At 35.3% G+C, this 57,671-nt stretch carries 49 protein-coding genes (2 of these 49 cut by a window edge); 36 read left to right on the top strand and 13 right to left on the bottom strand.

The features are described 5' to 3' along the window. The 7 genes from GQR60_RS09855 to GQR60_RS09825 all read right to left on the bottom strand — a co-directional run. On the bottom strand, positions 1-164 hold the start of the coding sequence (locus tag GQR60_RS09855; protein ID WP_124992758.1) for a superoxide dismutase [Ni]. Its footprint begins 325 nt before the window's first position; only the first 164 of its 489 coding nucleotides appear in the window; it begins with the start codon at positions 162-164; its stop codon lies off the left edge, out of view. Between the two features lie 227 nt (positions 165-391). Continuing rightward, complete coding sequence (locus GQR60_RS09850; protein ID WP_101307942.1) at positions 392-1,168, bottom strand: LytR/AlgR family response regulator transcription factor; 777 nt, start codon at positions 1,166-1,168, stop codon at positions 392-394. Between the two features lie 31 nt (positions 1,169-1,199). After that, complete coding sequence (locus tag GQR60_RS09845) at positions 1,200-2,240, bottom strand: histidine kinase (protein WP_124992757.1); 1,041 nt, start codon at positions 2,238-2,240, stop codon at positions 1,200-1,202. 34 nt (positions 2,241-2,274) lie between these two features. Then, positions 2,275-3,312 carry a sensor histidine kinase gene (locus GQR60_RS09840; RefSeq protein ID WP_124992756.1) on the bottom strand — a complete coding sequence of 346 codons (1,038 nt, stop codon included), beginning with the start codon at positions 3,310-3,312 and terminating at the stop codon, positions 2,275-2,277. Positions 3,313-3,642: 330 nt separating this feature from the next. After that, entirely contained in the window at positions 3,643-5,082 is a 1,440-nt protein-coding gene (locus tag GQR60_RS09835; protein ID WP_124992755.1) for a hypothetical protein, read from the bottom strand. A gap of 996 nt (positions 5,083-6,078) precedes the next feature. After that, positions 6,079-6,825: a 3-oxoacyl-[acyl-carrier-protein] reductase gene (gene fabG / locus GQR60_RS09830; protein ID WP_101307946.1), complete on the bottom strand. Its 747-nt coding sequence runs from the start codon at positions 6,823-6,825 to the stop codon at positions 6,079-6,081. 366 nt (positions 6,826-7,191) lie between these two features. Beyond that, complete coding sequence (locus GQR60_RS09825; RefSeq protein ID WP_124992754.1) at positions 7,192-7,944, bottom strand: SIR2 family NAD-dependent protein deacylase; 753 nt, start codon at positions 7,942-7,944, stop codon at positions 7,192-7,194. A gap of 322 nt (positions 7,945-8,266) precedes the next feature. Here GQR60_RS09825 and pstS point away from each other — a divergent pair, with 322 nt between their 5' ends. The 12 genes from pstS (at position 8,267) to GQR60_RS09765 (ending at position 22,458) form a co-directional block, all read left to right on the top strand. After that, on the top strand, positions 8,267-9,337 hold the full coding sequence (gene pstS / locus GQR60_RS09820; RefSeq protein WP_124992753.1) for a phosphate ABC transporter substrate-binding protein PstS: 1,071 nt from the start codon (positions 8,267-8,269) through the stop codon (positions 9,335-9,337). Positions 9,338-9,490: 153 nt separating this feature from the next. Continuing rightward, positions 9,491-10,345, top strand: a complete 855-nt coding sequence (gene pstC / locus GQR60_RS09815) for a phosphate ABC transporter permease subunit PstC (RefSeq protein WP_124992752.1) — start codon at positions 9,491-9,493, stop codon at positions 10,343-10,345. Between the two features lie 19 nt (positions 10,346-10,364). Further along, positions 10,365-11,258, top strand: coding sequence for a phosphate ABC transporter permease PstA (gene pstA / locus GQR60_RS09810; RefSeq protein WP_124992751.1), 894 nt, complete (start codon positions 10,365-10,367; stop codon positions 11,256-11,258). After that, the gene (gene pstB / locus GQR60_RS09805) at positions 11,240-12,097 is read left to right on the top strand and encodes a phosphate ABC transporter ATP-binding protein PstB (protein ID WP_225441383.1); all 858 of its coding nucleotides are present in this window, start codon (positions 11,240-11,242) and stop codon (positions 12,095-12,097) included. The genes pstA and pstB overlap by 19 nt, the downstream gene beginning before the upstream one ends. A 49-nt stretch (positions 12,098-12,146) precedes the next feature. Continuing rightward, complete coding sequence (gene phoU, locus GQR60_RS09800) at positions 12,147-12,845, top strand: phosphate signaling complex protein PhoU (protein WP_124992750.1); 699 nt, start codon at positions 12,147-12,149, stop codon at positions 12,843-12,845. Positions 12,846-12,902: 57 nt separating this feature from the next. Continuing rightward, positions 12,903-13,592: a response regulator transcription factor gene (locus tag GQR60_RS09795; protein WP_124992749.1), complete on the top strand. Its 690-nt coding sequence runs from the start codon at positions 12,903-12,905 to the stop codon at positions 13,590-13,592. 20 nt (positions 13,593-13,612) lie between these two features. Continuing rightward, positions 13,613-15,406, top strand: coding sequence for a sensor histidine kinase (locus tag GQR60_RS09790; protein WP_160463452.1), 1,794 nt, complete (start codon positions 13,613-13,615; stop codon positions 15,404-15,406). 152 nt (positions 15,407-15,558) lie between these two features. Then, on the top strand, positions 15,559-16,545 hold the full coding sequence (gene mgrA / locus GQR60_RS09785; RefSeq protein WP_124992748.1) for an L-glyceraldehyde 3-phosphate reductase: 987 nt from the start codon (positions 15,559-15,561) through the stop codon (positions 16,543-16,545). 174 nt (positions 16,546-16,719) lie between these two features. After that, complete coding sequence (locus GQR60_RS09780; protein WP_124992747.1) at positions 16,720-17,076, top strand: hypothetical protein; 357 nt, start codon at positions 16,720-16,722, stop codon at positions 17,074-17,076. Between the two features lie 113 nt (positions 17,077-17,189). Then, positions 17,190-19,265, top strand: a complete 2,076-nt coding sequence (locus tag GQR60_RS09775) for a tetratricopeptide repeat-containing sensor histidine kinase (protein WP_124992746.1) — start codon at positions 17,190-17,192, stop codon at positions 19,263-19,265. Positions 19,266-19,391: 126 nt separating this feature from the next. Continuing rightward, positions 19,392-21,005: an ABC-F family ATP-binding cassette domain-containing protein gene (locus GQR60_RS09770; protein WP_124992745.1), complete on the top strand. Its 1,614-nt coding sequence runs from the start codon at positions 19,392-19,394 to the stop codon at positions 21,003-21,005. Between the two features lie 271 nt (positions 21,006-21,276). Continuing rightward, positions 21,277-22,458, top strand: coding sequence for a phosphopentomutase (locus GQR60_RS09765; protein WP_124992744.1), 1,182 nt, complete (start codon positions 21,277-21,279; stop codon positions 22,456-22,458). 103 nt (positions 22,459-22,561) lie between these two features. Here GQR60_RS09765 and GQR60_RS09760 read toward each other — a convergent pair whose 3' ends face one another. From GQR60_RS09760 to GQR60_RS09750, 3 genes are read right to left on the bottom strand one after another with little or no spacing between them, the layout of a single operon-like run. Beyond that, a complete protein-coding gene (locus tag GQR60_RS09760; RefSeq protein ID WP_124992743.1) occupies positions 22,562-25,195 on the bottom strand; it encodes a transglutaminase domain-containing protein in 2,634 nt (877 codons plus the stop codon). Positions 25,196-25,210: 15 nt separating this feature from the next. Further along, entirely contained in the window at positions 25,211-25,966 is a 756-nt protein-coding gene (locus GQR60_RS09755; protein WP_124992742.1) for a copper homeostasis protein CutC, read from the bottom strand. Positions 25,967-26,014: 48 nt separating this feature from the next. After that, entirely contained in the window at positions 26,015-26,797 is a 783-nt protein-coding gene (locus GQR60_RS09750; protein ID WP_124992741.1) for a hypothetical protein, read from the bottom strand. 199 nt (positions 26,798-26,996) lie between these two features. Between GQR60_RS09750 and GQR60_RS09745 the strand changes: the two genes are divergently transcribed. After that, on the top strand, positions 26,997-30,368 hold the full coding sequence (locus tag GQR60_RS09745) for a sensor histidine kinase (RefSeq protein WP_124992740.1): 3,372 nt from the start codon (positions 26,997-26,999) through the stop codon (positions 30,366-30,368). A gap of 103 nt (positions 30,369-30,471) precedes the next feature. Then, entirely contained in the window at positions 30,472-31,398 is a 927-nt protein-coding gene (nadA, locus tag GQR60_RS09740) for a quinolinate synthase NadA (protein ID WP_124992739.1), read from the top strand. Positions 31,399-31,468: 70 nt separating this feature from the next. On the opposite strand, the gene GQR60_RS09735 is transcribed toward nadA, so the two are convergent. After that, complete coding sequence (locus GQR60_RS09735; RefSeq protein WP_124992738.1) at positions 31,469-32,188, bottom strand: hypothetical protein; 720 nt, start codon at positions 32,186-32,188, stop codon at positions 31,469-31,471. A 257-nt stretch (positions 32,189-32,445) separates the two neighbouring features. On the opposite strand from GQR60_RS09735, the gene GQR60_RS09730 reads away from it, so the two are divergent. The 16 genes from GQR60_RS09730 (at position 32,446) to GQR60_RS09655 (ending at position 50,302) form a co-directional block, all read left to right on the top strand. After that, complete coding sequence (locus tag GQR60_RS09730) at positions 32,446-33,747, top strand: carboxypeptidase-like regulatory domain-containing protein (protein ID WP_124992737.1); 1,302 nt, start codon at positions 32,446-32,448, stop codon at positions 33,745-33,747. Between the two features lie 226 nt (positions 33,748-33,973). After that, a complete protein-coding gene (locus GQR60_RS09725; protein WP_124992736.1) occupies positions 33,974-34,528 on the top strand; it encodes an RNA polymerase sigma-70 factor in 555 nt (184 codons plus the stop codon). A gap of 5 nt (positions 34,529-34,533) precedes the next feature. Beyond that, on the top strand, positions 34,534-35,556 hold the full coding sequence (locus GQR60_RS09720; RefSeq protein ID WP_124992735.1) for a FecR family protein: 1,023 nt from the start codon (positions 34,534-34,536) through the stop codon (positions 35,554-35,556). 12 nt (positions 35,557-35,568) lie between these two features. After that, positions 35,569-37,152: a carboxypeptidase-like regulatory domain-containing protein gene (locus tag GQR60_RS09715; RefSeq protein ID WP_124992734.1), complete on the top strand. Its 1,584-nt coding sequence runs from the start codon at positions 35,569-35,571 to the stop codon at positions 37,150-37,152. A 14-nt stretch (positions 37,153-37,166) separates the two neighbouring features. Beyond that, positions 37,167-37,577, top strand: coding sequence for a DUF5655 domain-containing protein (locus GQR60_RS09710; protein WP_225441382.1), 411 nt, complete (start codon positions 37,167-37,169; stop codon positions 37,575-37,577). Positions 37,578-37,679: 102 nt separating this feature from the next. Continuing rightward, a complete protein-coding gene (locus GQR60_RS09705) occupies positions 37,680-38,684 on the top strand; it encodes a lysylphosphatidylglycerol synthase transmembrane domain-containing protein (protein WP_124992732.1) in 1,005 nt (334 codons plus the stop codon). Between the two features lie 94 nt (positions 38,685-38,778). After that, entirely contained in the window at positions 38,779-40,059 is a 1,281-nt protein-coding gene (locus GQR60_RS09700; RefSeq protein WP_124992731.1) for a DEAD/DEAH box helicase, read from the top strand. A 156-nt stretch (positions 40,060-40,215) separates the two neighbouring features. Then, entirely contained in the window at positions 40,216-41,385 is a 1,170-nt protein-coding gene (locus tag GQR60_RS09695) for a DUF819 family protein (RefSeq protein ID WP_124992730.1), read from the top strand. Between the two features lie 697 nt (positions 41,386-42,082). Continuing rightward, positions 42,083-42,658 carry an RNA polymerase sigma-70 factor gene (locus GQR60_RS09690; protein WP_124992729.1) on the top strand — a complete coding sequence of 192 codons (576 nt, stop codon included), beginning with the start codon at positions 42,083-42,085 and terminating at the stop codon, positions 42,656-42,658. 73 nt (positions 42,659-42,731) lie between these two features. Further along, on the top strand, positions 42,732-43,709 hold the full coding sequence (locus GQR60_RS09685; protein ID WP_124992728.1) for a FecR family protein: 978 nt from the start codon (positions 42,732-42,734) through the stop codon (positions 43,707-43,709). 17 nt (positions 43,710-43,726) lie between these two features. Then, on the top strand, positions 43,727-44,260 hold the full coding sequence (locus GQR60_RS09680; protein ID WP_124992727.1) for a DUF3575 domain-containing protein: 534 nt from the start codon (positions 43,727-43,729) through the stop codon (positions 44,258-44,260). 17 nt (positions 44,261-44,277) lie between these two features. Continuing rightward, positions 44,278-44,970 carry a hypothetical protein gene (locus GQR60_RS09675; protein ID WP_124992726.1) on the top strand — a complete coding sequence of 231 codons (693 nt, stop codon included), beginning with the start codon at positions 44,278-44,280 and terminating at the stop codon, positions 44,968-44,970. Between the two features lie 49 nt (positions 44,971-45,019). Further along, positions 45,020-45,475: a hypothetical protein gene (locus GQR60_RS09670; protein ID WP_124992725.1), complete on the top strand. Its 456-nt coding sequence runs from the start codon at positions 45,020-45,022 to the stop codon at positions 45,473-45,475. Positions 45,476-45,612: 137 nt separating this feature from the next. Continuing rightward, a complete protein-coding gene (locus GQR60_RS09665; RefSeq protein WP_124992724.1) occupies positions 45,613-48,204 on the top strand; it encodes a TonB-dependent receptor in 2,592 nt (863 codons plus the stop codon). A gap of 131 nt (positions 48,205-48,335) precedes the next feature. Further along, positions 48,336-49,211, top strand: a complete 876-nt coding sequence (locus GQR60_RS09660; RefSeq protein ID WP_124992723.1) for a DUF4249 domain-containing protein — start codon at positions 48,336-48,338, stop codon at positions 49,209-49,211. Positions 49,212-49,315: 104 nt separating this feature from the next. Then, positions 49,316-50,302: an N-acetylmuramoyl-L-alanine amidase family protein gene (locus GQR60_RS09655; RefSeq protein WP_124992722.1), complete on the top strand. Its 987-nt coding sequence runs from the start codon at positions 49,316-49,318 to the stop codon at positions 50,300-50,302. A gap of 139 nt (positions 50,303-50,441) precedes the next feature. Here GQR60_RS09655 and GQR60_RS09650 read toward each other — a convergent pair whose 3' ends face one another. Then, a complete protein-coding gene (locus GQR60_RS09650) occupies positions 50,442-50,915 on the bottom strand; it encodes an aminoacyl-tRNA deacylase (protein ID WP_124992721.1) in 474 nt (157 codons plus the stop codon). 331 nt (positions 50,916-51,246) lie between these two features. Here GQR60_RS09650 and GQR60_RS09645 point away from each other — a divergent pair, with 331 nt between their 5' ends. The 5 genes from GQR60_RS09645 to GQR60_RS09625 all read left to right on the top strand — a co-directional run bounded on the left by GQR60_RS09645 (position 51,247) and on the right by GQR60_RS09625 (position 56,289). Further along, entirely contained in the window at positions 51,247-51,645 is a 399-nt protein-coding gene (locus tag GQR60_RS09645) for a BlaI/MecI/CopY family transcriptional regulator (protein ID WP_124992720.1), read from the top strand. Continuing rightward, positions 51,629-54,586 carry a M56 family metallopeptidase gene (locus GQR60_RS09640; protein ID WP_124992719.1) on the top strand — a complete coding sequence of 986 codons (2,958 nt, stop codon included), beginning with the start codon at positions 51,629-51,631 and terminating at the stop codon, positions 54,584-54,586. Before GQR60_RS09645 ends, GQR60_RS09640 begins: the two co-directional genes overlap by 17 nt. 230 nt (positions 54,587-54,816) lie before the next feature. Next, entirely contained in the window at positions 54,817-55,239 is a 423-nt protein-coding gene (locus GQR60_RS09635; protein WP_124992718.1) for a hypothetical protein, read from the top strand. A 100-nt stretch (positions 55,240-55,339) separates the two neighbouring features. Then, on the top strand, positions 55,340-55,732 hold the full coding sequence (locus GQR60_RS09630; RefSeq protein WP_124992717.1) for a DUF302 domain-containing protein: 393 nt from the start codon (positions 55,340-55,342) through the stop codon (positions 55,730-55,732). 53 nt (positions 55,733-55,785) lie between these two features. Further along, on the top strand, positions 55,786-56,289 hold the full coding sequence (locus GQR60_RS09625) for a hypothetical protein (protein WP_124992716.1): 504 nt from the start codon (positions 55,786-55,788) through the stop codon (positions 56,287-56,289). Between the two features lie 2 nt (positions 56,290-56,291). On the opposite strand, the gene GQR60_RS09620 is transcribed toward GQR60_RS09625, so the two are convergent. Then, the gene (locus GQR60_RS09620) at positions 56,292-56,933 is read right to left on the bottom strand and encodes a protein-L-isoaspartate(D-aspartate) O-methyltransferase (protein WP_225441381.1); all 642 of its coding nucleotides are present in this window, start codon (positions 56,931-56,933) and stop codon (positions 56,292-56,294) included. Positions 56,934-57,174: 241 nt separating this feature from the next. Here GQR60_RS09620 and GQR60_RS09615 point away from each other — a divergent pair, with 241 nt between their 5' ends. Continuing rightward, positions 57,175-57,671, top strand: the start of a protein-coding gene (locus tag GQR60_RS09615) for a M28 family metallopeptidase (RefSeq protein WP_124992714.1). It continues 1,024 nt past the right edge of the window; only the first 497 of its 1,521 coding nucleotides appear in the window; it begins with the start codon at positions 57,175-57,177; the stop codon falls past the right edge of the window.

Below are 57,671 nucleotides of genomic sequence, written 5' to 3'. Positions count from 1 at the left end.
TTCTCAATGGTTTCAATGTCTTCCGACAACATGATGATCCGAAGAGAATCAGCATAAATTCCGCAGGGAATCTCGCAATGAGCATACGTTTTTGATGAAGCCCCAAGCAAGAGCATAAACAAGATTAGAAGGCCTGCTCCAATTTTTGATTGTAAAGTTTTCATGGAAATCATTATTTTTTAGTGAATATTCAAACTTCTTATTTAAAATTAGTCTAAACATTCATAATACAAAAATTTCCGGCTTTTAATTTCCAAACAAAAAACTAATTCGTGTTCACTGTCCTGTAATTTTACGATCCATCGTACAGAATATCGATGTCAGCATTTTAGTTTTGCTGTTCATTTAAAACAGAAGGCTATATCGAGCTTTGTGTCAAATCAGAAGCCAACTATCCGGCACCGTTAAACCAATCTTTAAAGCTGCCAACCTTTTCTCTGCTTACAATCAATTCCCTGTCAAATTCCTGCGATAAATCTACTTTCAGTCGTGAATTGGAGTGAACCGAAACACCGTTTATTGAATTGATGTTAACGATAAAGGAGCGGCTGATCCGGTAAAACTGCTCCGGATTCAACAAATCCTGAAGCTCTTCCATTTTGTAATCGATAATGTAGCGGTTGCCTTCTTTCAACAGAATAAACACGTCTCTGCCATCGGCATAAAAAACAGAAATATCCTCTGCCTTAAAGGATCTTAGTTTTTCGCCGATTTTCACCATGAAACGTGTTTTGTAATTTTTTTGAATAGTAGCCAGAGCATTGCTTAACTCCTCAAAATTCCTCATATTCCCGGCTCCTGTCAATGATTCCTTAAGGTGCTCTAATTTTTTCAAACTGGTATACAGATTATCAAACGTAACCGGTTTTAACAGATAATCGATGCTGTTTAATTTAAATGCATTCAAAGCATATTCGTTGTATGCAGTAGTAAAAATAATAGGTGTTTGCACCTGTACTCTATTAAATATTTCGAAGCTCAATCCATCAACCAAATGGATATCCAAAAAAATCAAATCAGCTTTGTTCGATGGGTTTCCCAACCAGATGGAGGAATCAGTAACTGAATCGAACCGATCAATCACCTTAATTTTGGGATCGTATTTGTGCAGCAAACGTTCCAACTTATCGGCGGCCAATACTTCATCTTCTATAATAACTACATTCATGGTTAACAGGGATATGTGGTTTAGTAATTTGCTAATCTTCTAAATTAATTTTCGGAATGTAAATTTGGGTGAATTCACTCTTTTTATCCCAAACAAGCTCCTTATTTGAATAAAACCCAATGGCTTTTTTTAGAGTCTTCATCTGCATATTCAATTTGGGAACCGGAGTTAACCGCTCCGAAGACAAAAAATAAAATACAATATAATCATCATTTTCGCTCACATCAACAACCAATTTGGTATTTAAATCAACCATTTGGTAATATTCTATCATTTGCAATACCTGCAAAACAGTATTGGGAACAATATGAATATCTTTTAGAGATGATTCAATCTTCCAATTGACAATAAAGTTGTTGTTGTATTTGTTATTTCTGATGAGTATGTACTGATCAACCTTTTGAATTTCCTCTTCAAGCGAGATAATTTCAGAGTATCTGTTCCCTAATATCCGCCGGTAAAATAAAGCCAGATGATCGATGAATTTTTCTGCCTGATCAACTTCTTTTTTCCGAATCAGACTAATTACACTTTCAAGTGACTGATATAAGAAATCGGGATTAATCTTATTTTTAAACACCTGCAGTTCAAATTCAATATTTTTCCGATTCATTTCCTCTTTCTCCAGCAGAAGCACCTTTTGCTGATCTAAAAACCGGATACTCAGATAAAAAAGATGATACAAAATACCAACTAAAGTAAATACAATAAGGAAAGAGGTCAATTCGGCCCTAAACTCACTTAATCCCAGAAAATAAATGAAGTAGAGAGAAAAGAAAGCGAAAATAAGAATGATTGTGATGATAAAACTTCCCATAAACAGGAAAAAGGATTTCAGCAAAACCCGTTCTTTTAAATAGCCGATTTTCTCTGTTTGATGAATCCAAAAACGATATACTTCGAATAAGGCAAAAGTCACAATTCCCAAAAAGAGGACTTCTTCCGGACTAAAATTGTTTCCAATTTCAGAGAGCCGGTCGAATATTAGTAATATCAGCAGGTAAACGAATACAGCAACCAAGGGTGGTGCAAATATCCTGTAAAGCAGATGGTTTAAATAATTAGTCTTCATAGTTAACAGCTGTTCTTTTGGTTTTGCATCTCAATTATTTCAATTGAGAAATCAGTGGTAAACTGACTTTAAAATGTTCATTTTTATCCAGAAGAATCGTTTCATCGGTAAAATAAGAGTATCTCTTTCGAATATTTTCGATGCCAATTTGAAATGATTCCGGTTGCTCCCGCAACGGATTGATATTGTTTCGAACGCACAAATAATTCTTCTCCGAATCAATTTCCACGGCCAGAGGTGTTGTTTGCGATATCAGATTGTGTTTAATTGCATTCTCAACCAGCATCTGCACGCTTAAAGGGGGAACATAGCTTTTTAAAACAGCATCAGGTAAGTTGATCTTTAATTCGTATGCTTCCTGAAACCGGACCTCCAGCAAATAATTGTAGGCCTGCACAAAATCCAACTCCTTTTGCAAAGGAATTAATGCCTGATCGTTCTGCTTAAATATAAAGCGATAGCTTTCGGCAAACATACGGATAAAGCGTTCCGCCTTTTCGGTATTCTTATAAAGCAGCGAAGAAATTGTATTCAGGGAATTGAACAAAAAGTGAGGATCCAATTGAGATTTTAGCGCTTCAAACTGCAGATTAAGCTGATTGTTGATCATCTCTGCCGAGCGAATCTCCTCTTCCTTCATCTGATTGTAAGAATACACCACAAAATCCAAAAGGGAATAAACAAATACGAGAATAAAAAGAATGATGACCGATTTAAAGAATTCATCTTTATACATCAACCAAAACTGGGTATAAGTTAGTTCGGTCCGCAGCGATATTAAAAACATTTCGGAATAAATTGCCACCAGTACCAAACCTACCACATACAGCAAAACACATTGAATTAAAAAACGAAGCGCATGTTTTTGACGCCAGTTAAAGTTCCTGTTTAAATACTGCCCGATTCCCAATGCCGAAAAGCCGGCCCACAAACCAAATATGGCGCTGGGCACATAGCCGTTGAATTTAAATTCGGCACCAGGCAATTCGCCTGCATGACCATAAAAAGCCAGCATATAGCACAAAATTCCAAGAACAGGACTGATGATAAAAAAACGTAAGTATTTATTCATTGGTACGTATGGGATTTTAATTCTATTTAGTTTACTACCAAATTAACATCAAAACATGCCTTATAAAATGTTTCTTTTCAGCTATATCTTCGTTAAAAAAGATGCATCGCAACATGGCTGTGCTTTACTTTTATGCCTCGATACAGCTAAAAATTAATTCATTTTAATTAAAGTCTGTTTTGAAATTAAATTGGTATAAATACCTGCTAAAGGTAAGGCAAGCAGTCAGAAATCAAACTTTTACAACCTCAATTTCGTTCTAATTGTGTAATTGCATGCCAAAAACAATTCATAAACTGTTGATCATCCTATTAAGCTACAACAACCGGCTTATCTGTCTTTCCGATGAGAATAAATCGCTTTCATAACTTTTCCATATTCATATTCAGAACTAATTTCCTGAGTCGCATTAATAAGAGCATCATAAACTTTCTCATTGCTTAAATCCATTTTTTGACTTGCTCTGGTCAGGAATTGAGCCAATTCGTAATTGGAAGAAATATTCTCAGATTTTGAAATAAGTTCCAACTGCTGTTCTACTGACAATTCCTCCTGATTTAACAACGAATTGTAAAACTTACTTAGTTCATACGAAGAAGAAATATTATCGGATGCTTTTATCAAGTAGTTAAAACGCTCGGTGCCTAAGGCCTCATAACCAATCAACTCATTTAATATTTGCGTATAGGAATATTCTGATGATATCTCTTCAATCAATTCATTAAATTCATCCAGATTAGACGTATTCAGCAAACCTCTCTTGATCATTGTACCAATAATTTGTGTCCTTTCGTAATCGGAAGATAAGCTGTGAGTTAGTTCAATTATTTCATTCAGATTCTTTGTTGAGAGTCCGTCTGCGTTCAGCAACGACTTAATAATCTGGGATTTTTCGTAGTCCGATGAAAGGTCTTCCGCTTCCTTTAGCAAAACAGTTAATTGTTCATTGGTCAGCCTGTCATCATGCAAGGCCAGTTTCATTAAATTGGATTTTTCGTAATCCGATGAAATGTCATCAAAAGCACCGATAAAAAAGGTGAAATTTTCGTTGGTTAAATCATTCAGTTTGTAAACAGATGACAACACCTGAGATAATTCGTAGTTTGAGGATAATTCTGCCAGGCTTTGAAAAAATTCAGCCGAGACTTCTGCGTCTTGCAAAAATACAGGATTGTACTTTTTAAAAATCTGAGACAACTCGTAATCAGAATCAATCCGGTAAGGAAACTCCCTCAGCAAATTTTGCAGTTCCGACTTGTTCAATTTATTATTCTTCAAAAGATATTCAACCATTCTTGAACTAAAATAGTCACTGTCGGTTTTCTCAAGTTCCGATAAAAAGCCGGTGATGCCTTTCTTCTGATAAATCTTATTAACACGGTTCTCCAAATCCAATCCCGAATTACGAATTACATCAGGCAATACCTTTTTCATCCATTCCCGGCCTTTGGGTTCAAAATTCACCTCCTTATTTCCTTCAAAGTATCGGTAAGCAACACGTCCGTTGTCCGAACTTACGTATAGCTTTCGTTTCATTCCGAAACTCACCATACTGATTTTCAGATATCCGCCATCCGATATCGAAATAATATCTGTATAAGAATCATTAAATTCGATATCTCCGTTGCTTGAAATCTTGAGATTTTCACGATTCCAGTTCGAATTCCAGCTAATCGTTATTTCTTTATCGGGCTTAACCGCCAAACCATTGTAAGCCGGAAGCAGTATTATGGCTGCCATTACCAGTAAAAACTGAATGTACTTTCTCATATCGTAAGTATTAGTTGTTGTTTGTATGTCTTTTGTAATTTTTCTACGATACAATATTCCGAAATAGTTATTGGAATGAAAAATAAAATGAACTCAACTGTAAAATGAATGTAGTGAATTGTATTTACTACCAAATTAACATCAAAACACACCTTATAAAATGTTTTCTTTTCAGCTATATCTTCGTTAAAAAAGATGCATCGCAACATGGCTGTGCTTTATTTTTTTGCCTCGGTACAGCTAAAAATTAATTCATTTTAGAAGCTGTTTAAATTTATTTTTAGAAATTTTTATCGAAGAAAAAAGACTCAGAATAAGGCAAATTTGATGCGAATAGTGGTTCTATTTAAAGATAATTTAACGCAATTATGAGGTTTTTGGCTTATAAAAAAGCTAAAGGATAAATTTTTAAACAGTTTCTTAATTAAAGTCCATTTTGAAATTAAATTGGTATAATCCTCTTCCTTTTCGCGATGCGCTAAGCAAAAACATTTCCATTCCGCAATCAAAAAATAGTTTGGAGTGTATCCGGCGCAAGCCAGACCATCGAAAAACAGTTTGGTGAACATCCGGCGCAAGCCAAACAATCAAAAAACAGTTTGGTGAGCATCCGGCACAAGCCAGACTATCAAAAAAAAATTTGGTGAGCATCCGGCACAAGCCAGACAATCAAAAAACAGTTTGGTGAGCATCCGGCGCAAGCCAGACCATCAAAAAACAGTTTGGTGAGCATCCGGCGCAAGCCAGACCATCAAAAAACAGTTTGGTGAGCATCCGGCGCAAGCCAGACCATCAAAAAATAGTTTGGTGAGCACCTGGCACAAGCCAGACCATCGAAAAACAGTTTGGTGAGCATCCGGCGCAAGCCAGACTATCAAAAAATAGTTTGGTGAGCACCTGGCACAAGCCAGATTTTACTTTTGTCCCTCCTTTACAGGGATTGAAAACAAAAAAGCCACCCCGAAGGATGGCTTTGAAATATGATTTTGTAATTTCTTACATGTTCATACCACCACAAACGTGAATGGTTTGTCCGGTTACGTATGAAGAAAGATCGGAACCTAAATAAACACATGTTTTTGCAATTTCTTCAGGAGTACCGCCTCTTTTCAAAGGAATTTTACCAGCCCATTCTTTCACAACATCTTCAGGAAGTTTTCCTGTCATTTCTGTGATAATAAAACCCGGAGCAATTGCATTGGAACGAATTCCACGGGAACCCAATTCTTTAGCTACTGATTTTGTAAAGCCAATAATTCCTGCTTTAGAAGCTGAATAGTTTGCCTGACCGGCATTTCCGCTAACACCTACAACAGAACTCATGTTGATGATAGACCCGCTGCGTTGCTTCAACATTGTTTTTTGAGCTGCTTTGGTAAAGTTGAATACAGATTTCAAGTTCACGTTGATTACCATATCCCACTGCTCTTCGGTCATACGCATTAACAAAGTATCTTTAGTGATACCAGCGTTGTTAACCAAGATATCAATTGCACCAAATTCTGCTACAATTTCATTAACTACTCTGTCAGTATCAGCAAAATTACTTGCATCCGATGCATATCCTTTGGCTTTTACGCCGTAAGAAGCAATTTCTTTTTCAGTTTCGATTGCCTGCTCATTGTAGAACAAATCAGTAAAAGCAACATTAGCACCTTGCTTTGCAAATTCGATTGCAACTGCTTTACCAATACCACGGGATGCACCGGTAATAATAGCTGTTTTTCCTTCTAATAACTTCATGAAATTCTATTTTGATTTTTTACTTTCAATACAACACCCGGGTTATCCGGTTTTTAAAACTAAGATTTCCAACAACTTAAACTGTGATTAATCACACTTGTATTCGAAAATCGAAAACAAATATAAAATATTTTCCTCTATTTTACTTTATGAATTGGGATTTTGAAACGCCCTTTCGGGATTTACTGTAGATTTTACAATTTAATTTTCCGATAACAAAACCCAACTAATCAAAGCGGTAACTTATCTATTCTGCTGAATCAAGTCTTCTAATTCCAGCTTTATCTCACTGGCTATTCTTAGCAGAAATATTTCCTTATTCCTTATCACAAGTTCCCAATTCTATTTTTTTGTGCGATTCTTCCGCTAAATCAACCCCTCCAATTCCAGCAACACTTCACTCGCTTTCCCTTTTAAAAAGATATCCGTAATCTGATTGGTATAATTGGATGCTTCGGTATTGATTTCGATAATTACTGCACCAGCCTGCTTTGCCTCGGCAGGAATCATAGCAGCAGGCATCACCTCTCCCGTGGTTCCTATAATTAATACCACATCGGCGTTTTGTGCTGCCAAAAGTGATCTGCGGTAAGCTGCTTCGGGAATGCCTTCACCAAAAAACACAAAATCGGGCTTCAATATTTGCTTGTCTGCCACGCATCTGGGTGGCAAAACATTCAAGTCAACTTCTTCGGGCAAATAGATTTTCCTGCAATGCGGACAAATCAATTTCTGAGAGTTCCCATGAAATTCCAAAACATTTTTAGATCCTGCCATCTGATGCAAATTATCGATATTCTGCGTTACAAGTGCCTTTAGCAGTCCTTTTGCCTCAAAATCGGCCAACACCCGATGAGCCTCGTTAAATTTTGCCTTTCCAAAAAAATCATAAAATATCGATTTAATGGCTGTCCATGATTCCTTGGGGTGAGAATGAAAGAAATCCAAATCCAGACATTGCGGATCGTATCGGCTCCATAGGCCTTCCGGGCCCCGAAAAGGAGGAATTCCACTCTCTACAGAAACACCGGCTCCGGTAAATGCAATCATCGATCCCGAATTCCGGATCAATTCTGCAGCCAACTGCACATCAACTTTTACATTTAATTTATTTTTCATTTAAAATGTGAATTAATAGTTCAATATATTGAGTTTTAAAGTTGATGCTACAAATTATTCAATCTCCATACGGGATAAAATCACTCCTGAAAATGATACATTTTTAATTTATTCTCGAAAAAACAAGAGATTATGCCCTCTTATTCAGAAACTTAAAAGATGTAACGTTTATTTAACATTCCTGTAACATTCCTGTAATGTTAGCTTCATAACATTGTAGTACCAAAAGATGAGGAGTTTGCTTCTCTTCTGTTGTTAAGAGTGAAATATAAATAATTTAATAAATACAAGAACAATAGTTCTAAACTAAAATCTTAAAAAGATGAAAAAATTTCAACTGCTTCTAACCGCTGTTATTGCTGTTGCCCTTATGGCTGGTTGTGGAGGCTCAGGAAAAGAAAAAGCAAAAACTGCTGAGAAAGCGGAAACTATTACCGGTGCCGGTGCAACTTTCCCACAACCATTTTACAACAAAATTTTCAAAAACTACTCATCAGAAAAAGGTTTGCTGGTTACTTATGGTGGAATCGGATCTGGCGGAGGAATTCGCAGTCTGAAAGATGAAATTGTAGATTTTGGTGCAAGTGATGCATTTCTAAACGATGCCAAATTGGCTGAAATGCCGGGTAAAGTTCTTCATATTCCTACCTGTTTGGGTGCCGTTGTTGCAGCATACAACCTTCCTGAAAAACCAGAACTAAAATTCACTCCTGAACTGATGGAAGGTATTTTCATGGGTAAAATTACAAACTGGAACGATGCTAAAATTGCAGCTGTAAATCCTGGTATTAACTTACCCGATTTAGCCATTACTGTAGTTTACCGTTCTGATGGAAGTGGAACAACTTTCATTTTCAGCGATTACATGAGTAAAGTTAGTGCTGATTGGAAAGAAAAAATTGGTACAGGAAAAGCATTGCAATGGCCTGTTGGAATAGGTGCAAAAGGAAATCCTGGAGTTGCCGGAACTATCAGCCAAACTGTTGGTGCAATTGGTTATATCGGATCGGAATATGCATTTGCTCAAGACATTCCTGTTGCAAGCATTCAAAATTTAGCTGGCAACTTTATTAAGCCTTCTGTTGAATCGGTAAGTGCTTCGGCAAAAGGTGAAATGCCTGCCGATACACGTGTTAGTTTAACAAACACTGATGCTGTTGATGGATATCCTATCTCAAGTTTTACCTGGTTGATCATCTACAAGGAGCAGAATTACAAGAACAGAAGTCTTGATCAGGCTGTTCAAACCATAAAATTGATTGATTGGGCAATTAGTGCTGATGCGCAAAAAGAAACTACAAAAGTTCATTATGCACCACTTCCTGAAACTGCGGTTGCAAAAGCAAAAGCTGTTTTGAGTACTGTTACCTATAATGGTAAGTCTTTAAAATAACAAACTGATTAATTTCAATATTGAACTTGCTTCCAGTTTATTTGTATTCGTACAATAAAAAGTTCTCCAGACTTAGAAGCTGTTTAAATTTATTTTTAAACAGTTTCTCAATTGGAAGCAAGTTCTTCATTTAACAGGAACCGTTCAAAGCTTATGAACAGCGAAAAAATATTTCGATATCTTTTAATTGGTAGTGGTGTTTTGATAGTACTGATTGCTATAGGAATTGTAACTACCTTATTTATTGGATCAATCCCCTCATTTAAAGAATTTGGTTTTGGTTTTATTTATTCAACAGACTGGAATCCAACCCAAGGAAGAGAATCGTATGGTGCTCTCCCCTTTATTATTGGAACGCTGGTCACTTCAGTTCTGGCATTACTAATAACATTTCCATTTGCCTTTTCCATCTCACTGTTTTTAGGCGAATATTTCAAGAATGGTAAATTACCATCTTTTTTACGATCTGTGATCGATCTGTTGGCAGGTATCCCATCCGTTGTATACGGTTTATGGGGATTTTATGCTTTACGTCCCATAATTACCGACTTGGGGCTAAACGCTCAGGGATTTGGTATTTTTACATCATCCATAATTCTCGCAATCATGATAATCCCTTACGCATCCTCTCTTGGATCGGAAGTGATCTCAATGGTTCCGGGCAGTTTAAAAGAAGCCGCATATTCTCTTGGTGCTACCCGGTTTGAAGTTGTAAAAACGGTTATCATCCCCAATGCAGGATCAGGAATATTTGCAGGATACATTCTTGCATTAGGAAGAGCAATTGGAGAAACAATGGCAGTAACCATGCTGATTGGTAACTCCAACAAAATCCCAACCGGAATTTTCGATTTAGGAAACACTATGGCAAGTTTAATCGCCAATCAATTTGGTGAAGCCGATGGTTTAAAATACACCTCATTGGTTGAAATAGGATTGCTCTTATTTGTAATTACAGGTATTGTGAACTACATCGGCAAATTAATCATGAAAAAATTATCGGCTTAGCCGTAATAAGATATATAGAATGAATACATCTGCTCAAATATCGAATGCTAAGCTAAACAGGCGATTGCTTAAGGATAAGCTATTCACCTACGCAATTATATTTTTGGCATTTCTCTCAAGTGTCCCTCTTTTTCTTATCCTTTTCGAGTTGATAAAAAAGGGATACAAACAAATTAACATCAGCTTCTTTTATAAAGTTGCACCAGATACCATGGAGGCAATGGTTGCTGTTAAAAACAATGAAATTATTCCCGGCGGTATAGCCAACGGAATAGTCGGCACATTAATTATTGTTGGAATGGCTTCATTGATTGCTATTCCTGTAGGGATTATTTGCGGCATGTATCTGGCCGAAAATTCGAAAGGTAAATTTGCCGGTGTGGTTCGTTTTATAGTAGACATGCTGCAAGGAGTTCCATCCATTGTACTTGGTGTTATCGGATACATTTGGGTGGTGAAACCAATAACTGCCGGCTTTTCCAGCTTAGCAGGAAGTGTTGCCCTTTCAATCATGATGTTACCCTCGATAGTTCGCTCAACGGAAGAAACGCTGAAAATGATACCTGGAACTCTAAAGGAAGCCGCTCTTTCTTTAGGCGTTCCCTATCACAAAACCATGCTAAGAGTCGTGCTTCCATCAGGTATCAGCGGAATTCTTACGGGCGTGATTCTTGGTATATCAAGAATTGCGGGAGAAACGGCTCCATTAATGCTGACAGCTCTGGGAAGTGCTGCAATCAGCACAGATATAACAGAACCATCAAGTGCTATTCCCCTATTGGTTTGGGAGTTTTACAACGATCCAAACCTTGTAGATATGATTTGGAGTGCATCCTTGTTCCTGTTAATTTTGATTTTATGTTTAAATCTTACCGCTAAAGCAATCGCAAAAAGATGGAAAGTACAGTATTAGAAAAAAAAGAAGTAGAAGCTGAAGTAAAAGCACAACCTTATAAAGTCAACAACATGATGCAAAACCCAATTGAAAAAATAGAATCTCCTATTTTAAACATCGATAAACTTTCTGTTTCCTACGGCGGAGACAAATATTCGATTAATGATGTTTCTGCGGGAATTGCAAAAAATAAAATCACAGCAATTATGGGACCTTCGGGTTGTGGTAAAAGCACATTGCTTAGAGCCATTAACCGAATGCACGAATTGTATCCTGATACGCACAACAAAGGTTCTGTTTATCTTGGCGAAGAAGATATTTATAAGATGAATCCTATTTTACTGAGAAGAAAGATTGGAATGGTTTTTCAACGTCCAAACCCTTTTCCGACTATGAGTATTTACGACAATGTAATTGCCGGTTATCTTTTAAATGGAATTAAATTGAAAAGAAAAGAAAAAGATGAAATTGTTGAGAAATCTTTACGTGAGGTTGGTTTGTGGAGCGAGGTAAAAGATTCCCTTCACAACAAAGGAACATTTCTATCGGGAGGACAACAGCAACGCCTTTGTATTGCACGGGCACTTGCCTACACTCCTGAAATTATTCTGTTGGATGAACCTACGTCTGCATTGGATCCGATTGCAACAGCAAAAATTGAAGATCTGCTGGTAAAACTGAAGAAGGATTTTACAATTGTTTTGGTTACGCACAACATGTCGCAGGCTGCAAGAATATCAGACTATTCGATGTTTATGTATTTAGGCGAATTGGTTGAATATGGTAAAACCAAACAGATGTTTACCATGCCTAAGGACAAGCGTACCGAAGAATACCTAACCGGAAAATTTGGTTGATTTTCATTAATTACCCGATTCACATACTAACAAAACAAATTCACATACAATGTCAATCAAAAAAGATAAAAAATTCGATAAGCTTGATAATGATTTCGCTAAAATGCAAACACTGCTTTTTCAACAGTTTGATATTTTAGAAGAGGTGGTCAATCATGGCTTGGATAAAATAGAAAAAGGACTGATAGACACGTTTAAAAAAAACGAAAATAAAATTGATCAGTTCGAAATAAAAATGAGTGACAACATTATTGAAACAATTGGTTTGCAACACCCCATGGCAAGCGATTTGCGCCTTTTAGTCTCTTACTTTAGAATGATTGGCCATATTGAAAGAATTGGTGATCAGCTGAATAACATCATGCGGTTTTTTCATAAAATGGAGCCGCCAACAATTCATGAGAATCATAAAGATTCGGTTTTAAACATGCTGTCGATAAGCGCAGAAATGGTTAAAAAAGCATTAATATCCTTTGAGGACGGGGATCGTGAATATGCTATCTGGACCATTAAAAATGATGAGATCGTTGACGAAATGCAATCGAAAATTTTGAAACGAATGGTTCGAAAAAATTCACCCAAAAGCAGTGAACCAACCGAAATTTTCAATCTGTTAAATTTCAACAGCATATTAGGTAATATCGAGCGAATAGCAGACAATGCAACAAATATTGCTGAAGCGGCAATTTATTACCAGCAAGGCATTGATTTGCGCCATATGGAGTTGCCTGAAGAGGATCAATTATAAGCAATAAAAGTTGGTGAACTACTAAAACTTGAAACTCAACTTTTTTAATTAAAAACCATGAAGGATTTAAAAATATTAGTAGTTGATGACGAAGAGGATTTATGCGAAATCCTCCAGTTCAACCTTAAACAGGAAGGATTTGATGTAGATGTTGCCTATTCTGCAGAACAAGCCTTGAAATTAGAGCTTAAAACGTACGATTTCTTCCTTTTAGACATTATGATGGGTGAAATTTCAGGGCTCGATTTAGCAAAAATAATTCGAAGAAATCCTGATCTGTCAGAAAAACCAATACTTTTTATTACAGCGAAAACAAGCGAGGCAGATAAACTTATTGGTTTTAATGCGGGAGCAGATGATTATGTATCCAAACCTTTCTCGGTAAAAGAAATTATTGCAAGAATTAATGTAATTTGCAAACGCGTTTTTTCTGATTCAAAAGAAGATGCTGTTTTCGAATTCGAAGATTTGAAAATGATATCGGAATCGAAAAAAGTGTGTATCGATGGAAAGGACATCGGTTTAACAAAAACCGAGTACGAAATACTTCGATTGCTCATCAGTCATACGGGAAGAATATATTCCAGAGACGAAATAATGAGTATTATCTGGGCGAATGACAGCTCGATTGGCGACAGAACAGTGGATGTTAATGTAAGACGAATAAGAAAAAAAATTGGTGAATATCATAAATTCATTAAAACAAAATCTGGCTATGGTTACTATTTTGAACCTAGAACAAATTGATGACCCTAATCTATAATTTCATGCAAAAACTCATTCAAAAATCCGGTTCAAAATACAAAAAGAGATTGTTCTTTTTCTTCTTTCTTATTGTTTTGATATTCTCTGTGTTAATTGGAGGATTTCAATACAGTCAGGAACGTTTGTATCGAAGAGAGAAACTGGAATATGCTCTTAATATTTATACACAGCAGGTACATGAGCTAATTCAAAAAAAAGGACTGAATAAAACTCTTAATTTTTCGGAAGTTGACACATTGCGTGCCTTAATGCCTGATAAAGACATAAGAATATCGGTTATCACCGCAAAAGGTAAGGTCGTTTACGACTCGTATGTGGAAAACATTGAAAGACTGGATAACCACATCAACCGACCTGAAGTACAGAAATCATTGCATTCCCAAAAAGGAAGCAACATTCGTTTATCTGGTTCTACCGGACAATCCTATTACTATTATTCAAAAAACTACTACGAATATTTTGTTCGTACAGCTCTTCCAATCAACGAAAGTGTACTCAGCTTTTTAAAGGCCAACACTCTGTTTTTCTATTTTCTGTTTGGTTTGTTTGGTGTTACCGTAATTTTTCTGATTTACGCGACAGAGCATTTTGGAAATTCGATTTCAAAACTTCGAAAATTTGCCATTAATGCCGCCCATAACAGAGAAATTGATCCAAATGAGGATTTTGGAAAAACAGAATTGGGTGAAATTAGTCACCAGATTGTAAAAATATACCGCAAACTAACAAAAACAACCGAGGCTCTTAGTCTGGAGAAAGAAAAGCTGATTATGCACCTTCAGATTGCACAGGAAGGTGTTGCCATATTTGATAAAAAAAAGAACCTGATTCTATGGAACAGTCATTTTATCGATTACATCAATTATTTGGCTCACATTTCAAGTCATAACTATCAGGAACTGTTCGAGCTTCCGGAATTAAAAGAAATCACTGATTTTATCGATACAAACATCAAAAAACTGGGAACAAATTACATCCCGAACGTCGATATAATCAGTACGAAAAAAACCATTACAATCGGACATAAAGTGTTTCTTTTCCAAGTAGTTGTTTTTACCGACGGTAATTTCGAAATCTCGGTAAACGACATCACCAAAATGGAAAATGAGAAAACCATTAAACAGGAAATGACTTTGAACATAGCACACGAGCTAAAAACTCCTGTAACTGCCGTTTCCGGATTTTTGGAAACCATTAAGGATAATCCGACTATGGATGAAGACAAAAAAGTACAATTCATTGAACGTTCGTGTCTGCAGATTAATCGTTTATCGAATTTAATTCAGGATATTTCTTTTCTCACAAAAATTGAAGAAGCCAATGAATTGTTTGCCATTGAAGAGGTGAATGTAAAAGAAATGGTTCAGGAGATGCTCACCGATTTTGAATTAAAACTGGCAGAAACAAAAATGGAAATTGAACTAAACTTCCCTTCGGATCTTAAAGTAAAAGGTAATTCGGAATTGTTGGATTCTATTTTCAGAAATTTAATAGATAACTCGATAAAATACGCCGGAGAAGGATGTAAAATTAAACTCACACATTATTTCGAAGATACAAATTACCATTACTTCTCGGTTACCGATAATGGAATTGGAATAAAAGAAGAGCATTTGCCACGTATTTTTGAACGGTTTTACCGCGGAGATCATGGCCGGTCAAGAAAAATGGGTGGTACGGGTTTAGGTTTATCGATCGTGAAAAATGCGGTTGCCTATCACAAAGGAAGAATATTTGTTAAAAAACGAAAAGAAAAGGGGATTGAGTTCTTTTTCTCACTGAAAAAGACCTTATAAAAAAACTCATACTATATTTAAACCACAGAAGTTTCTGTGGTTTTTTTGTTTTAGCTTGTTCTCATTGAAATATTCGATTCTGATTCACTCACATTCGAACATGTTTAAACATTTCTTACTATCTTCACTTTTCGTATAAAATTTGAATAACTATGTACAAAGCATCTGAAAACAGATATGATGATATGCCCTACCGAAGATGTGGGCAAAGTGGTTTATTACTGCCTGCAATTTCTTTAGGATTGTGGCATAATTTCGGACATGTAGATGTCTATAATGAGTTCAGAAAGATTATTTTTCATGCCTTTGACCGGGGAATTACCCATTTCGATTTGGCCAACAATTATGGACCACCTCCAGGTTCTGCTGAAGAAAATTTTGGAAAAATTCTGAAAGAAGATTTAAAGCTATATCGTGACGAAATGATTATTTCGACTAAAGCAGGATATAAAATGTGGTCCGGGCCATATGGTGATTGGGGGTCGCGTAAGTATCTAATTTCAAGCCTGGATCAAAGTTTGAAAAGAATGGGACTCGATTATGTAGATATCTTCTATTCTCATCGTCCCGATCCCAATACACCCATAGAGGAAACCATGATGGCACTGGATCATGTTGTCCGTCAGGGTAAGGCATTGTATGCTGGCATTTCAAATTACAGTGCCGATCAAACACGCGAAGCCTCAAGAATATTACGGGAACTGGGAACTCCCTGCCTTATTCATCAGCCAAAATATTCGATGTTTGAGCGTTGGGTTGAAAATGGCTTGTTAGATGTTCTGGAAGAAGATGGAATTGGAGGCATCGCCTTCTCTCCTTTGGCACAAGGAATGTTGACCAATAAATATTTGAAAGGGATTCCTGAAGGTTCGAGAGCAGCCAAATCGCATGGTTTTTTGCAAAAAGAGCAGATTACTGAAAAAGTAATAGATAAAGTTAAAGCTCTGAATGAAATCGCCGAAAAGCGAGGACAAAGTTTAGCTCAAATGGCAATTGCCTGGCTGCTAAAAGATAAACGAATTACTTCGGTTTTGGTTGGCGCAAGTTCGGTGAATCAACTCGACCAAAACATAAATTCTGTTGCAAATTTACATTTTGAAGCAATGGAATTGGAAGCTATTCAGAAAATATTGAATTAAATTTAATTGAATACTAACATTTTTTCTTAATGCTCGTAAATGTTTACTTTAAATTAATAATCACAAACGAACATTTACTTATGAAACTCCATGCCAAGGATATTCTGACACACAGGGAGATGATTATTCCAGCATGGTAAGTTCCATATGGCAAAAACTTAAAATTAAAAACATATGAAATTATTTAAACCCTTCGTAAACCTTACAAAATCAGCATCAACTGGAGTTTATACTATTAATTCCGTAGTTTCTTTACCAAAAGACTACGCACTTAGTTCTATAGAACAAGGACTTATAGAGATAGACGGAAAAAAAGTATGGTCAGTAACAGCTACTGTAACCACTAACGGTTCGTTAGAAACGGATATTGTTGAATTTGCCGTTCCTATAAAACAAGGACCTACAGATGAAATCAAGAAAGTGAATATGATTGTTAAGCAAGCTTTATCTGGGGATTCTTCAGTAGGAAATCCTGTTGAAGAAAACAGAACCGATGTTGATTATGATGATGCCGAAACAACCAACCCTTAGCTAATAGTACTTACAAAAGAATGATAAATATTGGAAACTTATAATTTAGTAATCCGATTTTTATCATTCATTTTTTCGCCTTAAATTGCTCAATAGTTTTAATCGAATTTGGTATGAGAAAACTTGTTTTGTTATTAATCATATTTATATTTGTAGCAAAGCCCTTAGCTTTTACTCAGAATTTAGATTCTATTGACAAAAAATTAGATTCTATTTCAGACATTCATTTAAAAATTGAATTCTTAAATGAATGGACAGGCAAAAACTATCGAAAATTACCAGTTGAAGCAATTCATTATGCAAAGGAAGCTATAAAGTATGCAGAAAAATCCGAAAACCACTCAGGAGCTGGAAATGCCCTCATTCGTATTGCTTTAGTACATTTTCGTAAGGAAGACTATACTCAGTCAATATCTTTTTTTAATAAAGCTCTTGATAAATTCATACTATCCAACGATTCTCTTGGTATAAATAACACCTATTTAAACAGAGGAATCGTTTATCGAAATATGAATAAATACAATCTGGCTATTGTTGATTTATTTACTTGTATGGAATATTTCGAAAACAACAACAATACCTTTGAGCTACCCTTATCCTACAACAGTATTGGACTAATATATAAGGCTTTAAAAAAATACAACAAAGCCCTGGAATATTATTACAAGGCTGAAAAAATTTACAAAGAGCGGAATCAAATTTCTTTCTTGTATACCTCAAATACGAATATTGCCAACATACTTTCCATTCAGAATAATTTTCAAGAAGCGTTAGATTATTACAAAAAAAATCTTGATGTTTTAAAAGAGGCCCCCAATAAGTATAAACTAGCGCAAACCTATCACAACATGGGCTCTTGTTTTTTTGAAATGGGACAATATCCGTTTGCTTTGGAGTACTTAAATAAAAGTTTGGAATTAAAAGAAAAAATTGGAAATAAAAACCTTCTAATATCTACCATTAATAGTCTGGCTCACGTTTATTATCAGAAAGAATTATATACCAAGGCTTTAATATACCGTAAAAAAGCTCTTACTCTTGCGGTTGAGACCAAAAATATTGAATATCAAAAAAATTGCAATCACGAACTTTTCAAGATTTTCACACATTTAAATATGGCCGATACTGCAATCTTCTATTTTTCTCAATATGAACTACTAAAAGATAGTATTTTCAGCCATGAAAATCTAAAACAGATTGCAGAGATTCAGGAAAAATACGAATCGGAGAAAAAAGAAACGCAAATTACTTTATTGGAAAAAGAGAACAAAAGTAAAATGTGGCAACGAAACAGTTTAATAGTATTGTTGATTTTACTACTTGGCTACGCTATTTTTATTGTCCGTTCGTATTACAGAAATAAAAAAACACATCGATTACTGCAATTGCAAAATGAGAGGATTCAATGGCATAAAACTCTCTTAGACCAAAAAAACGAGGCATTATCGGATTCCAACAAAACCAAAAACAGGTTGTTTCAAATCATTTCGCACGATCTGCGCTCTCCTTTAGCATCTGTATATAATATTGCCCAGTTGATCAAAATTTTTATTCAGCAAAGAAAATATCAATTACTCGAGGAAAGCTGCCACGACATGGAAGAATCCATAAGTAATGTATTGAGTCTAACCGATAATCTTCTATCCTGGTCTTTAAATCAATCAGGTAAACTGCCATACAAACCTGCTATTCTATCACTTAAACCACTTTTAGAAAATAATCTTCGAACCTATTCGAGTGTAGCAAAACAAAAAAACATCCATCTACAATTACTACTTGAAGAAACCGTTATGGTTTTTGCCGATCGCCAAATGCTGGATACAGTAATTCGTAACCTAATTAACAACTCACTAAAATTCACGAAGCCAGGAGGAGTTATTGCGATCGGCCTAAATCAAAGTGATAACTTCGTTGAACTGTGGATAAAAGATAGCGGAATAGGAATTTCTGAAGATCAAATTGCGCATCTTTTTGAAATAGATCATTCTCAATCTTATAATGGAACCAATGGCGAAAAAGGAAATGGATTAGGTTTACTCCTTTGTAAGCAATTTATTGAACAAAACAAAGGAGAAATACGGGTTGAGAGCACTTTAAATTTGGGAACAACCTTCCGGATTACAATTCCTGCTGCCGAAAATACAAATGAAATTGCATCCATTCTTTCTTCAAACGCAAATTCAAATTAAACCTGTTTTTTTTTTGCACTGGTTTCCTTTCTTTAAAAATTACTTAAAAGTTAATCCTACAATCGGATTAGATCTAAAATAAAAATCACTAATTTTGCAGCCTTAATAATTAAAGGAAATAAGTGTATGATTTCAGTTTCAAATTTATCTATTCAATTTGGTAAAAAACCTCTTTTTCAGGATGTTAATATAAAATTCACTCCTGGAAACTGCTACGGAGTTATTGGTGCAAATGGTGCCGGTAAGTCTACCCTAATAAAAATCATTTCCGGTGAGTTGGATTCTACAACAGGATCGATATCGATGGAACCAGGTGAAAGAATGGCGGTTTTAAAGCAGAATCACTTTGAATTTGATGAATTTACAGTTCTAGATACTGTAATTATGGGTCACTCAGAATTGTGGGCTGTATTGCAGGAAAAAAATGATATTTACGCAAAACCCGATTTTTCGGAAGCTGATGGAATTAAAGCATCGGAACTGGAAGAACAATTCGCTGAAATGGATGGTTGGAATGCTGAAAGCGGAGCAGCAGAATTATTAAGCGGTTTGGGCATTAAAGAAGCTCTTCATTACAAGCTAATGAAAGAACTGAGTGGTAAGGAAAAAGTTCGTGTATTATTGGCACAGGCACTTTTTGGAAACCCGGACAATTTGCTTCTCGATGAGCCTACCAATGACCTTGATCTTGAAACAGTAATGTGGTTGGAAAATTATCTGGCCAACTTCGAAAATACAGTTATTGTGGTATCGCATGACCGTCACTTTTTAGATTCGGTATGTACCGATATTGTTGATATCGATTTTGGAAAAGTTAAAATGTTTTCAGGTAACTACACCTTCTGGTACGAATCCAGTCAGTTAGCTGCCCGTCAGCAGGCAAATCAGAATAAAAAGGCTGAAGAGAAGAAAAAAGAACTTCAGGAATTTATTGCCCGATTCAGTGCCAATGTAGCCAAATCGAAGCAAACAACTTCCCGAAAAAAGATGATCGAAAAATTGGATATTTCGGATATTCAAGCCTCTACCCGCCGCTATCCCGGTATTATTTTTCAGCAGGAACGTGAAGCCGGAGATAAAATTTTCTCTTGTTCAGGTTTAAGTAAAAGCCTGGATGGAGAAGTTCTATTTAAAGATGTAGAATTCACGATCGAAAAAGGTGAGAAAGTAATATTCCTTTCCAGAGATCCTCGTGCAATGTCTGCCCTTTTCGATATCATCAACGGAATAGAAAAAGCAGACAGTGGTAATTATGAATGGGGAGTTACGATTACACCAGCATATTTACCTCTTGACAATACTGAATTCTTTCAGGAACCAATTACTTTAATCGATTGGTTAGCTCAATATTCAAGTGATACCAGCGAAGTTTATCTTCGAGGATACCTTGGCAAAATGCTTTTCTCTGGTGAGGATATTTACAAAAAAGCAAATGTTCTTTCGGGAGGTGAAAAAGTTCGTTGTATGGTTTCCAGAATGATGTTGAAAAATGCCAACCTATTGGTTTTGGATACACCAACCAATCACCTTGATCTGGAATCGATTCAATCATTCAATAATTCATTGATCAACTTTGGTGGTACCGTATTGATGTCGTCTCATGACCACGAATTTATTCAAACAATTTCTACTCGTGTTATTGAATTAACTCCTAATGGAATCATTGATAAATTAATGGATTACGATGATTATATTTCCAGCGAGAAAATTAAAGAGCAAAGAGAAAACTTATACAATTAAGTCTAAATTAAACCTATATATCTCATCCCCCGGACATCTATTTGTTTGGGGGATTCTTTTATTCTTGAGTTAAGGAAAACTCATCAAGTTATAATACAAATAAGATACCCGCACGAAAGATCATCACAAAATATTTTTTACCTTCTTCATAGTCCAATCAAGAACATTTATTATAATTATTAATTGCTAATTTATAATTGTTCTACTAACTTTGCCCCACTACCTAAACAACCCTTCATCAGTATATTTTATACACTTTAAACACAAGTTTATGATTCCTAAAATAGAACGCGCTACAATTGTGGTGCTGGATAGCGCTGGCGTTGGATATTTACCAGATGCTGAAGAATTTGGAGATGTTGGCTCCAATACATTTGGAAATATTGCCAAACATTGTAATGGTATTAATTTACCAAATATGCAGAAACTAGGTCTTGGCAACCTTACTGACATTGTAGGTGTTGCATCAAGCAACAACACAAACGGAGCCTACGGAAAAGCTGCCGAAGCTTCCAAGGGCAAAGATACAACAACCGGTCACTGGGAGATTGCCGGAGTTAAGCTGGAACGTGCTTTCCCTACCTATGCGAATGGATTTTCAGAAAAAACCATTCAATTATTTGAAGAAAGAACCGGCAGAAAAGTAATGGCTAACAAGCCTGCTTCAGGAACTGCTATTCTTGACGAATACGGAGAAGAACAAATGAAAACTGGTAACTGGATTATTTATACTTCTGCCGATCCTGTTTTTCAGATTGCTGCTCACGAAGAAATTATTCCTTTGGAAGAATTGTACCGGGCCTGTGAAATCGCTTTGGAAATTTGCTCCGAACATGAACCTGTAGCGCGTGTAATTGCACGTCCGTACCTGGGAAGCGGTGAAGGAAATTTTGCCAGAACAGCAAATCGTCACGATTATTCTGTTACGCCACCCGCTCCAACTGTTCTCGATCGCCTAAGCGAAAGCGGATTGGATGTTATCGGTATTGGTAAAACAAAAGATATTTTTGCAGGGCAAGGAATTACTGACTCCCGCGGAACCAATAAGGATAATGAGGATGGAATCAACAAAACTCTGATTGCTTTAAAAGAAGATTCAAAAGGTTTGATCTTTACGAATCTGGTCGATTTTGATATGATGTTTGGACATCGTAGAAATCCGGAAGGATACAAAGCTGCTTTGGAAGAATTTGATCGTTATTTGCCGCAAATTCAGGCAAATTTAAAGGACGATGAAATTTTAATTCTGACTGCCGATCACGGATGTGATCCCACTTACCCTGGAACTGATCACACAAGAGAGTACATTCCAATAATGGTGTTTGGTAAAAATATCAAACAAAATGTTGATTTGGGAACCAGAACCTCTTTTACTGATATTGCTGCTACTATTGAAGAACTTTTATTGGGGAATAAGGTAGAAGGCAGTTTTGCAGAAGAACTTTACAATTAGACTTTTACAACAAAAAATAAAACAATATTTTCAAAATAAAAATGCCACCTCAAATAATTGAAGCGGCATTTTTTTTATTCCTTCACGAGATTCCTGTTTTAGATTATTTTTCCAAAATTTTGAGCAAATGCTCATGAATCCCAATTTTATATCCGCGGGAAGCGAACTGAATATCGCCATTGGAATGTAAAACCAATAGCAATGGCTTCTCAACTTTACCTGTAATTCTCAACTCCTTTTTAGCCTGTATAATCAACTCATTGTTTTTATCTTTATACAGCTTGTAATTTGATGGCATATTAGCAAAAAAAGCGTCTGTTAAGTTTTCATCAGAAATTTCTTCTGCCTGCAATACAACAATATTACCATTCCATTCCTGATATCTCTTTCTGATATCTTTAAATTCTTCCATTAAATGTCGGGTTGGTTCTTTTCCTGGTTCCAGCCACATCAAAACAATCGCATCCTGCTTCTCTAATGATTTAAGGCTTACACTTTCCCCATTATCATTAAAAACCTTCAGGTTAATATCCAAATGACCCAATATCTTACTCTCAACCTTTGGATCTCTGAATATCAAATCAATTTTAGTAGTCTGATTTTTAAAAACTTCAAAATGATTCAAATGTGCATAAACAGTTCCGTCAACACCACGTTTGCCTGTTACCAACCGATATTTTCCGGCTTCCAATTCCAGTTTTGAAGGCAAATCGGATAATTTAGAATCCCAGCCATAATCAAGACTTTCATAAACACCATCAATCATTTTTCCGATTGTAAAATGCATATAATAAGCCGGATCAAAATCCTTTGCAGTTTTATTCAACATCACAAAACCCGTAATTGGCTGATTAACTATTTGTTTCTCAAAATAAATATTCAACCATTCTTTACCATCGAAATACTGCGGTGTTTTTTCTGCTGGCTCCAAACGCGAAGGAATCCCTAAACTTCGGCAAAGAGCTACAAAAAATACATCTCTGGATTCAGCATTTGAGATTCTCAGCTCATAAACACCCTTTGGGGTAATTGGCAGATTGTAATAATTCTCTTCTTCGGTGATTTGTATTTCATCTAAAATCCATTGTTTAATTTGCTCAACTATTTCAGATCGTTCGCCGGTAAATTTATCTTGAAACGCCTTTTGCAAGTATCCGCGGTAAGCAATTAACCACTCATTGCTGATTCTTGGATTCAAAACATATTTCAAATAAAGCTCCTTGGAACTGTAATCTTCCAACTTGTATTTTCCGATCGTATTACTCAAATGATCTTCCAGTATTTCAGATCGCGTATCACGCAGATCTTTATAAGCAATTAAATTAAGAAGATCAACTGCAATTGCACCATTTCCTTCAGATGTAGATTTAATAAATTTCTGAATCTCTTTCCAATTTCCCTGACTTTTCTTGAAGCTGTTCCAGATTATTCCTGCATCCAAAGATTTTTCATCAGCTAATTTACAGGCAGTAATTGAATCTATAAAAGTGGTTCTATATTGCATTCGAATACTATCTTCATAGGGCAGACGAATATCATTTTGTTTCTTTTTGCTCTCATCAACCGAATAAGGATCTTGCTCAACCGGAGGAACCATATTTAAATCGGCAATTTGCTCTCCATAAAAACCACGACCCAATTCCAAACAAAGCGTATCGGTTTGCTTTACGCTTATTTTCCTGCCAGCATACTCCCCCTCTTTACCAGCCCAGATAAGCAGATCACCCAAACCTGTAGTGAGGAAAGATATTCCATCAGAATCGGTATTCTTACTCGCAATTGGATAAAACTCAGCATAGTTATACAATCCAAAATCTACTTTTGCATTTTCAACTGAATTACCCGATTGATCTACGACCTGCACGTAAATTTTCTTCACATCAGCATAATTCTCCACCACATTAATCTCAGTGAAATTATCTGAACGCTTTACAACTTCATAATCTCCCTCAAAATCACCAAACACTTTGGTATGCACCAGCATGGCTCTACGTGCAGGTTCGGTAAACCAACCCATATTCAAATCGGGTTCAGGCTCACAAGCGCCTAAATAAGACCATTTCCCATCTTCCCAAACTTCCACCCAAGCATGATTATCATCGCTATGTGCCCAACGTGGCGTATAAACCTGACGGGCAGGAATACCTACAGATCGTAGGGCAGTAACGGTAAATGTTGATTCTTCACCACACCTTCCCCATGAAGTTCTCACAATGCTAAGCGGTCCGCTTGTGCGAATATCTGTTGGAGCATAATTTACTTTTTCGTGACACCAATGATTCACTTCCAACACTGCCTCTTTCATCGACATGCCTTTTAATCTTGGTTTCAACTCTTTCAGAAAAACCCATCGGGCCGAATCTAAATTTTCATTGTTTACACGGTATGGCAGCACAAAATGACGAAATAATTCATCCGGCACTTTTTTACCCCACTCAAAACTTTCTCTGGCCTCAAATGAAGATCGAACTTGTTTTAAGAAGAAATCGCCATTGTAATCGGCCAAATCGCACAAAGGCATGTAGGCATATAAAAACTGCAATGCTTCTTTTTCTTCAGTAGTAATATTTTCTTGGAATACCGAGAAAAGTTCATTTGACCTATTGGATGCAAATTCTTTTCGTTTTTCGAATCGATTGGAAATTTTTGCACGAACGGCATTGTCTTGAATAAAATGTACATCGGAACAGCCCCAAAAGAAAATGAGACCGAGCAGAAGGATAGAAATCTTCCTCATTAGTAGAATCGTTAGTTATTTGTCCTCGGCTTTTAGGATGCTTACAATTTTACTAATTTTCTTGGAGTCTGCCTCATAAAATTCAAATTCAGGCACATTTTCTTCGCCTCCCATGGCAATTTTAGGATTCTGATATTCCATTTTCCCTCTCACCAAAGACTTTGCTGAACAATGAAACTCTTCAGCACCAGTATTTTGTTTTAAACACAATATATTTTCATGATTGATACCACTTCCCGGCATGATCACTATTCGCCCACTTGCCTTTTCAACTAAACTTTTAAGTAAATCTGTGCCCATTACAGCAGTTTGTTCTCCTCCGGATGTGAGAATTCGATCGGTTCCAATCTCTATTAATTGTTCCAAAGCTTTAAAATGATCATTCACCATATCAAAAGCTCTGTGAAAAGTGAAATTCATTGGTTTTGCCAAATCGATCAATTCCTTGGTTCTTTCCACATCAACATTACCATCAGGAAACAGAACACCTGATACAATTCCATTCACACCAATTTCTTTGCAGTGAATTACATCCAGCTTCATACACTCAAACTCAATATCAGAGTAACAAAAATCGGCTCCTCGAGGTCTGATAATTACATGCACAGGAATGCTAACTGATTCTTTAGTTATTTTGATACATGAAGCACTAGGAGTAGTTCCTCCTTCATGAACACCAGTACACAATTCAATTCGATCAGCACCAGACTGTTCTGCTATAATCGCCGATTGAACAGAGTAACAACATATTTCGAGTAGAGATGTTTTCATTTTATATATAGCAATAAAAAAGCCTCTTTTTTGTAAGAGGCTTCTGCATTATAATTGTATTTTTTGATTATTAAGATAATCTACAAATTGAACTAAACTTCTTTCATTTTTAGGATTTATCTTATTCTGGTTTATAAAATCATATAATTTAGGTCGCTTATTAAATTGTTTTTTTAATTTACTTTTCGTTTTCCCCAATTGAATTAAATCGGCTCCTTTAAAAATAAAATAATTCTGTTCTTTTACTATTTTACTCGATTTCTGCCCTGCATCTAACTGAATATTATAATTTGATGGTTGTATTTTAGTATTATATCTGCATAGTAAAGAATTTTCATCATCAACCAACACTTTATAGAATCCTTTTTGTGAAGACTTCAATATACACTCGGTTATAAATAAGTCCTCATCAATATTAAAAACAATACTTCTTATACGAAAGCTCGGCAATACTTTTACTTCCCCTTTATACTTAACCTCGAGTTCATTCCTTTGCAAATCTATTCGAGTTTCAATACCTTTTATAACACTACTATCCGTTACCAAATAGATATCAGCTTTTTTCCAATCATCACATAAATAGAAGGACCCTATCTGTGTTTTTTTTCTTGATAAATTAAGTTTATTTGGATCATTCACTACATTACCTCCAAACAGTTTCATTGAATTTGCCTCAATCCTCATACTAGATGCACCAGGAAAACCTCTTGAACTTTGTCCAAAACTAGACTGATTACACAATAACAGAAAAAGCCCTATCCCCATAATGACTTTTAATTTACTTTGCCCAGATCCTTTTTTATCTGAATTTTGTAGGTTAACTAATTTCATTTGTTTTAATTTAATGTGATTCAATTAATACATAACAATACTATAAAAGTATTTATTTTATTAATTAAAACATAATTTACTCTAATAAGACTCATATTTCATTTAAGATTTTAGTAAAACATACATTTGTCTAATTAACAACAAAAAACAATCATAAATTTTCACTAATTTGTGTCTCGAACTATAACCTCTGCATCCAATGACCAGATCCAAACTGATTCTCTTTATTGTTGGGCTATTTTGTACTCTCACCCTTTATTCACAGCAAAATAACATCCGGTTCAAAAGAATTACCATCAATGAAGGCCTGTCCCTCAGCTCAGTCTACTGTATTTTTCAAGATTCGAAAGGGTTTATGTGGTTTGGCACGGAGGATGGATTGAATCGTTACGATGGTAAAAATTTTACGATTTACAGGAGCAATCCTGAAGATTCCAATAGTATTTCCTACAAATGGATCGAGCAAATAATTGAAGACAGTACTGGAAACTTATGGTTTGGTTCAAGAGGAGGATTAACCCGGTTTAATCCGGTAACGGAAATTTTCACACAGTACAGAGGCATAGAACCTAACCGCCAGTTAAGTAATGACACAATCACTCACCTATCTGAAGATCAGAACAATCGATTATGGGTAGGCAGTCTAAAAGGAATTACCTGTATAAATACCAAACTTGGAGTTATTGAGAAGGATGAATATCCCAAAGATTTAAATTCAAAGATCAATTGCTTTCTTGCTGACAGTAAAAACTTCTGGATTGGTACTGAGCTTGGACTTTTTTACTATGATTCAGAACAAAAATCATTCAAAGAAATAGAACTTCTAAAATCCGGTTCAAAATGGAATGTAACAAGTCTTGCAAGCACCGATAAATATTTATGGGTTGGAACCAGCAATGGTGTGATTTCGATTTCAAAAAATTCATTAACTGTAGATGCACAGAACTTTTTAAACGGACTGCATATAGAAAACATATTACCAGACTCGGCAAATGGCTTATGGGTAGTTACCAATAATGCTCTATTCAGAAAAGATAATTCTTCTGAAAATTTCCACAAAGCAGTAAGATCGTTCGAGGTGACTAACAGTCTTTCGATAAATACAAACAAACCAATATTAAAAAGCAGCAACGAAGAAATATGGTTTGGCACATTTGGATCAGGAATCTATCGGATTAATCCATTAACCAATCAAAAATCACACTACCAAAACAATTCTGCAGATCCTCAAAGTTTATCGGAGAACTCAATAAACTGTATTTACGAGGATAGAAATGGAATTATTTGGATTGGAACATTTGGTGCTGGAATCAGCATCTACGATCCTCAATCTCATAAATTTGAACTTTTTAAAAATAATCCTTTAAATAAAAACAGTTTAGTCAGCAACTTTGTATGGTCTGTCTGGGAAGATCACAATGGCGACCTATGGATTGGAACAAACAACAAAGGCATTTCAAAATACATCGTAAAAAGGGATAGTTTTGTTCATTACGATGTTCGGAAATCAGATAATTCTCCCTATTCAGCAATACGAAAAGTGCTTGAAGACAGGAAAAATAATATTTGGATAGGAACAGATGGTGAAGGGTTATTCAAACTAAATCCTATTACAGGTCATAAAACTCAATACAAACACATATCGAATAACAATACTTCTCTTTGTGACAATTCTGTCAGGGTAATTTTTGAAGACAGTGAAGGAATTATTTGGATTGGAACCCGAGGTGGTTTAAGTCGTTACCATGACAAAACCAATAATTTCACACAATACAAACATATTGAAGGAAATACAAAAAGCCTATCGCACAACTTCATTTATTCAACTATATATGAAGATTCAAAAGGCCTGTTATGGATTGGCACATACGGAGGCGGTTTAAATATTTACGATAAAAAAACAAACACATTTAAGAGTTATCAATACAATAAAAACACGAAGGATGGTCTTTCCGACAACGTTGTTTTCTCTGTTTACGAAGACAAGAATGGCATATTTTGGCTGGGAACAAACAATAAATTAAATCGCTTTGATGCTAAAACAGGTCTGTTTTCTCATTTTGGCACGGAAGAAGGTTTACCCAATAATGTTGTTTATGGAGTATTGCCTGATGATTTTGGAAACCTCTGGCTGAGTACAAATAATGGGATTTGCAGATTTTCAACAAAAGACTACTCAGTAAAAAACTTTACTGTTGATGATGGATTACAAAGCAAAGAATTTAATGGCGGAGCTTTTCACAAAGGAAAAAGTGGAAAATTATATTTTGGAGGCGTTTATGGTTTAAATGCAATCGATCCTAATATTAAATTCATTGAAGAGAGAACCTATAATGTTGTCCTTACCAAACTCGAAATTCATGGACAAAAAGTTCGGGTTTCACATTCCAATGCCAAAAATTCCAATAATCTTATTCATTATTCAAAAGCAAACGACTCGTATTATCTCAAAAAGAGTATTGCCTACACTGACAGCATTGAACTCGAGTACGCCCAACGCTTCTTCTCTATAGAATTTTCGTCGTTATCGTCTTTTTCGACAGACAAGATTAATTACACTTACCAATTACAAGGTTTGGAAAATAAATGGGTTCATTCAGGAAATCGTAACTATGTATCCTACTCCAATCTCTCGCCTGGTAAATACATATTTAAGGTAAAAGCTCAGAATCAAGACAAACAATGGACTGAACATTCAAAAGAATTGTTCATTGAAATATTTCCACCATTTTACCTGACATGGTGGTTTATTCTTCTTGAAATAGTAATTGGAACGATAATTACAATTTTTATTTACCGATTCTTACTTAATACCAGAACCAATAAATTGCTAATTCAACAAAACGAAAGAATCAGAAGCACAAACCTGCAATTGAAAGAATTGAATGCCACTAAAGACAAATTCTTTCGAATCATTTCTCACGATTTAAAAAATCCATTCACAAGTCTGCTTTCAATAAGTGAAATGATTCATGAAAATTATGATTTAGTGGAAGATCAGGAAAAAAGAACTGGCATTAAGAAAGTTCATGAATCGGTAAAACACATTTATACATTATTAGAGAATCTATTAACCTGGTCAAAATCACAAACGAATAAAATTGATTTCCATGCTGAAATATTTAACCTGACTGATTTAGTTGAGCAGTCAATTTGTTTGTACAGCGCATCAGCTGAAAAAAAAGAAATTAAAATTATTTTGCTCAATTCTGAAAAAAATCTCGCTTTTGCAGATCAAAATATGTGCAGCTTAATTATAAGAAATCTCATTAACAATGCAATAAAATTCTCAGAGCCAAAAAGTCAGATTGAGATTGATATACAAGATAAAAATGACTTTCTGGAAGTTCAAATTACAGATCATGGTATTGGTATCGCCAAGGAAAATATTGATAAACTTTTCCGTATCGACTTAAAATACAAATCAACAGGTACTGCCGGCGAAAAAGGAACAGGATTAGGTCTTTTGCTATGTAAAGAATTCGTAGAATCGAATGGTGGTAAAATTTGGGTTGAAAGTACATTGGGCGAAGGAAGTACTTTTCACCTTCATATTCCCCGATCTAAATAAGTTGTTTAAATACCAAAACATATAGTAATGGTTTGATTTTCGCTATAATTTAAAGATATTTGCACCTGTTAACCTAACGAGAGACTAAGCAAATATTTACTTGATGAGAGATAAGGTTCTTCAATTGGCGAAAGAAAAGAATGCAGTTATTCTTGCCCATTACTATCAAACTCCTGACATTCAGGAAATAGCCGATTTTAAAGGTGATAGTCTGGCTCTGGCGCAAAAGGCTTCGGAAGTAGATGCAGACATTATTTTGTTTGCCGGCGTTCATTTTATGGCTGAAACAGCCAAAATATTAAATCCTACAAGAAAAGTACTTCTGCCCGATTTAGAGGCCGGATGTTCTCTTGCTGAATCGTGTCCGGCAGATGATTTTCGTAAATTTAAAGCACTTCATCCCGACCATATTGTTATTTCATATATCAATTGTACTGCCGAAATTAAGACTTTATCTGATGTGATCTGCACATCAGGAAATGCAGTTCAAATTGTTGAATCCTTTCCTAAAGATCAGAAAATAATTTTTGCTCCTGATAAAAACCTTGGACGATACATAAATGAAGTAACCGGCAGGCAAATGGTTCTTTGGGATGGAACCTGTGAAGTTCATGATATCCTTTCTTCGGAGAGAATCATGAAAATGAAAATTGAAAATCCTGATGCTGTACTTATTGCTCACCCGGAATGCGCACATCCGGTATTATTACTTGCCGATTTTGTTGGCTCAACAACAGCCATGCTGGATTACACTAAAAACAGCGAATCTAAAAAATTCATTGTTGCAACAGAAACGGGAATTCTTCATCAGATGCAAAAAGATTCTCCTGACAAAGAATTTTTAATTGTTCCTGCAGATGAAACATGTTCTTGCAATGATTGTGCTTATATGAAGCTGAACACAATGGAGAAGTTATACTTGGCACTAAAAAACGAACAACCTGAAATTATTTTACCTGATGATGTTATGGAAAAGGCAAAAGCACCAATTGTTCGAATGCTTGATTTATCGAGACACCTGATTAAATAAGTTTAAAACATACAATATAAAAGGGAGATCAAAATGGTCTCCCTTTCTTAATACTGTAAATATTGAAATTTTAGTTTCTTATACTTTCAGGAGAAATACCTGCTAATTCACAAGCCTCCTCAAAATGCAGATCGTCTAACGCTTTGTAAAGAACAGCAAAAGCTGAGTGTATCCAAACTATCGAGACCAATACTCCTACAAACAGACAAATAAGTCCTAAAATAATGACTAGGAATGATAATATTCCCATTCCAAAAATTGTCCAAAAGTAGCCTTTGCCCAAATAAAAGCTAAGCTTAACAGCCTGTATTGGATCTACCTTTTTATCCATTATTAAAAAGGGAACGAAAATCAACTTGCAAACCAAATAAATTCCCGGAATAATAAGAAACAGGAAGCCTACTCCAACTATTCCAATCACCAACAAATGGCTTAATATCACAAATAGAAACTTCTTGAACCCATTCAAAATTTCTTCAAACTGAGGTTCCTTTTTTCTTGATGCTTTCAAAAACATCCAATCTACACCATAACTAAATGGAGTAACAACCAATAGGTAATAGATAAATCCGAGAAATTTGAACGATGCCAAACCGATCTTAAATGAATCGCTGTCATCCCATCCCATTTGATTAAATCCCATTGGCATATCAATAACTCCGGAAACAATGATTGCAAGTAATAAGATTAAAAAGTGTTTTTTCAGAACACTCCATCCTTCTTCAAAACAGCCACCTACAGTCGGGAATACTTTTAAAATAAGATTCTCTTTACAATAATCTACTCTCATAAACCAAGCCTGCTAATATTAATTAAATTATATCCTTCACATTCATCTATAAATAATAACCCTCGCCAGTGAACAATTATTTATGCCATTTTAGATAAATATAGAACATATAAGGCTTGTAAAAAAACACGAACAAAAAAATAAATCAAAAAATGATAGGGTATTTTATTCATAAAGCATCATAGTAGTAGAAGCAAGAAAATACACGATCGGTTTTCTCCTAATTTTAAAATTATTATCAAATAAAATAAATCGCCATGAAAACAAAAATTAGATTTTATTTCGCAATCATTCTTTCTGCCTTTTTGTTTTTCTCTTTCAGCAATGCAATGGCAGCGGAGGGAAATAATGTTAAGAAAGAAAAAACTAAAGTACAACAGGTTATTGACACCTTAAAATATGATGTTTACAAAGGGAAAGTTCAGGATTCCAAAACAAATGAACCTCTTATGTTTGCAACAATTGCTGTTAAAGGTGTTAATGTTGCTACAGTATCGAACAGCGATGGTGAATTTCTATTGAAAATTGCTAAAGACCTTCCTGTTAGCAAGATTGAAATCACCTATATCGGATACAAAAATCTTGAAGTTTCTATTTCTTCATTAAAGGAAAAGAAAAATATATTGAAGCTGGAATCAGTTACTATTCCTTTGGACCAAATTAACATTTACCCATTAGATCCTCTGTTTTTAGTAAAAAGTATTTTGGCTAAAATCGGTCAAAATTACCCTAAAGACCCAAATATGATGAAGGGTTTTTACCGCGAGACAATTAAGAAAAACAGAACCTATGTAGCTATTTCTGAAGCTATTGTAAATATCCACAAAGCGGGATACAAACAATTAAAAGATGATCAGGTACAAATTTACAAAGGACGTAAAAGTCAGGATGTAAAGAAAATGGATACATTATTGTTCAAATTACAGGGCGGACCGAACACATCATTACTTTTAGATGTTGTGAAAAATCCTTACAATCTGCTTTCCGATGATTTTATCGAAAATTATAATTTTTCAATCAAATCAATTACTAAAATTAACGACAAGATTCATTACGTAATTGAGTTTAAGCAAAAAGAAAATATAGATATTCCGTTGTATTACGGATTACTTTATATCGAATCGACAAATTTGGCCCTGTCAAGTGCAAAATTTAGCTTAAACCTAAGTAATACAGAGGAAGCCAGTCGAATGTTTATTAAACGTAAACCTGCAGGTGTAAAAGTAACTCCTACCTCAGCCGATTACATAGTTAACTATACTGAAAAAGATGGCAAATGGTATTTCAATTATGCCAGAGGTGAGATTAATTTTAAATGCAACTGGAAACGTAAACTATTCAACACCAACTATAGCGCAATGACTGAAATTGCAATTACCGACCGTGACGAACAGAATGTTGTGCGCTTTAGAGGAGATGATAAATTTAGAGCAAATCAAATAATGGCTGAAGAAGTAAACAACTTTGCGGATGCTAATTTCTGGGGAGAATACAATACAATTGAGCCAGACCAATCCATCGAGTCGGCAATTCGGAAATTGAGAAGAAAAGCCAGATAATGAAATTTTGAATTCAAAACATACTTGAGTTAGTTATCCTACAGCCATTAGCAACTGAATTCAAAACAAGAAAAAAGAACCGTTCACTCATGCTTGGGGAAACATGAGAATATTCAGAACGGTTCTTTTCATCAATAATAATATTGCAGATCTTTCCTCTAATGATTGAAAAATCCTAACTTAGAAAGTATTACAAGCTTTTTAAAATACGGGAAGAGATACGAAAATGCCGGAAGATACAGATACGATACTTAAACACATACAAAGAGGTAATTTACAAGAGTTTGAAAAATTATTCAGAGCATATTACCCTTTACTATGTCATTACGCGCTGCGTTTTGTGAAAGACACAAATCAGGCTGAAGAAATTGTTCAGGAATTGTTTTGTCAGTTATGGGAAAACAGAAAAGATTTAAAAATACACACCTCACTAAAAGCATACCTTTACAAAGCAACTTATTTTAATAGCTTGCAGGTTTTGCGTAAAAGAGGCGTTAAAACACAGTATGAAAAATACATTAAAAACAACAAGCCGGAAAGCTCATTACCAATAGATTCGGTTGAAGAAAAAGAAATTTACAACATTGTTCAAAAAACTCTTGCAAACTTACCCGATCGTTGCAGTAAAATATTTAAAATGAGTAGGTTTGAAGGCTTAAAATATCAGGAAATTGCCGATAAGTTATCAATTTCGGTTAAAACTGTTGAAGCAAATATGGGAAAGGCATTAAAAGCCTTCCGAAAAAATTTAAAAGATTACGTTGGAATTATTGTGCTATAAACAAAATGAAAGAAAATACATCACATAAAATTGAGTGGGAAATCATTTCAAAATACCTTAGTGGAGAGATGAGTGCAGAGGAAAAATTGGCATTTGAAAAGTTGATTGATTCCAATCCTGAGTATGCAGAAATTGTTTCTGCATCCGATAAAGATTTGGGTCTAATTCAAGAGGTTAACGAAATTCAACAACAATTTAATGTTGACGCAGCCTGGTCGGAGGTAAAATCCAATTTAAGCGATTTTAAAAAGGCAAATACCACCAAGATAATTCCTTTATTTTCGCTCCAAAACACAAAAAAACTAGTACAGATTGCAGCCATGCTAATTATTGCCGTTGGCCTTGGACTTGCATCATATCATATTTACAATGACAAACTTGCTCCTTACCAAAGTATTTCATCGGAATTGAATGAAAGTGGTAAATCCATTACATTGGCTGATGGTTCTATTGTAACACTTAATGGCAAATCGGAATTGGTTTACGAAAGATCATTTGCAGGAAAAGAAAGAAGGGTGAAATTAACCGGGGAAGCTTTTTTCTCAATTGCTAAAAATCCTGCCAAACCATTCATCATTTCAGTGGGTAATGCTGAAATTAAAGTTTTGGGCACCTCATTCAACGTGAATGCTTCCAATAAGCATGTTGAAGTTTTGGTTGAATCGGGTAAGGTTCAATTCTCACTTGCAAAAGAACCTGATAATAAAATTATTCTTGAAAAGGGTGATTTTGGCGTTTTACAGGAAGATTTTCTGGAAAAAAGAACACAAAACGATGAAAACTATCTTTCATGGAAAACTCAGTTGATGGTTTTTAAAGCGATGAGTTTACAGGATGTTGCTAAGGTTATTAACCGAACCTATCAGGTTAACATTCAATTTAACGACACAGCAATTCAAAATTTACCGATCACCACATCATTCAATAAAACACCTCTTAATGACGTTCTGGAAAACTTATGCCGGCCACATAACCTGACATATGAGAAGAGTGGTTCTCAAATTACAATAAAAAAAGAGCTGAAATAATTCATTGCTAAAATGAAAAGAAGAAAAACATATCAGAATTTAGTACAAAGCATCCTTTTAGATGCTCTGCTGGTGCTTATGATATGTTTCACTCAAAAAGTCAACGCACAGAATTCGCTCTTACAAAACAAGATTTCAGTTGATCTTTCAGAACTTAGCATTAATGATGCCTTGGATTCAATTGCAGCAAAAAACAACTGCTATTTCACCTACAATTCTGATTTATTTACAAATAAAAAGAAACTTAGTATTAAAGCTGATGAAGTTGAATTTGAAATTTTACTGAGGAAAATAGTACAGGATACCAGCCTTACGTTTCAAGTAGTAAACAAGCATATTATTATTGTTCCCGCAAAATACAAAACAGATAAACCCCTTACTTCAAACATGATTCCTTACATTTCGTACCGAAACATTAGTGGCAAAGTAACGAATCAATCAGCTAAAATATCTCTGCCATACGCGAGCATTGGGATTAGAGGCAAGCATATTGGAACAATTAGCAATCAGGATGGGGAATTTGCCCTTACTCTTTCATCGGAAAATAGTAAAGACACACTTGTTATTTCCTATGTTGGATTTAAAAATTTTGAAATCCCGGTTTCCGATATCTCAAATACAAAACTTCAAATTAAACTAAAAGAGGATTTTATTTCGCTTCAGGAAGTGGTGATTCGAAACAACGATCCAAAATCAATAATAAAGGCTGCTGTCAATAGAATAGAAATCAATTATCCGCAAAACGCCTCCAATCTAACCTCTTTCTACAGGGAATCTGTACTTAAAAACAACAGGTATATGATTTACCTCGAATCTGTTTTAGATATATACAAATATCCTTATTCGGAGAACGAACTAACTGATAAGGTGAAAATATTTAAAAGCCGCAAAATTTATGACGTATCCCGCCTGGATACCATATCTTTTAGATTAAAAGGAGGCATTCAAGGATGTTTACTATTGGATATTGTCCAAAATCAACCCGAATTTTTGAATCCTGAATTTATGGATCTATACACCTATCGTTTATCCGATATCAGCACATTCGACAACAAACCTGTTTATATTATTGATTTTAAGCCGAATGAAAATATCACCACACCTCTGCTGGAAGGCAAACTAATAATTGAAACCCGAAGTCTGGCAATTATTGGTGCAGAATTTGGCTATAATCAAAGCCGGCTGCCCGAATTAACCAATCGTTTTATTAGCAAGGCAAATGCTAAAACCAAAGTTAGACCAGCGCTAATTCAATATTCCGTAAACTACCGAAATATTGATGGTAAATATTACTTAAATCACACTTTAGGAAATTTAAAATTTAAGGTGAAAAATAAAAGAAAATTGTTTTCACAGACTTTCTCTACAACTTTCGAAATGGCAACAACAAAATTGGACACCATCAATGTCCGGAAATTTAAGCAACGCGAAACAATCGCGCCAACAACAATTCTTTCCACTGAAAACCTAAGCTACGATAACAAATTCTGGGGCAACCAGATATTTATTAAGCCCGAAGACAATATCAAAGAAGCCATTAAAAGAATCAGCAGCAGCATGCAGCAGGTTGCAATGGATACGAGTAAAACTGAATAGAATTTAAAGTATCCATGACATACATTTGTCCCACCTGCAAAAGAAAATTATCGGGCCCAAACCAATATCACTCGTGCTTTATTACCGATAAAGAGACTCATTTACAAAAAATGAGTCCGACTATTGCAGAATTATTTGAAGCACTTCTATCTTACCTGATAACATTCGAAAAGCTTGAAATTATTTATTTAAAGACCTGTGTTCAATGTAAGACAGGTGCAACTTTTTTATCCATATACACAAAAAGAAATCATCTGATATTGGAGTTTCAACTGCAACGGGAAGAAGATCAATTTCCAATTTACCTGTGCAAACGAATATCTAAAAACCGGGTACTTCACCGCATTGCCGTTGGCGGATTATCCGAGTTTGATCAACAACTAAAAAACTGGCTGAAGGAAGCTTATCAAACCATCAGGAAATAACCGCATCATGTTATAATACTTCCCATTGAAACAAAATATTCTAAAAGTCTTCCTATTTTTGTATTTCTTTACAAAAAAATAATAAATCAGTAACTTCATTAAATGGGAAGTCGAATAAAAAAAATAATACAAAATTCAATTGGAATACTAATTGGTTCCGTATTCCTGTTTCTCACTTTGCGTGAAAAACCAATGGCTCCGGTATGGGAAAGCTTAGCAAATGCTGACTATTTTTTTATACTGCTTAGCTTCGTATGTTTATTCATCATTTTTTACCTGCGGGCCTTGCGTTGGAAACTGCTTATTGAAGAATCCGGAGAAAAACCAAAATCAGATAAAGTACTAACCTCGGTACTGCTAGGCTACTTCGTGAATAGTTTTACTCCAAAATTCGGAGAAATAATTCGCTGTACATCTCTGCAAAAAACAACTAAAGTTCCGGTTTCTGTATCCATGGGAAGCGTTATGGCCGAGCGGGCTTACGATTTACTGATTTTAGGCCTTGGTGTGTTTGCTGTATTTTGGGCTGAACTGGATCGTTTACAGGGAATTATGGACTCTACTATTGGAGGAATTTCTCATATTTACGGCTACCGCTATTTGTATGTAATTCCAATTGCCATACTTGTTCTTTTTATCCTTTTTCTGGTTAGCTTACGCAGAATAAAAAAATCAGAGCGTCGTCCGGTAAAAAAGATCGTTGAATTCTTACAAAGTATGTTTCTATCGCTTAAGCAAGGCTTGCTTCTTAAGAAAAGATTCCAGTTTATTGTATTAACATTGCTAATCTGGACAATGCTCGTTGTATTAAATTACATCTACCTGCTTTGTTTGCCTGAAACATCAGGATACTCATTCAGTTTTGCAATTGTGATTCTGTTTATTGGCGGAATTGGCTGGGCTTTACCTAGTCCCGGCGGAATTGGAACAACTCATTTCTTGCTTCTGCAGTTATTCCTTGCCTTTCAGTTGGATCCAAATGCGGGAATCAGCTTCGGAATTCTTTCCAATGGTTTAACTTTTATTGGTACCATTGCAATTGGTGGTTACGGCTATTTCAGATATTGGACAGAAACCAAAACTTTGGAAAAAGCAGCAAAAGCATAAATCATGCTCCCTTTCAGCAACAAGCTTCTTATGAATTCAACAAAACCATATTTTACACCTATCTTTGCACGATAAAATTATCTGAATACAAAAAATGAAATTTAGTCAATATAGTTTTTCCCCCGATATTAAAAGAAATTTAGACGGTTTGGGTTTTAACAGACCAACCGATATTCAATTTAAAGCCATTCCTCCAATTGTGCGGGGAGAAGATGTGCTTGCCATTGCACAAACCGGAACAGGAAAAACAGCTGCATTTGCGATTCCTATTATCGATAAACTACACAAAGCTAAGAATAACAAAAGCAGCAACGGCATTAAATGTGTTGTAATGGTTCCTACCCGCGAGCTGGCCATTCAAATTACCGAAGTTTTTCAAAAAATTGGAAAGCATACCAAAGTAACCAGTTTTTGTGTGTTCGGAGGTGTTGAACAAGCTCCTCAGATTGCAAGTTTACAAGGTGGAATCGACGTATTAATTACAACACCCGGCAGAATGTTCGATTTAACCAGTCAGGGATTTATTCAGCTTGATAAAGTAGAAACCCTGGTTTTGGACGAAGCCGATCACATGTTGGATTTGGGTTTTATAAAAGACATACAGGATTTGATTCGTTTTCTTCCAAGGAATCGTCAAACCTTGTTTTTCTCTGCAACCATCACGCCTAAAATTAAAAAACTGGCCTATTCTCTGGTTCGAAGTGCAATTCGTATTCAAATTTCACCAAAAGATCCTGTATCCAAGAACGTAGAGCATGGAGTTGCCTTTGTGAAAATGGACGATAAACGTTTCTTTTTGGAACGAATGATTAAGGAACATCAGGAAAGTAAAATATTGGTTTTTGTGCGAACCAAAGTAAGAGCGGAACGTGTTCACAAAGCCATGGAACGTGTAGGAATAGAAACACAAACCATTCATGGAGACCGCGAACAGGATGATCGTTTAATTGCCTTAAATGCTTTTAAAACAGGAAAGGTAAAAATCTTGATCGCGACAGATGTAAGTGCCCGCGGTATCGATATTCCCAATGTTGATTATGTGGTAAATTATGACATGCCCGATGTCGCCGAAAATTACGTTCACCGTGTGGGTAGAACCGGACGTGGTGTTCAAAAAGGTTTGGCCATTTCTTTCTGCGACCCAACAGATGAAAAACAATTATTAGCTGAAATAGAAGAGTTCACCGGCACCGAAATTCAGGTAATGGACATATCGAAAGGAGAATACACTGCAACTATCGATTTTTCTGAAGATTACTCGAAAAGCTTAAAAGAACTAATGGACGAAGCAGAAGATTTTCTGCAAAATCCGAAAAAGAAAAGTGTGAAAAAGAAAACTCCTGCGAAAAAGGCAGCGAAAAAGAAAAAAAAATAAACAATACGAAATAAACAAAACCTCAAAACCAAAATGGATTTGAGGTTCTTTTTTTAAGGATAAACTCTATACCTGACAACAATAAATAGGCCTGATTCTTTGCATTTCGGCAAAAATCGAAATATATTCGTTCCTCCTAATCTAAATCAATCAACTATGCAATCACTAATATCTCCCGAAAGCAATTTAACCTTGTTTTTCGTGATAGCTGGAGCAGCAGCTTTTGGTCTCTATTCCGAACACAAAAAATGGTTTGGCAAACTATCCGGAATTTTGGTTACCATGATATCCATGTCACTGCTTGCAATGGCCGGTGTGGTACCGGTAGCATCTAACCCAACCATTAAAGTAGATGTATACGATATGGTATTCTCCTATTTTATCCCCATTTCTATTCCCATGTTGCTGTTCAGTTCCAACATCCTTAAAATTGTGAAAGAGAGCGGAAAGCTATTGGTGGCCTATATTTTAGGTGCTATTGGAATTGTACTGGGATGCTTTATTGCATTTTGGTTAATTGATTTAGGTGCAGATTCAGGAAACACAGCAGGTGTAATTGCTGCCACACTTATTGGTGGAAGTGTTAACTTCATTGCCGCGGCCGAGATATTAAATTTCAGCACCAATCCATTATTTACAGCAACTATAGCTGTTGATAATTTTGTATCGAATTTGTATACACTATTTCTGTTCCTTACTCCTTCTCTCCTGTTCTTATCCCGCTTTTTTGTGAAACCTAAGAAAGAAAATGAAGAGGAATCTGCCACATCATCCGACAAAGCACAATTCCCAATGAGTTTGGAGCGGGTAGCCGTTTCTGTATTTATTGCTGCCTTAATTGCCGGATTGGGAAATCTTCTTTCTCCCTATCTTCAAGACTTATTGCACACCAAATTAAACCTTAGCATATTGGTGATTACAGTTTTAGCAGTGCTTGCCGCTAACCTGTTCCCAAAGAGACTAAAACCATTGGAAGACACCGCCTTTTCGCTTGGTTTGTGGATGATGTACATCTTTTTGGCGGTAATTGGTGCAGCTACCAACATGACACAAATATTTAGCATTGGCCCTGCTGTACTGGGATTTTACCTAACCATTATGCTCTTCCATTTCCTGTTTATGCTCGCTGTGGCCAAACTATTCAAACTGGATGTTTACGAAGTGGTAATTTCATCGGCAGCAAACATTATGGGGCCATCAGTTGCTGCTCCAATGGCAGCATCTATGGGACAAAAGAAGCTGGTGACACCCGGAATTTTGGTTGGTATTTTGGGTTACATCATCGGTACCTTTATTGGTGTTTCCATTGCCTTGTATTTAAGCTAGATCGAATCAAAAAATATAAACAAAAAGGCTTTGCACATTTGCAAAGCCTTTTTTATTGATTAAATACAAGCACAAAATCAACACCGAAGCCCTCCAGTTTCGGTGTTTTTATATCTCGCTCACAGCAGAATGTATCCTAGTAAAGAATTGCTTACAGTTCACTTCAATTTATAGTTTCAAATTCTACATGGGCTCCAATTCGCTCCAGAGCGAAGCATCCATTTTGGTGCTGGAAGCCCTTTCGCTTCCTGCGGATAGTTCCTCAATGGTGCTGATAAAGCCTTCGCACTAATACGAAATAGGCTTTTGATGAAAATAAGACCTTCGCATTACTGCGAAACATATGTTTTGATTAAAAAGAGACCTTCGCATTGGAGCGAAAAGGGTTTTATGAAGAAAAAGAAGCCTTCGTCCGAGTGCGAAGGGCACTTCATGATGAAAAGAAAGCCTTCGCTCCTAACAAGTTTCTATTTCATGTTGGGGAAACCTCTCTAATTTATTAAAAACTGAAGTGCCCGCTATCAGTAAGGCTTTCAGTAAAAAACAAAAGTGAAAGCACCATGTCTATTCAAATAAAAACAAACTTTTTTCATTTTATGATACGTGTGCTGCCCTTTTTAATTGTCTATTGTTTAGAAAGAGGTTAAATTCCCTTTTTAAAAAATATTGCATGCACAACTCAGTCTATTAATAGTAAATGGAACACGCACTAAAAACCCAACAGTTCGAAAACCTGACGGAAACAAGAATAGAACAACTTTTTAAAGAACACTATTCTGTTTTAACGGCTTATGCCAATAAATTTCTGTCCGATTTAGATGATTCAAGGGAAATTGTTCAGGATGTCTTTGTTCATCTGTTCGATAATCGGGAATCTGTAAAAATTCATACTTCAGCCAAGGCACATTTGTTTACTTCGGTTCGAAATGCCTGCCTAAATACCATCAAACAAAGAAAAAACCATGCCACTCATCATGAGAACATCAAATATTTAAGTTCTGGTTTTAGCTTGGAAGCTGATAAAATATTAGAACAGACAGAATTAGAATACGCCCTATTTCAAGCCATTGATGAATTGCCTGAACAATGTCAGCGAATATTTAAGCTGAACCGAATAGAGGGTTTCACCAATCAGGAAATTGCAGATCAGTTAGGAATTTCGAAACGTACAGTCGAAACGCAAATCTCGAAAGCTCTAAAAAGCTTACGGATAACAATTGGCCCCATGCTGGCATCACTGCTTATTGTTTACCTATTGAACGCATTGAAATAAATTTTTCATTTTTTTTTCGAATTCAAGTACGTGTGCGGTCATTCATATTTGTCATACCATTAGAAACAGCAAAATGAAACAAAACAATCAACATATCGACGAGCAGCTTTTAAAGGCCATTTTAGAGGAAACTTCTTCTGATCAGGACAAGCAGGAATTCCAAAAGTGGATACAAGCTGATTCTGCAAACAAAGATACCTTTCTTAAAATGCAGAAAATCTGGAAATCGAGCAAAGGAATTGAAGTGTTCCAAAAAATTGATGAAGCCGCTGATTGGAAAATCATAAAAGCAAAATCAGGAAAAACAGTTCAACTGAAAAAAGTAAACTTGTTTATGCAATATGCAGCCACTGTTCTTGTTTTGCTCTCGCTTAGTTTGGTTTACCTGTATCAGACAACACCAGGCTTTGGTAAATACGCAGAATACAAAAGCCTGCAAACAAAAAATAAAATTGTATTGGCTGACGGAACCGAAGTGTTTTTAAACAAGGAGAGTAAAATCATTTATCCAAAATATTTTAATTCAAAAGTAAGAAATGTAGAGATGGAAGGAGAAGCTTACTTTCAAGTGAAGCCCAATCCGACCAAACCATTTATAATCAAATCCGGAAATGCAATTATTGAAGTGCTTGGTACCAGCTTCAATGTTAAAAATGAAATGGATGGAACAACTATTGTAAGTGTGAATTCTGGGAAAGTAAGTCTGAAAAATCAGAAAACGCAGGAAATAGTTTATCTAACTAAAGGAGAAAAAGGAATCATTCAAAAACGTAAGGTAAGCGAATCGAAGAACGAAGAATTAAATTTCAACTCGTGGAAAACCAATGTTCTTACATTCAAGGACACGCCAATTGCAAAAGTTTTCAGTGATCTTGAGAATTATTACGGTGTAAAAATCACAAACAGGAGTGCTAAATTAGATACTCTCACCTACACCAATTCTTTTTCGAATGCGCCTATCAACAAAGTAATTGATGAATTGGAACTTCTTTTAAAAGTTCATATTACACAAAAAGGAAATCATTTGACCATTACTGATGGTAAAAACTAAATCGAAATTTTAAAACAATGAGAAACAAAATCATATTGTTCGCTTTTATCATGCTTGCCGGCATAAGCTTTACAAAAGCACAGAACACAGTAATTAAAGCCAATTTACTAAGTCCATTGGTGCGAACAGGATCATTTTTTGCAGAGCACAAGCTAAACGACAACAGCAGTATTCAATTGGGCCTTTTGTACACTGGCAATTCTTGGGACGACACCAAAGTAAGAGGTTGGGGAATTACTCCTGAATACCGCTTTTATCTTTCAGATTCGCCGGCACCAAAAGGATTTTTTGTAGCGCCTTACGCTCGTTATCTGCATTACAATTTGGAGAATGAAGTAAATGATGAAGCCACCTTAAACGGATTGGGTGCCGGTTTAATTATTGGCCAACAGTATATTTTTAAGAAAAGAGTAAGCTTCGAATGGTTTTTTGGGCCGGGTTACACAAGCGCAAATGTTGATGCAAAATCAGGAACCGAAGAAGACTTTGATACCGGCAACTGGGATGGCTTTACGTTAAGAGCCGGACTTACCTTGGGAATTGCTTTCTAGAACGAAAACATAAAGTTATGACACGACAAGTATTTACATACCTATTCACCATTTTATTGGGATTCGGCTTTATTAGTTGTGAGAAAATTAATTCGAACGACTTGGCAGATGACACACCCGTCTATCAGTCATATAAGCTTGTATACGATAACTATATGAATGAAACTACTGCGACTGCAGAATTTAAGGTGAGAAATAGCTCTGGTGTTCATATCAAACTTGTTGAAGATTCGAACGTGAAATTTAATGGGGAAAGACATCACGATTATTGGCCTTTATTTCATGAATATATATGGAAAACAAGAGGTTTTTCTGATGTTGATTTCATCTATAATAAAAACTGGGATCGAGATTTTGTGAACAGCATTTATACCGATGATATCGCATATACAACAATCCCTAATGACTTAGAGGAAATTGATTTGTTCTCATCGGGAAGATTGTACTGGAATGGTTCGCCTTTAAGTTATGATGAGAGTATTACCATAAGTATTGAGCAATCAGGAACAACTATTAGTAAGACTGCCGGCAGAAGAAATTCAGAATACATTTATCTGGACTCTGATGACATGAGAAACCTATATCCCGGCCCCGCAACAATTCATTTGGAAAGGGAAAAAAGATATCGTTTGGATGAAGAAGATGGATATGCAGGTGGTAAAAAAATCATTATCATGAAGGATAAAAAACAAATTTATCTTTATGAATAATTCGATAAAAAACATAAATTAGCATATTAATAATTATTAAAATAGAAAAATGAAGAAGTTTTTATTTATTGCGGTTATCGCATTTGGATTTGTATTCGAATCACAGGCTCAGACAGTGCAATACAAAGTTATTACATCGGTAGAATCAATTGTTCCTATGGGAATTGGGCGTTCCCGGTTAATTGAAGAAAAAGACGCTATTGATGCAGAAGCGTTTACAACAGAAAGAACCGATGGTAAAAAAAGCAAACAAGGTGATGTAAAACGTTCCGATGCCAAAGTGTCTAAATTTGCCGAAACAAAATTATTAAATTTCTATAGTGTTGCCGGTATCAATTTCCAAAACATTGCTTCAAACGATGCACTAACATCATCGAAAATAAACAAGCTTAGTGCAGAAGGTTGGGAACTTGCTTTTGTAACCAGTGGTGTTGAGAGTGACAGCGGTAAAGGAGATGGAAAAGGAATTTATATTACCAGATATATTTTTAAGAAAGTAAATTAATTTTCAACAATAAATTTACCAACTGCTCCTTTCAGGAGTTATTTCAAATTAAAAAAGGAAGCCTTCGGGCTTCCCTTTGTCGTTTATAATAACATATTGTAAATTTGACAAATATTCATTTTGAACCAACACTCTTCATGAGAAAATTATTAATTCTATTTTCTTTCCTTCTTCTCTCCTCATCAGTATTCTGTCAGGAGCATTTAATGTCTAAACAATTAGAGTTTCCAAACGTTGCCTATCCTCTCCACGAATTATTGAACGAAATAAGTAAACAAACCGGTGCTGAATTTAGTTATACAAGCGAACTAAATACAAATCAATACATTGAACTTCCCGCCTTAACAGGAAGTCTTAAATACTTCCTGAACGAAATTATTGATGCAAAAGCATTTAAAATTATCACCCGCGAGAATAAAATCTTTTTAATTGGCATTCCTCCATCAGAACGAAAATACAGCATCAGCGGATTCATAACCGATTCCGAAACAGGCGAATCTCTTATCAACGCAAGTGTTGTTAATGTAGAAAATTACACAGGTACAATTAGCAACAACTTTGGCTTTTATAGCTTTTCACTCAATCAAAAAGTCTACAAACTACAAATCTCCTATGTTGGCTATCAAGATGCTGTCATTAGCATATTCCCCAAACAAGACACCAGTATTAACATAGCCTTAGAGCCCAAAACCATTCTTAATGAAATAAAAGTTGTTGCTGATAAAAAAGGCAATAACATTAATCATCAATTTGTAAGCAGTAATACGATAAATTCTGATAAATTCTGTAATTCAGGAATTTTAGGCGAAAATGATTTGTTTCAGAATTTAATCCAATTTCCTGGTGTTCAGTCCACGAATGAAGGTCTTGGAGGGTTTATCGTACGAAACGGTTCACCTGCTCAGAATTTAATTCTTCTTGATGATGTTCCTGTTTACTATTCCTCACATTTGTTCGGATTATTTTCCGTTTTCAATCCTGATGCCATAAACCATGTAAAACTGATAAAAGGAGGTTTCCCCGCACATTACGGCGGTCGTGTTTCTTCCGTACTCGATATTCGCATGAAAGACGGGAATTCGAAAAAATTGGGTGGCGATTTTAGTATCGGACTTTTAACGGCCAAATTTAACCTTCATGGTCCAATTAAAAAGGACAAAACAACATTCAATCTTTCGGTTCGGCGATCCTATCTCGATTTACTATTAAAAGGCATTTTAGCACTAGCAGACAGCGATGTGACCGGCGGCTACTACTATGGTGATTTAAATTTTAAGCTTACACATAAATTCTCTCAACGCGATAAGATTTTCTTCAGCACCTATTGGGGCGGCGATTTAATTAATTTAAAAAATACGGAACAGGTAACAACCACATCAAAAGAGAAAACCGAAAATAAAGTTGGATGGGGTAATTTCACAAATTCTCTTCGCTGGAACCATATATACAGCAACCACCTTTTCGGAAATACTTCTTTGATACTAAGCAGATATACCTTTTTAGTTAAGGATAAGAAATCTGTGCAAAATGAAGGCGAAAGTTTTAAAGAAAACTACAATTATCAATTTAGATCAGGCATTCGTGATTTTACACTTAAATCGGAATTCGATTGGATTCCCGACTCGAAACATTATCTGAAATTTGGAATGGAAAGCTCACTGCATCACACCAAACCAGGCAGCGAACTGTACCGAAACAGCAATCAAAACGAACAAAACACATACAACGATCAAATTATAAGCTCAAAAGAATTAATTCTGTTTGGTGAATGTCAAATTCAGTTCGGAAAAAAATTCCTTGTAAATATGGGATCACGATGGAGTAGTTTTATTGTAGAAGGAACCTACTACTCAACCGTAGAACCGAGGTTTAGTGCTCAATATTATCTGCATCCCAAATGGACTGTAACAGGAAGCTTTTCGCAGATGACTCAATACCTCCATCTGGTTACAACCAGTTCACTTAGTCTGCCAACCGATCTTTGGCTGCCCGTAACAAGTAAAATTAAACCTATCGATTCCTTTCAATATACCGGAGGAACCAATTATTCTTTCTCTAAATCAGTAAAATTAACCGCTGAATATTACCACAAATTATCCCGTAATGTTTTAGAATTCAGCGATGCATATTTTTTTCAGAATGTGAGTGCCGACTGGGAAAACATTGTAGAAGCTGGAAAATCGTGGAGCAATGGTTTAGAGCTTAATCTGAGCAAAACCAATGGTAAAACTACGGGAAATATGGCGTACACATTTTCCAAATCGTTTGTGAAATATCCGGAGATAAATGGTGGTAAAACATTTGCTTCCCCTTACGATCGCCGTCACGATTTCTCAGTCTTACTAAATCAAAAATTAAGCAAGAAAATCGATTTTTCCGTTGCCTGGGTTTATGGAAGCGGTTTGCCTGCAACACTTTCTTCAACAAATATAAGTTCGGTTTCACCCTATTATCCTGGAAAAATTTCCTCAACGCCTATTTTTTCACATAGAAATGGGTTTAGATTACCGAATTATCATAGAATGGATTTCTCAATCAATTTTAGAAAATTCAAGAAACATGGAATAAGAACATGGAATATAAGTATTAATAATGTGTACAACAGGAAAAATGCCAACTACGTTTCCATAAGCGAAACTCAAAACGAATTTGGCGCCACCAGTTACAGCTTAAAGCAAATTAGTCTGTTCGCTTTTCTGCCAAGTGTAAGTTATTCCTATAAATTTTAAGAAAAACTATTATGACAGGTCCACAACAAGGATATTTTGACGCATAGGGAGATGATTATTCCAGCATGGTAAGTTCTCCCGAAACAAGTTCGGGACAAGCTATATGACAATTAAAAACAAATTATGATTATATGAAATATCAATTGCTTTTTCTCAATATTTGCCTGCTGTTTTTTCATTTTTCCTGCGAGGAAGAGCTGCAGGTTCCCATTCCCGAAGAAGAACCGAAATTGGTTATCAATTCGCTGCTTGGGGTGGATAGTTTACTCCGCGTTCACGTAAGTAAAAGTTCAGTTTTTCAGGAGCAGTCCGCCAACACGTTTTTATCCAATGCCAACATCATCATAAAAGAGAACAATCAGTTGTTAGGGAAAATGAATCATGAAAACGATGGATGGTACTCCTTAAACTCATATACAATAAAAGCTGGTAATTCCTACCAAGTTGAAGTTTCGTACCCTGATTTAGGAACGGCTGAATCTGAAACCAAAACATTACAAAAAGTTGCCATAACAAATCTTTCCTATCAGATTAAGGAAGAAAACAAACTGGAATTTACCTTTCAATTTGACGATGAAGCATTGCAGGAAAACTACTACATGATTTTGCTAAAAGCATACAATGGAACTTCTTTCTCAGATATAGATTTTTATAGCGATAACATTATTTTCAATGGCAATCTATCCGAGAAATCAATTGGAATACAGCAAAATATGCTTCGTGGAAGCCACACATTCTCAGATGAAAATATTGACGGAGAAACCAACAGCATTTCAATATACACTTTCAATGAATTATTTAATGATTCGGAAGTAAATCAGGAATATAAATTGGAATTGTACCACATTACATCCGATTACTTCAAGTATGAACGATCATTAACTGCTTATTACAATCGTGATGACTCACCTTTTTACAAGAAGGTAAATCTTCATTCCAATGTTAGTTGTGGCTATGGAATTTTCACTTCTTATGCTATTGATTCAAAAATAATTACTATTCAGTAAATAACAAGTCCATTCAGCTCTGATCAATGACAAATAACTATTTTAACAGCCATATTTACTGAAAAAACACGTATTTTTATTTTTTCACAAAAATACCTCTAAAAATGATTCGTTATATCCTTATCCTTTTTACTGTTTTTCTTTTAAGTATTGCTTCTTCATTCGCTCAGGAAAACGACGAATGGAGTACCGCGAAAAATGGTGAAGGCTTTAACTCTTTTCTGCTGCGAAACCACATATCTCCTATTAACGATTTAGAAAAATTTAAGGATTTAAATCAAGGACGATTTACCAAAAATGGTGATTTAATTGCCGGTAAAAAATATAAACTACCGCTTCTTTATTCAACACATTTAGCTTCCCTATTAGGCGAAGATCATCAGAATGTAAAACAGGTTGATAATTCATTGAGTGGAGCTGTTCTTTATTTAGTGGCCGGACATGGAGGTCCTGATCCGGGCGCAGTAGGCTCAATTTCGGGCCACAAAATTACAGAAGACGAATATGCATATGATATTGTACTAAGAATGGGTGAAGAGCTTCTGTCGCATGGAGCCAAAGTGCATTTCATCATTCAGGATCCGAATGATGGTATTAGAGATGCAGCTTACCTAAAACCCGATAAAGATGAACGTTGCTATCCATCACAAACAATACCCAGAAAACATACACCACGATTAAAACAAAGAGCCGCAGCCATCAATTTATTAGCGCGAAATGAAAGTAAATCGGCTTACCAACGATTAATTATCCTCCATCTTGACTCCAGAAGTAAAGGAAACAGCACTGATGTGTATTTTTATCATCATGCAGTAAGCAGCAAAGGAAAAGATTTAGCCCTTACTTTACAGCAAAAAATGAAAGATAAGTATGACGAATTTCAACCTAACCGGGGGTATGAAGGAACCGTTGGTACAAGAAGATTATACATGCTGCAAACAACAACTCCGCCTTCGGTATTTATTGAATTAGGCAATATCAATAATTACAACGATCAAATGCGATTTATAAAAGCAGAAAACCGACAAGCCTTAGCTATGTGGTTGTGTGAAGGAATACAAGAGAACTATCTTAAATTAAAAATGAAGTAAGAACAGAAAAAGAATCAATTATTTGTTTCATCTGTTTTTAATTTTATTGTTACGATCAGATGGAACTTACCATTTGTAACTAATCATGCTTGTTTGTATACTGATGATAATTTACTCATGGGCGTTTCATTTTACTTAATTACGCATAACTCTTATGTGTAAACTTTAAGGTAATAGGTTCAACTAAATTATGAAAATCTTCATATGAAAGCATAAGAAGCTCTGTATGAGTTCCTGCATTAAACACGATATCATCGTCTTCAACTAAACTTTCAGCCACATAAACCTCCAAATTGTATAAATTACCAAATGGCGGCATAGCTCCCACTTCACATTGTGGAAATATATTTTTAAAATCTTGCTCATGCGCCAGCTCTACTTTTTTACAACCCAGCATTTGTTTTAATAAATCAAAGTCAATCAAATAAGATGCAGGCAGTACAGCCATACACATCCTTCCATCTACCTTAATCATTACTGTTTTTGCAAGCATTTTACCCGGAATATGGGCCGATGCTGCAATTTGCTGGGCGGTGTAGGCTGATGAATGCCGAATCGTTACATATTTAATATGTCGCTCTTCTAAAAACTCTTTTAATTTACGAATAGGCATAATCTTTGGATCTAACGGTTAAAAATGTACACTCTGCAGAAAGGTATTTATAACCTTTAATTGGCAATGCCAATTGGGTTTTGATTTTCGGTTCTTACTTCCACCCTACATATTTAAGAATAATACGGGGTACTATTCAATTTACAAAAAAAAAAGCGGTAAGTAAAGATATATAGCATTCTGATTAAGTATTTATAATCATTTTTCATTGCTGTTTCTGGTTTCAAACTGCTGAACTACGAAAAATATCGTACTAAAATTTTGTAATACGATAAGTTTCGTATATCTTTATCTACGAAATTAATCGTATAATGGAAATCACCACAATAATATGCCACAGAAGATTAAGCCAACCGAAGCAGAATTAGAAATATTACAAGTTCTATGGACCTATGGGCCATCGAATGTCCGGTTTGTAAATGACAAATTGAAATCAGAAAGAAATGTAGGTTACACTACAACTCTTAAGGTAATGCAAATAATGACTGAGAAAGGGATCCTTGAACGCGATGTGAATTCAAGAACTCATATTTACAAGGCTGTTGTAGAAGAAAAAGAAACTAAGAATCAGTTAATCGATAAATTTATATCCACTCTTTTTGGTGGATCTACTTCTGGAATGGTTCTGCAGGCTTTGGGCAATCAAAAATGCTCAACGAAAGAATTAAATGAAATAAAAAAATTAATTGATAACATCGAAAATCCGGATCAAAATGGAACTGATAAATAATTTCGATTTATACGAATTGAGTCATGCTATTGGCTGGACTTTAATTCATTCTGTATGGCAGACAGCAGTAATTGGGGGTATTATTTGGTTGATATTTCGATTTATCTCAAAAGACAATGCAAGAATTCGATATGCTTTGTCGGGCTTAGGACTCATACTAATTTGTGCTGCATCAGCAATTACATTCTGCCGGTACATACCATCAAATACCAGTACCACTTTACATGATTTTACAGCTCTACCGGGAACTTCAGGCATCATTTCGCATGAAGAATCATTTTTTGCCAAACTGTGGATGCAAATCCAAATTCAATTGGAAAACTCATTCCCTTATTTGGTTCAAATCTGGATGATTGGAATGCTCTTTCTCTCTATTAATCTTATTTTAAAGTACATTCATACCTTAAAACTAAAAAAGCACTTAACTTATCCTTTGCGATCTAACTATAAGTCGATTGCTGATAGATTAGTAAAAAAATACAATCTCAAACAAAACATTTTATTTAAGGAATCGGGTCTGCTCGAAATCCCTTCTGTAATTGGATACTTTAAACCAATTGTTCTAATTCCGGTTTCCATGCTAAGTGGAATTCCCGAAAATCAATTGGAAATTATCATAGCACATGAATTGGCACATATTCGCAGACACGATTATCTGCTGCAATTCATTCAAGGAATTATTGAATTGATATTCTTTTATCATCCTGTAGTTTGGTGGCTATCTTCTGTGGTAAATGCCGAAAGAGAGCACATTTGTGACGATCTGGCGGTTAAGGTTTGTGGTGAATCCTTAACTCTTATTAAAGCATTAAATAATATGGAAGCAATCAGAAAAAAACAGTATGAATTGGTTTTGGGTTTTTCCGGTAAAAAGGGAAAAGTATTGAATCGGATTAAACGTATTCTTAGACCTAAAGCCTCAACCAATCCCAGAAGAGAACGATTTATGCTTAGCGGCGTATTTACGCTCCTATTTGCCGGCTTGTTCTTAATTTCGAATTTTGCGATTTCAGAGAATACAGATTCTCAAAAAGCCTTTTTTTCGAAAATAAACATTCTTGACAAAACTGCGAATCAATCTGAGAAGTCCATTCAGAATGAAGAACTTCCGCTTGATCAAAGCAAAGCGAAATCAGATCAAAAAAAGAAGAAAAAAGAAGACAAGAACCAAACGAAAGTTATTGCTAGTGAGACTGAACTTGAAGAAGTTACTGAAGTAGAAGAAATGGAACTATCGAAAATACCTGCGATGCCTGCGATGCCAACTATGCCTCCACTACCTCCAGCTGTAGATATGCCTTTTAATTCTTTTGATGCTCCTGAATTTAGTTTCCCAAAAGATTCTGTAAAATCAGACAAATGGGTGAAAATGAAGGCTGACAAAATCATAAAAGAGCAGTTGGAAGCAATGAAGTCGGCAGAAAGAGAAATGAAGAACATGAAAGTTGACCTTGATGTTGACCAAATGCGCAAAGAGCTTCAGGAAGGATTAAAAGATCTTGATTTTAATACCGTTGAATTCCAAAATGAAATGAAACAACAGCGAATTGAAATCGACAGGCAATTAAAAGAATTATCCGATGGAAATTTCGTCAGGGAACAAGAATTACAAAAAAAGGAACTTGAAAATCGCTTGAAAGAAATTGAAGAAAACTCAGAACTAAATAAAAAGGAAAAAGAACAACTTAAATCAGAGCTTAAAGAAACAGTTGAACGAATGAATTCAAAGGAGTTTCAATATCAACTTAAAAAACAGCTTAAAGACGCTAAAGAATCTCTGGAACAACATAAAGCGGAATTCGAATCAGGAGAATTTGAAAACAGACTAAAAAAACAACGTGAGAACATTGAACAAGAATTGAAAAAAATTGAATCTCCTGAGTATCAAGAAAAAATAAATCAGCAAATTAAAGAAAGCAAGACAAGAATTCAGGAAGATATTAAGAGAGTCAATTCTGATGAATATCGCAAAGAATTGGAAGAATCTATAAAAAAGAATCCAACAACTACTCGTAGCTTTGACGAACCTAAAATAATTGTAAGAGGTTTTCATCAAGGTTTGCCAACCCCTTTAGGTAATGTTAAAACAGGTTATAGAATACCCACTCAAAAAGGAACTTTATTTAATTCTATTACACCAAAAGACCCTAGTAAACAACCGATTATAATTTTAGATGGTGAAAAAATAACTCGCACTCAAATGGATCAAATTTCACCAAACGAAATTGCTTCCATAAGTGTTCTAAAAGATGCTTCGGCAATTAAATTGTATGGTAAAAAAGCCGAAAACGGAGTAATTCTAATTACCAGTAAATCAAATAATCAAAAAAATACTTCTGCTGTTAAGCTTAATTTAGGAGATACAATCAATCCTCCTTTATTCATTCTTGATGGGAACAAAATTTCTTTAAAAGCAACCAAAAGAGTTCATCCCGATGACATTAAAAGTATTAACATATTAAAAGACAAAGAAGCTGTAAAAAAATATGGAGAAAGTGCTATAAACGGGGCTGTTGAAATCAATTCCAAAAGTTTAAAATTTAAAGATCCTATCAAAATTGATAATGCCATATATGTAGTTGATGGGAAAAAACTTTCCAAAAAAGAATCAGAAAAAATTAAGCCCGACGATATTGAAAGTATTAATGTACTAAAAGGTAAACCAGCAATAGAAAAATACGGAAAAAAAGGGAAAAATGGTGTTGTTGAAATCACCAGCAAAGCGAATAACAAGCAAACTGTAAAAATGAAGTTAGGTTCAATAAAAAACCCACCACTTTTTATTGTTGATGGAAAAATAAGATCAGCAAAAAAAGTTGAAGAAATAAATCCTAATGATATTGAAAGCATTGATGTGCTGAAAGGTGAGCATGCCATTGAAAAATACGGTGAAGAAGCTAAAAATGGTGTTGTAATAATTACAAGTAAAGTGAAAAATTAATAATAAAACGAATAATTATAAAATAACTATAAAAGACTGCATTTCACAAATGTGGTCTTTTACCTTTAACACGATAAAGTTTTAAAATCAGGCATTTGCAGACAAAATATCAAATTCGTATATTAACTGAAAACCATGTAATTATAAATACTCAGCCGATGCTTTTTTTACTTGTTATATTCATTTCATATGTTTTGGTGTGGGTCACCTCACGCTTCAGCAAATACCTCATGAAATTTTCTAAAAATGATCGTTTGCGTTTTGCTTATGGAATCGGCTTCATTACTGTTGGTGGAATGCACATAATTGTTCCAAATATTTTTGAGCATATATTCGCTGCTATTTCCAACTCAACTTACGAAATAATTAATATTTTAGGATTTGTTCTGATTATTTGTGGTGTTGGTCTTTTGATCAGAAGAGTTCATAAAGAAGCAGCAATACTTCTTATTATATTGATGATTATTTTCATTCCTCTAAGTATAATTATGCTTACCCGTTATGTTCCGGGTCCATTAGGTTTAGAGTACGAACCAGTATTGGGATATTTAAGGATTCTCGCCTTCACACTCTTAATTTGGTTTTTAATTAAAGCGTGTGAACTCTCGCCAAGAAGAAAATACAACAAAACAAAATACGACCAGAATATCTAGTTATCGTTTTTATTTTTTACAGTTCACGCATTTTTTCATATCTTGATTGTTGCCTAAAAATAATATAGTGCTACTAATTTATACCTAAAAAAATAAAACGATGAGCTATTTTATCCGTTTAAGTACGCATTTTAAATTTGACGATGCCATTGACCGTGTGACCAGAGCTCTTCAAACCGAAGGATTCGGCATATTAACTGATATTGATGTGAAAGCTACTTTAAAAGAAAAACTGGATGTCAATTTCAAAAAATACAGGATCCTAGGTGCCTGTAACCCATCTTTTGCCTACAAAGCTTTTCAGGTAGAAGATCAAATCGGCATAATGATGCCTTGTAATGTAACTGTTATTGAACAAGATAATGGTCATGTAGATATTTCAATTATGGATCCAACAGCGGCTTTTAATGTAATTGAAAATGAAGCATTACAACCTTTTGCACGGGAACTAAAAAGCAGACTGGAACGATGTTTAACTTATCTTGAAGAATAAACTCCAAATGAATTTTTGACTTTATTATTTGTTTCACTTTCAAAAATTTCCTCATGAAACGCTTGTTTTTTCTCATTTTTATTCTTTCGCATTTAACCTCCTTTTCGCAAAATACAAATACAGAAAATACTATTTCTCCGCATCGTTTATTCGATTTTTGGGTGGGAGAATGGGATGTGTTCACCAATGACGAACTTGTAGGTCACAACACCATTAGTTTGCTGCAAAACGGTAACTTGCTTCAGGAAAACTGGGTGTCGGAAAAAGAAAGTTTTACGGGTACGAGCTATAGTTTTTACAATGATAAGATTGATAAATGGCAGCAAATTTGGATTGATAAAAATGGAAACAATCTATTATTAAAAGGAAATTTTGAAAATGGAAAAATGGTATTGTTAAGCGGTACCGACTCCAATATGGGAGAAGATCAATCTCTTCATCGAATTAGCTGGATATTATTGCCAAACGGCGATGTAAAGCAGATTTGGGAATCAACAATTGACGAAGGTAAAATTTGGAGTATTCAATTTGAAGGGGTTTATAAAAAGAAGAAATAAACTTAATAAAATTTCCCTTTTTCATCAACCATGGGAACAAATCGAACAGGTAAATCAATCTGTTTGCTTATTTTCCCATTTTCTTTTTTTAGAAGAACCAACTTCTTCACATTCTTCTTACCCACAGGAATTACCAATCGGCCTCCTTCTCCCAGTTGAGCAATTAAAGCTTCAGGAACTGCTGTAGGTGAACAAGTCACAATAATTCCATCGAATGGAGCTTTATCAGCCAACCCCTGATAACCATCTCCATAAAAAGTCTTTACATTTTCATATTTTAAAGAATCCAGAACAAAAGAAGCTCTTTTCTGCAGGGATTCAACAATTTCTATGGAATAAACTTCAGCACATATCTCTCCCAATATAGCCGCCTGATACCCGGAACCTGTACCAATTTCCAAAACCCGGCTTTTCGAACTCAATTCGAGCAGTTGAGTCATATACGCAACAATATAAGGTTGTGAAATGGTTTGTCCTTCCCCGATAGGCAAAGGACGATCCTGATACGCGAAACGCTTTAAACTTGCCGGAACGAATAAATGCCTTTCCACTTTTTCCATCGCGCGGATAACAAGAGCGTCATTCACACCTCTTTTAATTATCTGCTCGATGACCATGTTTACCCGAAGTTTCTCAAATTCCATCTTTTGCCGATTAGCAACTTCACTATATCTTCCTAGTGAAACAATCAATAGTATAACAAGGCTGAAGGTTTTCATGATTCAAATTCCTTATTTAGTTAAAGTTACGACATTAGAGCTAAAAATGAGAAATAAAATACCTTGTAATCCCTTGCTTAAACAGTAAATAAATAAAAGCCAGATGCGAATCGGAAAACAAATTTTAGTAATTTAATTTCCATATTTCATTATTAAAGTATTTCCCATGCGATCAATCATCATTATCCTTTTCATATCAGTAAGTAATTTGTTTCATTTAAGTGCACAAGACAGTATCGCCTTGTACTATTCAAAATCACTATCGACCAATAAAATACAAAACGATATTGTAACACTATCCTCTGATAGTATGGAAGGACGAGACACTGGAAGTAAAGGACAAAAGCTTGCCGCCCAATACATCTGTCAGCAATTCATTAATGCAGGAGTAAACAATCCTAAAGGAAACAAAGACCGTTTGGGATATTTTCAGAATTTCGCGATCTACAAAAAGGAGCAAGCTGATGCTGAAATTCAAACCATAGATAAGATATTTAAAAATTACGAAGATATTCTGATATCAGGATTCACTAATTATTCGAACAATAATATGGATCTTGTTTTTTTGGGAACTGCTCCTGACACGAGTTATATAAACAAAGATTATTCTGACAAGGCTGTTCTCTTTCTGAGCACTAACCTGTATGCTGCGGCCATAAAATC

Source organism: Labilibaculum euxinicum (assembly GCF_009795715.1).
Lineage (GTDB): Bacteria > Bacteroidota > Bacteroidia > Bacteroidales > Marinifilaceae > Labilibaculum > Labilibaculum euxinus.
This window is presented reverse-complemented; position numbering and strand designations above follow the sequence as displayed.

Bases quoted from the DNA above. Each gene is read 5' to 3' on its own strand.
- GQR60_RS09790 (WP_160463452.1), top strand. From the start codon at position 13,613: ATGCAAAAACTCATTCAAAAATCCGGTTCAAAATACAAAAAGAGATTG.
- pstC (WP_124992752.1), top strand. From the start codon at position 9,491: ATGAACAGCGAAAAAATATTTCGATATCTTTTAATTGGTAGTGGTGTT.
- GQR60_RS09725 (WP_124992736.1), top strand. From the start codon at position 33,974: ATGCCGGAAGATACAGATACGATACTTAAACACATACAAAGAGGTAAT.
- GQR60_RS09675 (WP_124992726.1), top strand. From the start codon at position 44,278: ATGACACGACAAGTATTTACATACCTATTCACCATTTTATTGGGATTC.
- GQR60_RS09620 (WP_225441381.1), bottom strand. From the start codon at position 56,933: ATGGAATTTGAGAAACTTCGGGTAAACATGGTCATCGAGCAGATAATT.
- GQR60_RS09835 (WP_124992755.1), bottom strand. From the start codon at position 5,082: ATGAGAAAGTACATTCAGTTTTTACTGGTAATGGCAGCCATAATACTG.
- GQR60_RS09640 (WP_124992719.1), top strand. From the start codon at position 51,629: ATGGAACTGATAAATAATTTCGATTTATACGAATTGAGTCATGCTATT.
- GQR60_RS09710 (WP_225441382.1), top strand. From the start codon at position 37,167: ATGACATACATTTGTCCCACCTGCAAAAGAAAATTATCGGGCCCAAAC.
- GQR60_RS09660 (WP_124992723.1), top strand. From the start codon at position 48,336: ATGAAATATCAATTGCTTTTTCTCAATATTTGCCTGCTGTTTTTTCAT.
- pstB (WP_225441383.1), top strand. From the start codon at position 11,240: ATGGAAAGTACAGTATTAGAAAAAAAAGAAGTAGAAGCTGAAGTAAAA.
- GQR60_RS09700 (WP_124992731.1), top strand. From the start codon at position 38,779: ATGAAATTTAGTCAATATAGTTTTTCCCCCGATATTAAAAGAAATTTA.
- GQR60_RS09840 (WP_124992756.1), bottom strand. From the start codon at position 3,312: ATGAATAAATACTTACGTTTTTTTATCATCAGTCCTGTTCTTGGAATT.
- GQR60_RS09705 (WP_124992732.1), top strand. From the start codon at position 37,680: ATGGGAAGTCGAATAAAAAAAATAATACAAAATTCAATTGGAATACTA.
- GQR60_RS09685 (WP_124992728.1), top strand. From the start codon at position 42,732: ATGAAACAAAACAATCAACATATCGACGAGCAGCTTTTAAAGGCCATT.
- GQR60_RS09755 (WP_124992742.1), bottom strand. From the start codon at position 25,966: ATGAAAACATCTCTACTCGAAATATGTTGTTACTCTGTTCAATCGGCG.
- GQR60_RS09825 (WP_124992754.1), bottom strand. From the start codon at position 7,944: ATGAAAAATAAATTAAATGTAAAAGTTGATGTGCAGTTGGCTGCAGAA.
- GQR60_RS09625 (WP_124992716.1), top strand. From the start codon at position 55,786: ATGAAACGCTTGTTTTTTCTCATTTTTATTCTTTCGCATTTAACCTCC.
- nadA (WP_124992739.1), top strand. From the start codon at position 30,472: ATGAGAGATAAGGTTCTTCAATTGGCGAAAGAAAAGAATGCAGTTATT.
- GQR60_RS09630 (WP_124992717.1), top strand. From the start codon at position 55,340: ATGAGCTATTTTATCCGTTTAAGTACGCATTTTAAATTTGACGATGCC.
- GQR60_RS09795 (WP_124992749.1), top strand. From the start codon at position 12,903: ATGAAGGATTTAAAAATATTAGTAGTTGATGACGAAGAGGATTTATGC.
- GQR60_RS09715 (WP_124992734.1), top strand. From the start codon at position 35,569: ATGAAAAGAAGAAAAACATATCAGAATTTAGTACAAAGCATCCTTTTA.
- GQR60_RS09655 (WP_124992722.1), top strand. From the start codon at position 49,316: ATGATTCGTTATATCCTTATCCTTTTTACTGTTTTTCTTTTAAGTATT.
- GQR60_RS09765 (WP_124992744.1), top strand. From the start codon at position 21,277: ATGATTCCTAAAATAGAACGCGCTACAATTGTGGTGCTGGATAGCGCT.
- GQR60_RS09730 (WP_124992737.1), top strand. From the start codon at position 32,446: ATGAAAACAAAAATTAGATTTTATTTCGCAATCATTCTTTCTGCCTTT.
- GQR60_RS09650 (WP_124992721.1), bottom strand. From the start codon at position 50,915: ATGCCTATTCGTAAATTAAAAGAGTTTTTAGAAGAGCGACATATTAAA.
- GQR60_RS09745 (WP_124992740.1), top strand. From the start codon at position 26,997: ATGACCAGATCCAAACTGATTCTCTTTATTGTTGGGCTATTTTGTACT.
- mgrA (WP_124992748.1), top strand. From the start codon at position 15,559: ATGTACAAAGCATCTGAAAACAGATATGATGATATGCCCTACCGAAGA.
- pstA (WP_124992751.1), top strand. From the start codon at position 10,365: ATGAATACATCTGCTCAAATATCGAATGCTAAGCTAAACAGGCGATTG.
- GQR60_RS09850 (WP_101307942.1), bottom strand. From the start codon at position 1,168: ATGAATGTAGTTATTATAGAAGATGAAGTATTGGCCGCCGATAAGTTG.
- GQR60_RS09670 (WP_124992725.1), top strand. From the start codon at position 45,020: ATGAAGAAGTTTTTATTTATTGCGGTTATCGCATTTGGATTTGTATTC.
- phoU (WP_124992750.1), top strand. From the start codon at position 12,147: ATGTCAATCAAAAAAGATAAAAAATTCGATAAGCTTGATAATGATTTC.
- GQR60_RS09760 (WP_124992743.1), bottom strand. From the start codon at position 25,195: ATGAGGAAGATTTCTATCCTTCTGCTCGGTCTCATTTTCTTTTGGGGC.
- fabG (WP_101307946.1), bottom strand. From the start codon at position 6,825: ATGAAGTTATTAGAAGGAAAAACAGCTATTATTACCGGTGCATCCCGT.
- GQR60_RS09690 (WP_124992729.1), top strand. From the start codon at position 42,083: ATGGAACACGCACTAAAAACCCAACAGTTCGAAAACCTGACGGAAACA.
- GQR60_RS09720 (WP_124992735.1), top strand. From the start codon at position 34,534: ATGAAAGAAAATACATCACATAAAATTGAGTGGGAAATCATTTCAAAA.
- GQR60_RS09775 (WP_124992746.1), top strand. From the start codon at position 17,190: ATGAGAAAACTTGTTTTGTTATTAATCATATTTATATTTGTAGCAAAG.
- GQR60_RS09750 (WP_124992741.1), bottom strand. From the start codon at position 26,797: ATGAAATTAGTTAACCTACAAAATTCAGATAAAAAAGGATCTGGGCAA.
- GQR60_RS09845 (WP_124992757.1), bottom strand. From the start codon at position 2,240: ATGAAGACTAATTATTTAAACCATCTGCTTTACAGGATATTTGCACCA.
- GQR60_RS09770 (WP_124992745.1), top strand. From the start codon at position 19,392: ATGATTTCAGTTTCAAATTTATCTATTCAATTTGGTAAAAAACCTCTT.
- GQR60_RS09695 (WP_124992730.1), top strand. From the start codon at position 40,216: ATGCAATCACTAATATCTCCCGAAAGCAATTTAACCTTGTTTTTCGTG.
- GQR60_RS09780 (WP_124992747.1), top strand. From the start codon at position 16,720: ATGAAATTATTTAAACCCTTCGTAAACCTTACAAAATCAGCATCAACT.
- GQR60_RS09645 (WP_124992720.1), top strand. From the start codon at position 51,247: ATGCCACAGAAGATTAAGCCAACCGAAGCAGAATTAGAAATATTACAA.
- GQR60_RS09735 (WP_124992738.1), bottom strand. From the start codon at position 32,188: ATGAGAGTAGATTATTGTAAAGAGAATCTTATTTTAAAAGTATTCCCG.
- GQR60_RS09665 (WP_124992724.1), top strand. From the start codon at position 45,613: ATGAGAAAATTATTAATTCTATTTTCTTTCCTTCTTCTCTCCTCATCA.
- GQR60_RS09635 (WP_124992718.1), top strand. From the start codon at position 54,817: ATGAAATTTTCTAAAAATGATCGTTTGCGTTTTGCTTATGGAATCGGC.
- pstS (WP_124992753.1), top strand. From the start codon at position 8,267: ATGAAAAAATTTCAACTGCTTCTAACCGCTGTTATTGCTGTTGCCCTT.
- GQR60_RS09680 (WP_124992727.1), top strand. From the start codon at position 43,727: ATGAGAAACAAAATCATATTGTTCGCTTTTATCATGCTTGCCGGCATA.